Consider the following 54,799-nt stretch of genomic DNA (forward strand, 5'->3'; position numbering starts at 1 on the left):
TTGCGCTACCAGGCTGCGCTACACCCCGAAGACATCTATTGTAGACCGGCGCCGACGTTCATGGCTCAGCCCAGGAGCTGGGTCCATGCCTTTTCCAAGCGTTTGACCGACACCGGCTGGGGGGTGCGCAGCTCTTGAGCGAACAGGCTGACGCGCAGCTCCTCGAGCAGCCAGCGAAACTCGTCGAGCCGAGCATCGCTGCGGCCCTTGAGTTCGGCCAATCGGCGCAAGTAGCGCTGTTCCAGCGGTTTGAGCTCGGCCAGCCGCGCGGCATCTCGTGCCGGGTCGGCGCGCAGCTTGTCCAGCCGCAAGACCATGGCTTTGAGATACCGGGGAACGTGTGCCAACTGGGCGTAAGGCGTTGCGGCCAGGAAACGCTTGCCCATGAGTCGCTGCAGCTGTGCGGTCAAGTCTTCGACCACCTCCTTAGGGGGGCGGCTGTCTTTGAGCTTGCGCTGAACGGCCTGATACTCCGTCAGCACCACACCCGCCAGGCGCGCGACTTCCTGTGCGATCAGGTTCAGACGTGGTCGTCCTTGCTCGATACGGGCGCGAAACGCGGCTTCATCCAGCGGCAGGGGCTCGTGGATGAAGGCGCGGTCCAGCGCGACCTCGATGATTTGCTCGCGCAACTCCTCGGCCGTGCCCAGGCTCATGTAGGCCACGGCCATGCGTTGCAGGTCGGGGATGTTCTTTTCCAGGTATTTCAGTGGGTCCCGGATCTGCAACGCCACCAAACGTCGCAAGCCTGCGCGATGGCGCTGTGCAGCGACTTCGGGCTCGTCGAAAACCTCGATCTCGACATGGCTGCCTTTGTCGATGAGTGCTGGAAAGCCCACCAAGGTCTGCGTGCCGCGCTGCAGTTCCATCAGCTCGGGCCACGGGCCGAAAGTCCAATCGGTGTAGCGTTGCACGGCCGCAGCCGCCGGGGCCGCATCCGCCGGGGCTGCAGCCTGCTGTGCCGACGCCGCCTTCGGTTCGGTGTCGCCCTTGGCCACAGCAGCCCCGAGGGCTGATCCCAGCTTCAATGCCGCCAGAGCCTGAAACGCCCCTCGCGCCTGCGCCCCCAGCTCGGCCTTGAGCGCTGCCAGATGTCGGCCCATGCCCAATTGGCGTCCATGTTCATCGACCACCCGAAAGTTCATGAAAAGATGCGGCGAGAGCATCTCCAACTTGAAGTCGGCGCGCTTGACATCGAGCTGCGTGCGCTCGCGCACGGCTTGCAACAACGCCTCCAGCAAGGAACCCTGAGCGAAAGGGTGGCTGTCGATGAAAGCCTGCGCGAACTCCGGCAGCGGCACCAAGCGGGCACGAGGTTTCTGAGGCAGGCTTTTGAGCAACGCGAGCACCTTGTCTTTGAGCATGCCCGGCACCAGCCACTCGCAGCGCTCTTCGGCCACTTGGTTCAGCGCGTAGATCGGCACGGTCACCGTCATGCCGTCCTTCGCATCCCCGGGCTCATGCAGATAACTCACCGTGCAATCGATGCCACCCAGGCGCACCGTTGGAGGAAAGGCCTCGGTCGTGATGCCCGCGGCCTCATGGCGCATCAGCTCCTCCTTGGTCAGCATCAACAACTTGGGGTTGCGCGCGCTCTCACTGCGGTACCAGCGCTCGAAGCTGGCCCCGCTGCACACCTGCGGCGGGATCTGCTGGTCATAGAAGGCGTAGATCAGCTCTTCATCGACCAGCACATCCTGGCGACGCGATTTGTGCTCGAGCTCTTCGACCTGACGGATCAGTTTGCGGTTGTGGGCCAAGAACGGCAGTTTCGTGTCCCACTGCCCGGCCACCAAGGCCTCACGGATGAAGATCTCGCGTGCCGCCACCGGATCGACCCGCCCGAAGTTCACCCGCCGCTGGTTGTAAATCACCAGCCCGTACAGTGTGGCTCGCTCCAGCGCCACCACCTCAGCGACCTTCTTCTCCCAATGCGGATCCAGCAGCTGGGTCTTCAGCAGATGCCCGGCGACCCAGGGAATCCATTGCGGCTCGATCGCAGCCAGCCCCCGCCCGTACAGCCGGGTGGTCTCGACCAACTCGGCTGCCACCAGCCAGCGTCCGGGCTTTTTGCTCAGACGCACCGCAGGGTGACGCCAGAACTTGATGCCCCGAGCCCCCAGGTACCAATCGTCCTCGTCGCTCTTGCAGCCCACATTGCCCAGCAGTCCGGCCAACATGGCCACATGGATCTGCTCATAGGTGGCCGGGCTGGTATTGAGCTTCCAACCATGCTCGGCCAGCACCGTGTGCAGCTGGGCGTGGATGTCGCGCCATTCGCGCACGCGGCGCGGCGAAATGAAATGCTCGCGCAACAGCTGCTCGTATTGGCGGTGCGACAGACGGTGGGTCCCATGCCCGCCGCGGCTGTCTTCCAGCCACTTCCACAGCTTGAGATAGCCCATGAACTCCGACTTCTCGTCGTCGAATTGGCGATGCTTCTGGTCTGCGGCCTGCTGCTGATCCAGCGGACGATCACGCACATCCTGCACGCTCAAGGCCGCGGCAATCACCAACACCTCGGTCAGAGACTGGCGCTGCCGCGCCTCCAGGATCATGCGCCCGACGCGGGGGTCTAGCGGCAGCCTCGCCAGTTCTTTGCCGATGGGGGTGAGTTCGTTGGACTCATCCACCGCGTTGAGCTCGGCCAACAAGGCATAGCCGTCTGCAATGGCCTTGCGTGGCGGAGGCTCCAGGAAGGGAAACTCCTCCACCGGCCCCAAGCCCAGCGCCTTCATGCGCAAAATCACGCCGGCCAACGAGGAGCGCAGAATCTCTGGATCGGTGAACCGCGGTCGACTGGCGAAATCCTTCTCGTCGTACAGACGGATGCACACACCATTGGCCACTCGCCCGCAGCGGCCGGCGCGCTGCTGGGCCGCCGCCTGACTGATAGGCTCGATCTGCAGTTGCTCCACCTTGTTGCGGTAGCTGTAGCGCTTGACCCGCGCCAAGCCGGAGTCGATCACATAGCGAATGCCCGGAACCGTCAGCGAGGTTTCGGCCACGTTGGTGGCCAGCACGATGCGCCGTCCGTCGCTGGGCTCGAACACCCGGTCTTGTTCGGCCTGAGACAAGCGTGCGAACAGTGGGAGGATCTGTGCATGCCGGTGCGCCGGCTGGTGCGACAAATGCCGGCGCAAATGATCGGCTGCTTCCCGAATTTCTCGCTCGCCAGGCAGAAACACCAAAATGTCGCCCGGCCCTTCGCGCCACAGCTCGTCCACCGCATCGGCAATCGCATCCTGAAGGTCGTAGTCGCGGCGCTCCTCGAAAGGCCGCCAGCGCAGCTCTACCGGATACAGCCGCCCGGACACATGGATGACCGGCGCAGGCCCCTGGCGGCCGGCAAAGTGCTGTGCAAAGCGCTCGGCATCGATCGTGGCCGAGGTCACGATCACCTTCAGATCGGGCCGTCGCGGCAAGATCTGTCGCACATAGCCCAACAGGAAATCGATGTTCAGGCTGCGTTCGTGGGCCTCGTCGATGATGAGCGTGTCATATGCACACAGCAGCGGGTCGGTCTGCGTCTCGGCCAACAAAATGCCATCGGTCATCAGCTTCACGGAAGCCCCAGGCGACAACCGATCCTGAAACCGCACCTTGTAGCCCACGATCTCGCCCAGCGGAGAATTCAACTCCTGCGCGATGCGCTTGGCCACGCTGGAGGCGGCGATGCGGCGGGGCTGGGTATGACCGATCAGGCCCGTTCCCCCGGCGCCACGGCCCCGCCCCAGGGCCAGCGCGATCTTGGGCAACTGGGTGGTTTTGCCCGAGCCCGTCTCGCCACAGACGATCACCACCTGATGGTCCTGGAGCGCCCGCGCGATCTCCTCGCGCTTGCCAGACACCGGCAGCGACTCGGCAAAGGTGATCGGTGCAATGGGGTGAGCAGCCCGCTCCATGCGGGGCCGTAGGCTGGAACTCATCGGCTCGTGCAAAATTCGCCATTATTTCAAAGCAAGCGCATCCATGCGCTCCCCCGCCCGACCACCGCCATGAGCCTCGTCTTTCCCCACACTTTCGTCCCGTGGTTCCGCTCGGTGGCCCCGTACATCCACGCCTACAAGGGCAAGACCTTCGTGGTGGCCCTGGCCGGCGAAGCGATTGCAGCGGGCAAGCTCAACGCCTTCGTTCAAGACTTGGCCATCCTGCACGCCATGGGCATCAAGCTCGTGCTGGTACACGGCTTTCGCCCCCAACTGACCGAGCAGCTTCGGGCCAAAGGACACGAATCGCGCTTTTCCCACGGCATCCGCATCACCGACCCCATCGCCCTGGACTGCGCCCAAGAAGCCGCCGGCCAACTGCGTTTCGAAATCGAAGCGGCATTCTCCCAGGGCTTGCCCAACACCCCCATGGCGAACTCGACCGTGCGCGTGATCTCGGGCAACTTTCTGACCGCCCGGCCAGTGGGCATCGTCGACGGCGTGGACTTCATGCACAGCGGTGTCGTGCGCCGGGTCGATGCTGGCGCGATTCAACGCACCATCGACACTGGCGCGATCGTGCTGCTGTCGCCCTTTGGCTTTTCGCCCACCGGCGAGGCGTTCAACCTCACGATGGAAGATGTGGCCACCAGCACCGCGGTGGCCCTGCAGGCCGACAAACTCATCTTCATGACCGAGGTGCCCGGCATCCGCGAAAATCCCAACGATCCCGAAAGCCCCATCGACACCGAGCTGGCACTGGCCGACGCCCAGCGTCTGCTGGCCCAGCTGCCCAGTCCGAGCCAACCCACCGACACCGCCTTTTATCTGCAACATTGCGTCAAGGCCTGCCTGGGCGGGGTGGAGCGCTCGCACATCCTGCCGTTTTCGGTCGATGGTGCCGTGCTGCTCGAGGTCTACACCCACGACGGTATTGGCACCATGGTGGTCGACGAAAAGCTGGAAAGCCTGCGCGAAGCCACGGTGGACGACATCGGCGGCATCCTCCAGCTCATCGAGCCTTTCGAACAGGACGGCACCCTGGTCAAGCGCAGCCGCACCGAGATCGAGCGCGACATCGGCCACTACACCGTGATCGAGCACGACGGAGTGATCTTCGGTTGCGCAGCCCTCTACCCTTACCCCGAGGCCCGCACCGGCGAAATGGCCGCGCTGACCATCTCGCCGCAGGTGCAAGGCCAGGGAGACGGCGAACGCATCCTCAAGCGCATCGAGCAGCGCGCCCGCGCCATGGGGCTGGAAAGTCTTTTCGTGCTGACCACGCGCACGATGCACTGGTTCATCAAGCGCGGCTTCAGCGAGGTCGACCCCGATTGGCTGCCCGAGGCCCGCAAGCGCAAATACAACTGGGACCGCCGCTCCAAGGTGTTGGTCAAACGCCTGCGCTGAGGCCTCGACAAATGCGCAAGGCGCGTCGGGTCATCGGCCTGCCAAGCGCATGACCCGCGCGACAATTCCGAATCCCTTCGATGACACAAGGCAACTCCATGGCTCGCACCGTTCACTGCGTGTATCTCAAGAAAGAAGCCGAAGGCCTCGACTTTCCGCCCTATCCCGGTGAGCTGGGCAAGCGCATTTATGACAACGTCAGCAAAGAGGCCTGGGCCAGCTGGCTGCGGCATCAGACCATGCTCGTCAACGAAAACCGGCTGAATCTGGCCGATGCCCGGGCTCGCCAATACCTGGCCCGGCAAATGGAACGCTACTTCTTCGGCGAAGGCGCCGACCAGCCCGCCGGCTACGTGCCACCGTCGAACTGAAAGGCCCGCCCTGGCGGGCTGCCACGGTCCGCCCCTGCGCCGAACAAAGAGACCGGGACCGGCCCCGTCCGCTCCCGGCCCAAACAGCGCACGATCCAAGCGTCCAGCAATCGCGGATCCAGCGGCTTGTCCAAGCAAGTCACACCGGCCATCGAGGCTTGCCAACGGCGCCAGCGCGGCGTCTGACCCAGCACGGCCAGCTTCGGTGCGCGCCGGCACGCATGCGGAACCCTGAGCTGCCGCACGAGCCGCCAGCCCTGCGGCTGCCCCAGGTGATCGAAGTCCATCACCACCAGGTCCACGGGCCGCTCGGCACAGAACTCCACGGCCGCTTCGGCCTGGGCCACGTCCTCACAAACCACCTGTCGCAGACTCAAGCGACCGCGCAGGTACAGCCGATGCACCCCTTCGCAGGCCACCAGCAAGGCCTGCGCAGACCGGGGCCGTGATTCAGGCGCAATGGCAAAGGGCTGGAGCATGGACTGATGATGCCTCTCTGGCCCCTACCCCCACAAGGACGAATCCCACACGACACCCGATTTACCCGGCAAGGCCCTGATGCCAGATCAAACTTATGAAGATCATTTTTGAGAATCATTCGTGTTTTTGTCTAGAATCCGGCCGTCTCAATCCAGGAGTGCCCATGTTCATCCGACGTCTAACCGCTGCCTTGAGCGCCCTGATGGCCACCCTGAGCCTGCCGGCCGCAGCACAGGACAACCAGGTGCTCAACCTGTACTCGGCCCGTCACTACCAGACGGACGAAGCGCTTTACACCAACTTCACCAAAGCCACCGGGATCCGCATCAACCGGGTGGAAGCCGATGACGCTGGCATCCTGGCCCGCTTGAAGAGCGAAGGCGCAGCCAGCCCGGCCGACGTGATCCTGCTGGTGGACGCTGCGCGCCTGTGGCGTGCCGAAGCGGATGGCCTGTTCTCTCCGTTGCGATCGAAGGTCTTGGAAGAGCGCATTCCGGCCCATCTGCGCGGGGCTGACCACGGCCAAGGCTCGCAGTGGTTCGGTTTTTCCACGCGCGCGCGCGTGATCGTCTACAACAAGGCCATGATCCAGCCCTCCGCCGTAGACACCTATGAAAAACTGGCCGATCCTGCGCTCAAAGGCAAGGTCTGCACTCGCTCGGGCTCGCACCCCTACAACCTCTCGCTGTTCGGCGCCCTGATGGAGCACCTGGGTCCGGAAAAGACCGAAGCCTGGGCCAAAGGGGTGGTGGCCAACATGGCCCGCGAACCCAAGGGCGGCGACACGGACCAAATCCGTGCCGTGGCCAGCGGTGAGTGCGGCGTGGCCATCAGCAACAGCTACTATTTCGCCCGCCTGATGCGTTCGAACAAGCCGGAAGACCAAGACGTCGTGCGCAAGGTCGGCGTCGTCTTTCCGAATCAGCAAAGCTGGGGCACGCACGTGAACATTGCCGGCGGCGCCATGGCCCGCCATGCCAAGAACCGTGAAGCTGCTCGCCTGTTCCTGGAATACCTGGCCAGCGACCAGGCCCAGATTTACTTCGCCAATGGCAACAACGAATACCCCGTCGTCCCCGGGGTGAAGGCGGGCAACCCTGCCCTGGAGGCCTTGGGTGAATTCAAAGCCGAGCTCGTGCCGCTGGCCACCGTGGGGGCCAACACGGCCAAGGTTCAACAAATGCTCGATCGCGTCGGTTACAAGTAAGCCGCCCTCGACGGCCGAGTCTCAAAACATGCCCGTCGCACGGCCCGTGCGACGGGCATTTGTTTTTGACAAGCCCCAGCAGACGGTTCCAAGCCCTGGACATTCGGGATATATTCAGCGCTGTCTTCATATCCTGAGGCCGAAAACATGTCTACCCTTCAAGAACTTCTCGCCCAGAAAGCCGAACTCGAAAAGAAAATCGAGGCGGCCCGCAAGCAGGAGCTGGCCGAAGCAATGGCCCAGATCAAAAGCCTGATGGCTCAATATGGCATCACAGTGGCCGATCTGGCAGGCAAGGGCTCCACGGGGAAATCCTCGACGGGCAAAGGCGTCAAAGTGGCACCGAAATATCGCAATCCTGCAACAGGCGAAACCTGGACCGGGCGTGGACGGCAGCCCAAATGGGTGGAAGCCGCTCTGGCCAGTGGTAAACAGCTGAGCGACTTTGCCATCTGAGCCCCGCGCCGGCTGAGCCGCAACGCTGGAGCCGCGGACTCACCCGCCGGCTTTCACCGGGTCGATCCTCCCGGCACCGATGGCGGGACTTTGCTGATTCACGGCCTGGGCGCATCCAAGCCGTGTCGGCTGATGCGGCATGGATCGCAGGCCCTCACGATCTTTTGCAAGTCCCCCATCCCCAGACGGGACCAAACACGGTAAGTTTGTCAGGCCGCCCCAATCCGGTCGCACTGTCGGGTTGGTCGATGTCACCCTCCCTTCCTTGCCGCCATGCCTACCGCCCAGCTCAGCTTCACCGTCCGGATCGCCCGCACCCTCCAAGATCTCCAGGCCGCCTGCTGGGTACGTGCCCAGTCCTACGGCCACCATCTCCCGGAGTTGCGCACGGCCTTTGCCCACCCCGATGCCTTGGACCATTCCCCCGCCACGGCCGTGTTGGTCTGTACCGACAAAGCCAGCGGCACGCCGGTGGGCACGGCACGGGTCCAAATCAACAGCCACGGTCCCTTGCTGATCGAAGGCAGTGTGGAAGTGCCCCAAGCCATGCGAGACGACGCGCGGGCGGAAATCACCCGCTTGGCCGTGCTGCCAGGCCACACCGACCCGCTCGTCAAACTCGCGCTGATGAAGGCCAGCTACCTCTACTGCCTGGCCAACCAGGTTCGCTGGATGGTCATCGGCGCCCGCAGCCCGGCCTTGGTGCGGCAGTACCGTCGCCTGGGTTTCACCAGCCTGTATGACGACGACCGCACCGTGCCACTGGCCCATGCAGGCCACCTGGAGCACTGGGTCTTGGCCTTCGACGTGCGCGCCGCCGAACGCGAATGGCATGCGCGACACCACCCGCTGTACACCTTCATGGTGGGCACCACACACCCAGACATCCGGCTGTTCGAGCCCGCCCTGTCCTCAGGTCGGCTGGAAGCCCTTGCCGCCTAACGAGGGCGGGTGGCCCGTCTGGCCCTGCGCCGGGGGGGCCGCCGGTGCCCCCGGTGATTTGCCCCAAGGCGGCAGCCACACGCTCATCAAGGCCATCAAATCGGCATCGGTGAAAGGCTTGGCCAAAAAGTCATCCATGCCTGCGGCCAAGCATCGGCGGCGGTCTTCCTCACTGGCGGTGGCGGTCAAGGCGATCACCGGCACCCGCGCCAAGCCCAGCGCCTGTTCCTGATGGCGGATCTCGCGCGTGGCCTCGAAGCCATCGAGCGTAGGCATCAGGCAATCCATCAAGATCAGGTCAGGACGCCCCACTTCCCGCAATGCATGACGCACCGCTTCACGCCCGTCGTGCACATGCTCGACCTCCAGCCCGCAACGCTCCAGAAACGCCGACGCCACCAAGGCATTGAGGTCATTGTCCTCGACCAACAACACATGCGGCTGGCGCTGCCCGGACGCCGCAGCGGCCGGCGTCACCGCCGCGGACGTCACGGCGGTCGAGCCCGCGGGCACGACGGGCGCCGCCGACTCGAGCGCGGGCGCAGCCACCGAGGGCAAGCGCGCCGTGAAACGGAACAACGACCCCACCCCGACCGTGCTCTGGCAGGTGATGTCGCCACCCATGGCATGCGCGATTTCACGGGCAATGGTCAACCCCAGGCCCGTGCCTTCCAGGGGGCGAGATGGCCCGGCTGCGACCTGACGGAAGGCATCGAAAATGTGCGCCTGATCGGCGGGCGCAATGCCCACGCCAGTGTCGCGGACCTCAAAGACCACCGTCTCGTCATCAGGCTCCCGGTGGACCGCCAAGCCAACCCACCCCTTCTGAGTGAACTTCACTGCATTGCCCAGGAGGTTGTGCAACACCTGGCGCATGCGCGCCGGATCCCCTTGCACCCAACACGGGCGCGGCAAACGCAAGTCGCTGGTGAACACCAAGCCTTTGTCCTCGGCGCGCACCGCGTACACGCCGGCCACCCGCTCCAGTTCGGCCGCCAAGTCGAAGGTCGTGCATTGAATCTTCAGCTGCCCCGACTCGATGCGCGCAATGTCCAGCAGGTCATTGATCAGTGACAGAAGATGCGTTCCCGAACTCTCGATCAGCTCGATCCGACGCAACATCGCCGGATCCTTCGTGTCCACATGAAGCAGTCGGGCCAACCCGAGGATGCCATGCAGCGGCGTGCGCAGCTCGTGGCTCATCGTCGCGAGGAACTGGCTCTTGACCGCGCTTTCCCGCTGCGCCATCTCCAGGGCCTGCGCCCGCTCCTGCGCAATTCGGTTCGCATGCAAGCGCAGCAAAAAAACCTCGGCCAGTCGCTTCTCGGACCGCAGGGCCGTCGTCAACAACAGCCCCAGCATCAGCACCAGACCGATGCCCCCCAGCAGGCCAAATTCGTCGCCTCTCCACAACAGAGACAGCGCCGTTGGAGCGAGCATCGGGGCCACATAAGCCGCCGTGGCCAGGACCCGCACCTGCAAGCCGAAGGTCGCCACCGAGGCCACGCAGGCCAAGCAAGCCGCCACCAAGGAGGCCGTGTGAGTGTCTTGCTGCATCAGCCAAGCGCCAGCCAGGCCCCAGACCGCACCATCCAGTGCCAGCATCCAATAGGTGCTGCTGCGCCAAGCCTGCCCCCCCGGATAGCCCTGACGCCGGTACACCTGAGCCTGCACGATCCGTGGAATCGCCACCAGCAGCTTCATGACCACCCAGGTCTGCACCAGCAGCACGGGCACGGTGTCCGACAAGTGCACCGCCATGAACACCGCAAACGCCGTGGCGATGAGCGTCCCGATGGACGCATGCATCCAGACCATGCGCAGTTGCTCGTCGGCCAACCGCTCGGCGAGATCACGGTCGATTTGGACGCCTGTCGCCTCGGCCATCTTGGTCACCACGGGGATGCGCGCAACATTTCACTTCGTGGCATCGACGCGCCACGCCCTGGAGTTGTACCGCATGGGTGCCGTTGTCTCATGGATGCGCGACTCGGTGCATCGGGTGGATCACCACAGGCTCCCTAGCGATCCTCAGGCAGCCCCCAGGAGCACCGGCAACTCCGCCGGGCACTCCAATCCCAATCGCTCACACCTTTCGCGCAGCCGTTGCCAACGCACACTGATCGGCGCCTGCGGCAGACGGTCGGAAATTTCGGCAAACATCCGGATCAAGGCGCGACGCCGGGTGGCCTCGAGTGCCCGTTGCCAATCCTGCAAGATGGCCGCTTGGGCCTCGGGCGGCATCGACAAAAACTCGTCATCCAGACTGACCGACCCCTGCGCCCGTTCGAGATCGGCGAACAGGCCCTGCACCGGAAGATGAAACGCCCCACAGGCGTCTTCCTGGTCATCCAACATCGAAAATACGCTTGTCATTCCGAACGCTCCTGCTCCTCGGCCCCGGGGCACCCATGGCAGGCCCCAGGCCGACACCACTTCGTTGCGGACCGACCGCCCGTTCCATCCAGGCCCGTTCGGCTGTATCGCATCGGAAGCCAGATTGCTGGATCCCGCAACCCCCAAACCTGGGGCTCACGCCGCCTTGAAATGTGCATTCCTTCACACTATAGACGGCATGTCCAATCGTTCGACCACTTCAGTCCCCTGCCGCCGACGCCATCTCGCCGCCCCGACGGCTCTCAGCGGCGATTCTTCCACGCCCACGCGCGAGCACCGAGACCCAAGCATCAGCGCTCCCGTACACGGCACCACTTTGTTCACGCTCTCTGACGGGTCCTGACCTGGCTCGATGGCTCTGGCGCAGTGCACCATGACTCGAGCGGCCCGGCCGACCGCGCCGCAAGCTCCGGGCTTGAAGAACACGCCCATGAGGAGGCAAAAAACAAAAAGCCACCCTTTGGGGTGGCTTGTCGGTTGGCGGGACGGAGGCAGTCGAATCTTTCGCTGAAATGCAGCACCAACGCCAACTGTTGAGTGGAGAGGCGGATGCATTCCCCCAGAAAGTCCCCCATGCACAGGTGGCTGGTTGATCCACCGGGCGCAACGAAGACGATGCACACCCGCGGGTTTGGCCCCCCCCCGAAGCCAAAAGAGAAGCCGCCCGCAGGCGGCTCTTTGTTGGATCTGAGGGCTATTATCGGCGGACGTGACCGTTGCTCATGTCCCGCTGGTGATCTCGGGGGCCTTCTCCGGAAACAAAGGCCGAGATGGCAGCAAGTACGGCTAGCACAATCGAGGCAGCCAATTTGAACGCGCCAATGAAGCCCTCCGAGAAGGTCTTGACAGTGCGCCTCATGGGCGACTCCCGGAAATCTCTTTGACGAAGCGGAAAGCTCCGACGAGGAGAACAATACCACTCAGCGCGATGTCGAGGTAGAGGATCGCCACCTCTACCCCATGTAGCGCGCGGAGAACAGATTCGCTGAAAGGGTGGATACGATGCAGCATTGCAACACCATAGCCCAATCCCCACGACAGGCAGGCAAGCGCCGCGAAGAGGAACGCGCGCCCCCTACGGCATGGCCGACAAGCCTCACAACCGATTGCCGGAAACTGGGGCGACGCCCCCAGCCGATGCTGTCAAGGTCACCAAGGCTCATTTGGGGCCAGCCAACGGCGCAGCCAAAACACGTATCACTGCCGCTCGCCGATCAGAGCGACGCCCGTCCCGCCGCCCACCAGGCCCACCACCATCAACTGCCCGTCCGTGACCACCACCCCGGTGGCCGTCAGGCCCTGGGCCGGCCCGCAGCCCGCGCCGTAGTTGACTGTGGCGCGGAAGAAGTTCTTGCCGCTGCTGTCGGCCGTCACCTGACCCGAGGAGTTGCAGCCGTCCTGTACGGCCGTGAAGGCCCCCTGGGCATCGAAGACGACAGAGCCCGCCTCGATGGCCCAGGTGCCGGTGAGGTTGCCCAGCAGCGCGGGCTGGTCGTAGGCCGTGTTGTAGGTGGCCGAGAAGGTGTTGGAGGGGAAGCCCTGAGGCGTGACTGTGCCCGACATCGTGGAGCCTGGGGCCACCGTGGCACTGAGGGACGAGTTTAGCGTGCCGTCGGCGAAGTAGGACTGCATGGACCCGCTGATGCTGTTGCCTGAGCTGGACGAGAGGGTACCGCGCGACAGCAGCAGGCCGTCCACGCCGTAGTCCACGACCACCCAGACCTCACCGGAAGGCGTGATGAGGGCTGAGAAGTCCTCGCCGTCCCAGAAGCCCTGGGCATCCACGCCGGAGCCGCCGGCATCGCTGCCACCACCGCCGCCACCGCAGGCTGCCATCACCACCGCCGCCGCAGCGGCCACGATTCTTTCCTTCACCCGATCACCTCCACAAGCCTCACCAACATGGCGGATCCGCGCGACACCCTACCAGCATTAAGTCCCTGTTACATCCCCCTCATGGGGGTGTCAAGGGCTTTCCCTGACCAAGAGGATCGTCGGGCGAGTTTCCGGTCTGGAAGTCACCGGTACGCTCGCTAAGCTGTCGAGAGGCATCCTGGGCGGAGTCGGCGGCGATCAGCCGCTGCAGTTCGGTGAGAGCCAAGCGGCTCTCGCTTCACAGCGACTCCACCTCTTGCGGCGACAGGCGATCGTGGGCCCGTGTACCGGAGGACGTGTCGCGGTCAGGTCCATTCATGGCGTCCACCATTCGTATAGGCCGCTGACAGCATGCCACCGCACCGATGCCTTGGGGCTGGCATTCATGCCCTTCGGCCTCAGGCTAGAGGCTTCTCCTCAGCGACTTCAGTCGGACCAGGGTCCCACCCCCAGCGGGTGGCCATGCGCCGGGCCTCCGGGCCTGGGTCTTCTCCCGCGGCCAACATGGCAGCCCGAGCCTCGCCCAGCCAGTCCGGCCCAGGAGCGACGATCTCATTGCGCACGCTCGCCCAGTCCGCTGGACCGTCGAGGATCTCCTTCAGGTACGTTCTGGCGTAGACGAACGGCCTGCGCATCAGGACCGTGCCGGAGGCGGTCCGCATGGCCGCAATCCGCACCTGGTCGTCGCCTCTTCGCGGCTCCTCGAGTTCCGCCAGCAGCCTTTCCATCACGATCTGCACCGCCAGGTGGATCACGGGCGAGTCGGGCAGGCCAAGCTGGCGCGTGAAGGCTTCGTTGTGGTGGGGAAACTCTGGCTCGCCCGGCGGAAAGGACTGTGGCGGCTGCTCGGACATGATGCGCGATCCTGCTGAACGAGTAGGGCCCTATTGTCCACAGCGGACATGCCAGCAGCGCGCTCTTGAGCAACTGATGTCGCCGCCCACTGGCGCGGCTTTCTTGCGCCTGCTCAGCGACCTGATCAGAGCTGCGCCCCGAAGGACCAAGCAATTTGGTCGTCGTTGACTCCGGCCAGTTCTGTGTGATGCTTCTAGTAGGCCTTGAGAGGCCGCAACCGAAAGCGAAAGGCGACGACGATGAGCAAAGCTGCACAGACTCACGAATGCCGCAGCCTTGATGACTTGGCCCTGGTCGACATCAAGGTGGTCCGGCGGCTGGCGGGCTTCACAAGCAGCACACCTGTATACGACCGGGTCCGGTCCGGAACCATGCCGGCACCTATCCGCTTGAGCAAGCGCTGCACTCGCTGGCGCCTGGGCGAGATCCGGGCATGGCTCGAAGCCCAGGGCAAGGAGGCTTCGAAGTGAGCGGCCCTGCAATGGCAGCGGATGCTGAGAAGGCCTTCGCAACGCTTCGTGCCGAGGCTGCGCTTGCGGGGGTGACCTTGCACCGGTGCGAAGGCGACGACGGAAAGCCCGAGTACGTTGCCACCCGTTGGGCCCTGACCCGCTCGTTCCGCTCACTCGATGAAGTGGCCGAGTGGCTCGAGCGAGTGACGGGAGGCGCTCATGGGGTTTGAACGCGACCGTCTTCCCGATCCGGCGGCCTTCTACGAAGGCGAAGGCCTGCGCCTTGTCGGCCGAGGCAAGTGGCGCACCGCCTGCTGCCCGCTGCATGGAGGCGAGAGCTAGCGCATCAACCTCGACACCGGCGCCTTCTGCTGCATGGGTGGCTGTGACCTGAGCGGGGGCGACGTACTGGCCTACCGCATGAAGGTGCACGGCGAGGAGTTCATCGAGGCTGCCCGCGCGTTGGGCGCCTGGGTGGATGACGGCCAACCCGCCCGACCCGAGAAGCCCCGAGCCTTCAGCGCCCGCGATGGGCTCGCGGTGCTGGACCGTGAAGCCCTGATCGCCTGGACCGCTGCGCACAACCTGGCCGCTGGTGTGGACCTGACCGCCGCGGACCGCGAGCGCCTGACCTTGGCCGCGCGCCGCATTGCCACCGTGAAGGAGGCCTGCAATGCGTGACAGCTATGCCGCGGCCGCCGCAGTGGTGGATGCTGCCGCCGACAAGAAGGTGCAGGCCCAGGGCGGGCCGGCCAAGCTGGTGGAGAGCATCCTGCCGCTTCGCGCACTGGACGTGCACGCCATCGCCCTGATGAAGTTCAAGCCCCGTGCGGTCATCCTCGACCCGTGGCTGCACGCACAAGACCTCGTGATGGTGTTCGCGGCCCGTGGCGTGGGCAAGACGCACTTCGCGTTGTCGGTGGCGTTCGCCGTGGCCACGGGCACCCGGTTCGCCAAGTGGCAGGCCACCCGGCCGGCCAAGGTGCTCTACCTCGACGGAGAACTGCCGGGCGCGCTCATGCAACAGCGCTTGCTGATGCATTGCCCGGAGGTGGAGCCGGCGCCGGGCTTCCTGCGAGTGTTCACTCCCGACCTGCTGCCCGATGGACGACCCATGCCCGACCTGTCCACCTTCTCCGGGCAGGAGGAAGTCGAGGCCATGATCGAGGACGACACCGAAGTGATCGTGATCGACAACCTGAGCGCCTGGGCGCGCTCGGGCCGCGAGAACGAGGCCGAGTCCTGGCAACCTGTCGCGGACTGGCTGCTGTCGCTGCGCCGCCGCGGCATCGCCGTGATCTGCATCCACCATGCCGGCAAGGGCGGCCAGCAGCGTGGCACCAGCAAGCGCGAGGATCTGCTCGACGTGGTGATCGGCCTGAGCCGGCCCCAGGACTACCAAGCCTCCCAGGGCGCGGTGTTCGTCGCCGAGTTCACCAAGGCCCGCGCGCTCAAGGGCGACCACGCAGAGAGCATCGAATTGCAACTCGGTGGCACAGAGGAGAAGGCCGAATGGACCTGGCGCACCGTCGAGGCCTCTACCTATGACCGCGTGGTGGCACTCGCTCGGGAGGGCCTGCGCCCGAACGAGATCGCCACCGAACTGGAGATCAACAAGTCCACCGTGAGCCGACACCTGCGGCGCGCGCGGGAGCTGGGTGACGTGCAACAGGACGGGGGTGCAGCATGAGCCTGCGAGACGCCCCGAAAGCTGCGGTCGAGTCGGGCGTTGCACGTTGCGCACCCCAGGAGATGCAACACGCAACTCCACCCGCTCCGCGTGCAACCTGCGATGCAACTGGCGCGCAACGACACACCGCAGACCCGCATGGATGCTTGCCGGGCGATGCAACAGACGACGCAACTGGCATGCAACAGGCGAGTTGGACACCCCTGTGCAACGGTGGGCCCGATGCAACCCAGAAGTTGCATGGCCAGACCAGGCCTGCAGGCGAGTTGCAGGTTGCATCCCCTAGGGCGTGCAACACGCAACCGGGGCCGCTGACACGGCACCGGGTGACTGCCGCCCTGGTGGCCGCCATCCATCGAACCTGTGACGCTCGCGGAGACGATGACCGCAACCGTCGGGCCCTGGTGGACGAGTGCAGCCGGATGACGCCGGAAGCGCAGGCCGACCTCCTGGCCCATTTCACCGTGGAGGCCGCCCGCTGGGAGGCTGCATGCAGAGGGATCGCCCCATGAGCGCCACCAGCCGCACCAAGGGCCAGACCGGCGAGCGAGAGATCGCAGCCATCGTGCGCGACCTCACGGGCTGGGACGTGCGCCGCAGGGTGCGACAGCACGAAGGCGACAGTGACTTGGAGGGCATCCCCGGCTGGTCCGTCGAGGTGAAGCGCCACAGGCAGGCCCAGCGCTCCGACATCGCCCACTGGTGGGCCCAGACCGTGGCCCAGGCCCAGCGAGCCGGCGCACTGCCGGTGCTGTTCTTCCGCGTGGACCGGGACCAGTGGAGGGCCGTCTGGCCGGTCGCTGTGACGCTGGCCATCCAGCAGGCCGAAATGTGGGCCGCCTATGAGTGGACCGCCGAGGGCTCGCCGGCTGCGTGGGCGGCAGTAGCGAGAGACGCTCTGACAGTGCGCGGATTCGAACCCCATGAGCTGTTAGCAGAGGTTGAGGATCAGACCCTATGAATACCCTGAAAAATCCTGACATTCCCAACGATCTGCAAGCGGAACTTCGTGCGGAGTACCGGGAGACGATGAAGGCGTGGCGCCAAGCCCAACACAACATGATGGAGAGTGGACTCTCGCTCGCGGACGGCGCACGCCTGCTGCCATCGGTCGATTGGTCGTGCTTCATGGTCCTTCGGTGCGGCGCAAAGACCAAGGCCACCAAGGCCGCCAACGAGGCCAACACGCCCCAGGCCCGTCGCTCGCGCATGGTCGATGTGCTGGCCGCCACCGACCCGATGAAGGCCGAGCAGTTCCGCGCGCAGGGTCTGCAAACGGATGCGGCCGAGGTGCAGCTCACCCGGGCCCAGGAGGCGGCCAAGCGCGACCAGGCGCTGCGCGAGATGGGTGGGCTGATCCTCAAGGGCGGCTGGGCCTCGGTGCCCGAGGTCTACAACCGCTACCAGGACGGCAACACCGCGACCGTGAAGCCCGACGGCAAGGGTGGCGCCGTGGTGACGCAGATCGGTCCTGACGGCAAGCCGGTGGGCGAGCACAGGTTCGGCAGCTTGCTGGAGTTCTTCGAGCAGGCGGCTGGCCGGCGCGAGGAGGTAGCGCGACAGCAGTCCAATGCGGACCGGGACTACCAACTTCGTCTGAACGCCGACCGGCGAGCGGCTTCCGCCGAGGCTCGCGCGGTTGCCCGTCAGGCCGCGGAGGACAAGCTGCCTCCGGCCGTGCGCGCCCAGTACGAGAGCGTGCGCGAGCAGATCAAGGCCATCAACGCCGCGATGACGAAATCGCAGGCCGATGGCATGTGGGACCCCAAGTCGCCCGGTGCCAAGGCCATCCTGAAGAACCTTGATGCACTACATACAAGCGCAAATCGATTGCTGACACCCTACCTTCCGGCTGCTGTGCGGGAGGCCAGTGGGGACGACCAAAACGGAAGCGAGAACGGAGGCGGCTCTACAGGGACACAGCGACCCGCCGCGGCTTCTACCACTGAGACTCCGAAGTGCCCCGTGCTTCGCGCGCGCATGCAGGAGGTCGCCCGCGACCCGCTGGAGATGGCCAGCGACCGCGATCTCCAGCGCATCGCCAACATCCAGGGGCAGGCCAATCAGGAACGAGCCGCCGCGATCCTCGCGGCCCGGCATGCCCAGCGCGCCAAGCAGCGCGCAGAGGACGAGGCCGCAGTTCGCAGCGGCTATGGCATGTCCCCTGAGCACGCAAGCCCATGAACATCCGGCCGAACGCCCCTTCAAGAAGTTCATCCCACCCCAATTGGGCCGTAGGCCTGCACGCGATCAATCGAGGCGAGATTCCACGAGGAAATCCGGTTTGGATCTTCGGTGCCTGCGAACGCGGCCTCCAGGACATCATTGCTCTCGACGTGCAGGTGCTGGACAATGCCTTACCCACCTCACGGATCGTCAGCTATGACCCAGCAACTGCCGCTTTCATTCGACGCGACACCGGTGCCAGACTCGGGCTGGGACAACTTGCTCCCCTTCTTCGAAAGTCCATGCAGGCCGCCCGTGGAGTAGACCAGGGCCGTGGACGAGCATCTGCGGCAGGGTGGCGAACGGTTGCGCGAGGCGCTGTCTGGCGTGCCCTTCTGGGCGAAGCGAGCCGCGCAGGCGAGAGCGGCGGGCGGGGAGGCCGGGGAGAAGGAGTTCTGGGAAGCCTTGTCCGCCACCATGCCCAACTTATACAGCCCGATGCCAAAGATCGCATCTTCGACTCCCGCGCCCAAGGAGGTGTGAGCGAGTCGGCCTGGCAACGCCTCGCTGTGCAACAAGTGGGGTAGGGGCACGAATGAGTCCCTGCGAATGGCTGCGCGCTGCGTTGGCAAATGGCCCGCTTGACTCTCGGGAGATCAAACAGCTCGCTGAAGACCAAGGGATCACTCCCAAGAGCCTGCGCATCGCCAGAGAGTATCTGGGCGTTCGTGTGAGCCGGTCAGGGTGTCGTGCCGCGATGCGGTCGACATGGGCTCTGGAGGCCGCGGATGCCCCTCTGGGGCCAAGGCGCTGTCCGGCCGTTCCGCGCGCGCGCGAGGAGGCTTCTCAAGCGACCTCGCAGGCGATCAGATCGGCGACGGCCGAGGTGCTGACATTCGAGCCCGGCCGCCCGCCCAAGAGCGTGGACATCGACTCGCTCAACGAGCCCTCGCTGCGCAACTATGCGGCGGCCATTGGTGTGCCGAGGCGCGACGTGGAAAACCTGACTGAGGATCGGCTGCGCCAGAACTGCAAGCTGCACCTGGCGAACTGGTTCGAGATGCTAGAAGCAACTGATCATCAGTGACAAATGTGGTGCGCGATGCGCTCATCCATCGAGTCGCTCAACGCTTTTCTCGCCTTCTCCTTGCCGTGAACGCCCTCTGCCTTGAGTGAGCCATCTGCAAAAAAAGCTTTCCACGCGACCGGGTGGAGGATCCTATTCGGGCAGTCAACCAGGAAGTAGATCGCCATTCGGTGCGCGCCGAGGCTACGAGGGGAGGGCCTTGCCATTGGAACGAAAACGACCCAGCCGCTCGCCGCTTTCGTCCCCTTCCCTCGAATCGTCGAGGTGTCGAGCTGGTAGGTACCCTCTTGCGTTTCGCCGAGGCCAAACAGCGACGACGTTCTCTCCCTCGCGATCTTGCACGCTGCGTCCAGCATGGCCGCACCAGCACTACCAGGAACGACACGCTCCATTGTCACTTCGCCCGAGGAGCTTCCCACATGCTGCGCGAAGGATGGGCCCGCGTACATGACGACTTTGACCATCCCACTGCGCAGGGCTTCGCATTCGATTCGGTAGAGGGTAGCCACCGATTGATATGTCCGCCCGTCCTTGAGGGTCATAGGCTTGGGCAGAGACGACCGGAACCAGGCCTCAACTGCGTGATCTTCCGTCTTGATGACGGACGTGCGATCAATCTCGAGGGTTGCGCCCTTCGCGCCACCGATGCGCTCCCAGCGAAGCTGCCCAAGCACAGACGTTACACAGAGCGCTGCGAGGATCAGGATCCAGCTTCTTCTCATGACATCCCCTCGACCAAGCTCGAAGCCTGCCACTCGCCAACCAGAGCTGCATCCCCCAAGAAGGGGGGCTATGGGGCACCGCTTCGCGCGGTGCACCCAGCGAGCATGCAATCCGATCCACTGCCCGCGTTCAGTGCACCCCTGATGCCGGTGTTTCTCCATCAACCGCATCCTCCACCTCGCGCAGCAGATCGTCGGCGGCCCATAGGGCGTTGACGATCACGTCTTCCATGACGGCCTGTCGCCCGCCATCGGGCGCCTCGTCGCCGGGGGGCCACCAGGCAGTCTTCGCCAGGACGGTGAGGATCGCACGAGCTTCGACCGCGCAGCTCACTGCCTGGTGGCCGATCCGCCGAACTGCCTCGGGGTGCTCGAAGTCCCCCAGCAGCCTGATACACGCCTGGATAGTTGCAATCACATCCTCCTCGGACGCCATGTCGCGCGGCTTGTACTCGCCGCTGAAGTTGCGAAGGAGGAAGAAGAGCAGGCCCCGGCACTGGTATACCCTGGTGGTGGCCAACTCGTCCTCGTGGGTGCGTCCTCCAGTCAGGGTCCCGCGACGAGTTGGCGCAGCTTCTTGGCCGGCGGTTGCACTGGTGCTCGACTGGTCAGCCATGGTGCACGATCCTTTCAGTGTTTGTGCATGGTGGTCAGGGGCTGGACGGCACTGCAATTGCCTTCCAGCCCCGCTTGCTATGCCGCCTTGAAGGGCAGCACCTTCGCGCCCTGCCTCAGGGCGTCGAGATGGTCGGCGTACCACTGCATCATCTTGCGACGCTGCGGCAGGTACGTGGCGAAGTTGTAGGCGGCGCTCACCTCGTCGCGCTCCATGTGCGCGAGCTGCAACTCGATGTGCGCGTGGTCGAAGCCGGCCTCATGGAGGATGGTCGATGCCACCCCCCGGAAGCCGTGGCCGGTCATGCGGCCGGCGTAGCCCATGCGCTTGAGCGCGGCCAGGATGGTGTTGTTGCTCATGGGCTTCTCGTGGTCGCGCTCGCCCGGAAAGAGCAGCGGGCTGCGGTTGCGCAGCTCGTGCAGGCTGCGCACCACGTCCAGGGCCTGGGCCGACAGCGGCACCACATGGGGGGTGCGCATCTTCATGCGCTCGGCCGGGATGCGCCACTCGGCCGCCTCCACGTCGAACTCATCCCAGCGGGCGCCGATGAGTTCGCCCGTTCGCACGAAGGTCAGCGCCATGAGCTTGAGCGCCAGGCGCGTCCAGGGCGAGCCCTGGTAGGCCTCGATCTTGCGCAGCAGCTCGGGCAGTTCCTTCGTTTCCAGGCGGGCGTAGTGGTCCTTCTTCCGAGGTTTCAGGGCATCACCGGGCTTCACGTCAGCCGCCGGGTTGCGCTCGATCACACCGTGGGCCACCGCATAGCGGAAGACCTGGCCGCAGGTCTGCAGGCTGCGCTTGGCGATGTCCAGGGCGCCGCGGGCCTCGATGCGCTTGGCCATGGCCAGAAGCTGGGGGGGCTGTGATCTCGCCGATGGGTTTGGCACCCAGCACCGGGAAGACATCCGCCTCGAGCCGGCGCAGTACGTAGTCGGCGTGGCGGGGCGACTTCGGCCCTTTCCAGTGTTCGAACCACTGCCGGGACACGGCCTCGAAGGTCGTGCCCAGGGCCAGCCGGCGCGCGAGCTTGGCGTCCTTCTTCTCCTGTACCGGGTCTGTGCCGGCCTTCAGCAGGTCGCGCGCCTCATCCCTCGCCCGGCGGGCCTGGGCCAGCGTCACGGCGGGATAGGTGCCCAGTGCCAGGCGCTTCTCCTTGCCGGCGAACCTGTACTTCCAGCGCCAGTGCTTGGCGCCACTGGGTTGGACTTCGAGATAAAGGCCGCCGCTGTCGGTGTAGCGCTCGCGCGCCTTGCCGTCGGGGCACTTGGCGTTCTTGCAGGCGGTGTCAGTCAGAGCCATGGTGGGGGACTTTCTGCGGCCCCCCCGGGGGAATCGGGGGCTCCGTTCCCCCACAATGTCCCCCTTTTGCTGCTGGCTGTCAAACTTCAACGGCGGTCAAACACGCACAAAAAAGCCCCGGCTGGCGGGGCTCTGTAGAGGGTCTGGCGGTCTGTCGCGGTCCTTGCCGCTTTTATGGTTGGCGGAGACGGAGGGATTCGAACCCTCGATGCAGGTTTTGCCCGCATACTCCCTTAGCAGGGGAGCACCTTCGGCCTCTCGGTCACGTCTCCAACCGGAATTTGGCGAAGGGCTGCATTCTAACCGCGAATACGGGCCCCGCGCACAGTTTCTTGATGATTCAAGCCGAATCCTGATCGAGATCGAAGGCCTTGTGCAGAGCGCGCACGGCCAACTCCATGTACTTTTCGTCGATCACCACGCTGGTTTTGATCTCGCTGGTGGTGATCATCTGGATGTTGATGCCCTCTTCGGCCAGCACCCGGAACATGCGGCTGGCCACCCCGGCATGCGAACGCATCCCAATGCCCACGATGGACACCTTGCAGATCTTCGTGTCACCAACGACCTCGCTGGCACCCAAGTGCGGCACGACCTTCTCCTTGAGAAGGTCGATGGTCTTGGCGTAGTCATTCCGGTGCACCGTGAACGAGAAGTCCGTCTTGCCGTCATGCGAGACGTTTTGGAGGATCACATCGACATCGATGTTGGCGTCGGCCACGGCACCGAGGATCTGGTAGGCAATGCCCGGCTTGTCGGGCACGCCCATCACGGTGATCTTGGCTTCGTCGCGGTTGAAGGCAATGCCCGACACAACGGCTTTTTCCATGTTCTCGTCTTCCTCAAAGGTGATCAGCGTGCCCGACTTGGCCTCTTCGTCCAGCGGAATGTCCCATGGTGTGAAGCTCGACAAGACCCGCAGCGGAACGCGGTATTTGCCGGCGAATTCCACCGAGCGGATCTGCAACACCTTGGACCCCAAGCTGGCCATCTCCAGCATTTCTTCGAAGCTGATGGTGTGCAGCCGGCGCGCCTCCGGCACGATGCGTGGGTCGGTGGTGTACACCCCATCCACATCGGTATAGATCAGGCATTCAGCCGCCTTCATGGCCGCGGCAATGGCCACTGCCGACGTGTCCGACCCGCCACGCCCCAGCGTGGTGATATGGCCTTGGGCATCGACGCCTTGAAAGCCGGTGATGATCACCACCTTGCCGGCTTGGAGGTCGGCGCGGACCCGTGTGTCATCGATGCTCTCGATGCGAGCTTTCGTGTATGCCGAATCCGTGCGCACTGGCACTTGCCAGCCGGTGTAGCTGATCGCATCGATACCCTCGGCCTGCAAGGCAATGGCCAGCAAGCCCACCGAGACCTGCTCGCCGGTGGAGGCGATCATGTCCAGTTCGCGGGCATAGGCTGTGGTGTGAGCCGCCGGGGCCAACTCCTTGGCCAAGGCCAGCAAACGGTTGGTTTCGCCGCTCATGGCCGAAGGCACGACCACCATCTGGTGTCCTGCCCGGTGCCATTTGGCGACGCGCTTGGCAACGTTACGAATGCGCTCGATCGAGCCCATCGACGTGCCGCCGTACTTGTGAACGATGAGTGCCATGGGAAGTGCTGCGCGGAAGGAGTGATTGGCTGGCTTTTGCGCCGCGGTCGCAAACCTGCGATTGTAGCCGCACGATCTGCGGGTTTTCCTTCACTGACACCGCTGATCGCCGCATGACGAGCCAACGGCGACATACCGTCAGCGACCCGGCTCCCAACGCAAGCGCCATTGGCGGCGCCCCGCATCCGCCCATGCACGTGCATCCATGCCCAGGCCCGGCACGAAGAGGAGCTGCCCGAGCGTGTCATACACCAGCGGTCCTTCGCGGGCCCACGCGGGCACCCCGGCCGACTGAAACTGTTTTTTGAGAGCACGCGGCGGCCGTCCTGGCCCAGCTTGGAACTGCTCGCCGCCCCCACGAGCACGCAGCTCGATGCGGCGCAGGCGACTCCATGGAACGCCGCCTTGTTGCACCGCCTCCACATGCAGCACGCCGCCCCACCCTGGCAGCGCCACCGATCCGGCGCCGCGCAGGCTCAGGCAAGCTTCGCGGGCGGGCAACGGCCCAGACGTCTGCGCCTGCGCAGCAGGCACCGGCACCCAGCGCAGCATCCCGCGGTACAAGCGCAACTCCCCCCCGGCCCAGGGCCAGCGGGCCATCGGTTGGACGGCCCCCTCGGTCCACACACGCTCGAGCAGATGCGTCGAGGGCCGCAAGCCGCTGACCTGCCGAATCCAGACCCGCAAGGCATTGCGTGCCCTTGCGGGCGCAAGCCGCAGGCAGGCGCGAAAGTCCAGCCCTTGCTCGCCTTGCAGCTCGGACAGGTCCAGCGCGGCCAACTCGTCGAGGCAAGCGGAGGCTTCCTGGGCCCATGCTGCCGCATCGGCCAGGGCCGCCTCGGCTTGAGGAAACGCTGCCAGCAAAGCCGGCCAAACGCGAGCCCGCAACCGGTTTCTCGCATAACGCTCATCGGCATTGCTGTCATCGTCGACATAGCGCAGCCGCAAGCGGCGCACATAGGCTTCGATGTCGCGACGCGGGCGCCCCAACCAGGGGCGCACCCACAGCACGCCGTCTCGACACACCGCCGCAGGCATGCCTGCCAAGCCTGCCACCCCCGCACCACGCAGGGCTTGCAGCATGAAGGTTTCGGCCTGGTCGGTACGATGGTGACCGAGCAATACCACCGAGGCGCCATGCGCCAACGCCATGCGGCGCAAGGCCTCGTAACGGGCGCGGCGCGCCACCGCCTCCACACTCTGGCCTGGCGCGGGCCGCAGCCCCAGGTGTTCCCAGGCCAAACTCACCGGCCAGCCGCGACGCTGCCAGGCTTCGCATTGCCGGCGACAGTGCGCCAGCCACTCGTCGGCCCGCGGATGCAAGCCATGGTGCACATGCAGGGCGACCACTTGCCACCCCTCGGACTTGGCCACCTGCAGCGTGGCAAACAAAAGGGCCGTGGAATCACGGCCCCCGCTGTAGGCGACCGCCACCACCTCTGGCGCGGCAGCCCCGGTCTTCATCCATGCGCTTTGGTATCGGCGAAGCGGCCGTAGCTCTGCAGCCGCTCATAGCGGCGGTTGAGCAGCTCTTTGGGCTTAAGGTCACTGACCTGCCGCAACGCATCGTTGAGGGCGCGCTTGAGGTAGGCGGCCATTTGCTTCGGGTCGCGATGGGCGCCGCCCACCGGTTCATTGACGATCTTGTCCACCAGGCCCAAGGCCTTCAGACGGTGCGCCGTGATGCCCAAAGCCTCGGCCGCCTCGGCGGCGCGGTCGGCCGTCTTCCAGAGGATCGAGGCACAGCCTTCGGGGGAGATGACCGAATACACCGAGTACTGCAGCATCAGCACCTGGTCGCCCACCGCGATCGCCAAGGCCCCGCCCGAGCCGCCTTCGCCAATGATGGTGGCGATGATCGGCACTTCGAGCTGGGCCATCTCGAAAATATTGCGGCCGATGGCCTCGGACTGGCCCCGCTCCTCGGCGCCGATGCCCGGATAGGCTCCCGGGGTATCGACGAAGGTAAAGACCGGCAGGCCGAACTTTTCGGCCAGTTTCATCAAGCGCAGGGCCTTCCGATACCCCTCCGGACGCGACATTCCGAAGTTGCGCAGCGCCCGCTCCTTCGTATCACGGCCTTTTTGGTGACCAATGACCATGCAAGGCTGGCCATTGAAACGTGCCAACCCGCCCACGATGGACTGATCGTCGGCGAAGTGCCGGTCGCCATGCAACTCTTGAAACTCGGTGAAGATCTCCCCCACGTAATCCAGCGTATACGGACGCTGGGGGTGGCGGGCGATTTGCGTGACCTGCCAAGGCGTCAGGTGTGAATAGATGTCTTTCGTGAGCTGCAGGCTCTTCTTGCTCAGGCGGTCGATCTCTTCGGAGATGTCCACCGCCGACTCGCTTTGCACATAGCGCAGCTCATCGATCTTGGATTCGAGCTCGGCAATGGGCTGCTCGAACTCGAGGAAATATCGTTTGCTCATCCCGGTGTTCCCGACGTTGGATGCAGCGCCCCGCGATGGTCTTCGATGTGCGCGGGGCGAACGAAGCCTAGTACTCCACGGGTAAGGGGTCCAGGCTGCGCCAAATGTACCATGTCGCCACCGAGCGGAACGGAGCCCACGCGTCCCCGATTTCCCGAGCTTCGGCACGCGAGACCGGTTCGCCGCTGAAGTAGTTCAGACTGATGCCCTTGAGCAAGCCCACATCGTCATAAGGCATGACGTTGGGCCGCATCAAATGGAAGATCAGGAACATTTCGGCGGTCCAGCGCCCTATGCCGCGAATGGCCACCAGTTCTTCGATGATGGCCTCGTCGTCCATGTCGGCCCACTGGCGCACATGCACCGTGCCACGCTCGAAATGGGTGGCCAGATCGCGCAAGTATTCCACCTTACGGGCCGACAAGCCCGCCGCGCGCAATTGCTCGACCGGCAGCGCCAGCACGGCCGAAGGTGCGATCCGGGTGGAAGGGCCCGGAACGAGCGCAGCAAAACGCTCCCAAACGGCCTGCGCGGCCTTGACCGAGATTTGCTGGCCCACGATCGACCGCGCCAGCGTGGTAAACGCATCTCCGCGACTTTGCAGCCGCGCCTCGCCGAATCGAGGGATGAGCTTGCGCATCACCCGGTCGCGCCGGCTCAGGTACTTGCAGGCATCGTCCCAGTAATCCGGGGTCACCACACGAACCATGGCGTTCAGGCCTTCACCCAGGTGGTGCCTTGGGGAGTGTCTTGCAGCACGATGCCGCGGGCGGCCAAGGCATCACGGATGCGGTCGGCTTCGGCGAAATTGCGAGCCTTCTTGGCCGCAGCACGAGCTGCGATCTGGGCCTGGATGTCAGCCTCGTCCAGCTCGGCTCCGTGTTGCAGGTAGGCTCTGGGCACCCCCTGCAACAGCCCGAGCGTGCCGCCCAGGGCTTTGAGCAGCCCGGCCACCTGAGCCGATGCGGTGCGATTGGTTTCTGCGGCCAGGTCGAACAGCACCGCCACGGCTTCGGGCGTGTTGAAGTCATCGTTCATGGCCGCGCGAAACCGTGCGGCATGCGGCTCATGCCAATCGATGTGCACGTCGGCCGGGGCCACTTTGTCCAACGCCGTGTACAGGCGGCGTAACGCGTGACGGGCGTCTTCGAGGTGGGCGTCGCTGAAGTTGAACGGGCTGCGGTAATGGGTGCGCAGCATGAAAAACCGCACGGTTTCGCCGTCGAAGCGCTTGAGCACGTCGCGAATGGTGAAGAAATTGCCCAACGATTTGGACATCTTCTCGTTGTCAACGTTGAGAAAGCCGTTGTGCATCCAAACGTTGACGAAAGGCTTGCCCGAGGCCCCTTCGCTTTGGGCGATTTCGTTTTCATGGTGGGGAAACTGCAGATCCATCCCCCCGCCGTGAATGTCGAAGTGTTCGCCCAGCAAGGCACAGCTCATCGCCGAGCATTCGATGTGCCAGCCCGGACGCCCGCGACCGAACGGGGCGTCCCATTTCGCCTCTTCGGGTTCGCTGTCCTTGGCCGCCTTCCACAGCACGAAATCCAGCGGATCTTCCTTGCCGTCGGACACGGCCACGCGCTCGCCAGCGCGCAATTGATCGAGCGACTTGCCCGAAAGCTTGCCGTACCCGGGAAACCGCCGCACCGCGTAGTTCACATCGCCATTCGCGGACCGATAGGCCAGACCTTTGGCCTCCAGGCGGCCGATCAAATCGATCATCTCGCGCACGTACTCGGTGGCGCGGGGCTCGTGCGTGGGCGGCTCGATGCCCAACTGAGCGATGTCCTCATGCATGGCGGCGGTCATCTCGCGGGTCAATTCCCCGATCGTGATGCCGCGCTCCACCGCCCGCTTGATGATCTTGTCGTCGATGTCGGTGATGTTGCGCACATAGGTGACGCGATAGCCCAGCACTTTGAGCCAGCGCTGCACCACGTCGAAAGCCATCATCATGCGCGCATGGCCCACGTGGCAGTAGTCGTAGATGGTCATGCCGCACACATACATGCGCACATGACCCGGTTCGATGGGGACAAAGGGCTCCTGCCGGCGCGTCAGCGTGTTGTAAATGGAAAGCGTCATGGGTGCCGTCAATTCAGGTCGTGCCCGCCCGTAAGACTACTGGAGAGCTGGCGCGGTCACGATAGAATCGAACGAGTATATCCCCGCCACTGCTGTTGGTTGCCCATCGCATGCCCCTGCCCGTCTGCGCAGCTTCTTTTCGCCGCTTGCGGCTTGCGGCCATCATCGTGTCGGGCCTTTGGGTCGCCGTGAGCTGGGGGCAAGCGACCGACCCCGATGCGATCCGCCGCCTCCTGCGTGAAGGCCGCACGGCTGACGCCTTGGTCGGCGTCGAGCAGGCGCTGCAAGCCCGTCCGCAGGACCTGCAGCTGCGCTTCCTCCGCGCGGTGGTGCTGACCGAACAAAACAAGCTCGACGAGGCCGCCGCGCAATACCTGCGGCTGATCGAGGACCGCCCAGATGTGCCCGAGCTCTACAACAATCTCGCCGTGATCTACTCGCGGCAAGAACAATACGAAAAGGCCCGACAGGCGTTGGAGATGGCCGTGCGTCTGCAGCCACGCTTTGCGCAGGCTCATGAAAATCTGGGCGACGTCTATGCCAAGCTGGCAGGACAGGCATATGCCCGGGCGCTCGAACAGCAACCGGGGCACCCCGGCTTGTCGGTCAAACTGACCCTGGTGCGAGAGCTCTTCACCCCGGGGCGGTTGCCCCCCCGTTGAGTACGGGGTTGCGCCGGCCGGCCTGCCCCCCATGCCGGGCAGAACGACAATCCAACCCAGAGACGCACACATGGAGGTCTTCAAGATGATGCAACGCTGCTTCGCCTGGGGCGCGGCTTGGGTTCTCAGCGGCATTCTCGCCTTGCCCGGCTGGGCTCAAACGGTACGCCTGTCGACCACCCTCGGCGACATCGTGATCCAACTCGATGCAGCCCAAGCCCCCAAAACCGTCGAAAACTTCCTGGGGTATGTGCGGGCCGGCCACTATGACGGCACGATCTTCCATCGTGTCATCGACGGCTTCATGATCCAAGGCGGTGGCTTCACACCCGACATGGTCCAAAAGCCGACACGGGCGCCGATTCCGCTGGAGTCGCGCAATGGCTTGAGCAACCTGCGCGGCACCATTGCGATGGCCCGAACGATGGACCCGAATTCCGCCACCGCGCAGTTTTTCATCAACGTCAAGGACAATCCCTTCCTCGACGCGGCCAACGCGCCGGACCGCCAAGGCTATGCGGTGTTCGGCCGCGTGGTCGCGGGCATGGACGTGGTCGACAAGATCAAGGCCGTGCGTACCACCAACAAAGGTCCTCACCAAAATGTCCCGGTCGAACCGGTGATCATCCGTCACGCCACTGTGGAGAAATGAATCATGGCCGTTGAACTGCACACCAATTTCGGGGTGATCCGCATCGAGCTCGATGCGGAGAAAGCTCCTTTGTCGACCGCGAATTTCTTGAGCTACGTGCGCAAAGGCCACTACGACGGCACCGTGTTCCATCGCGTCATCGATGGCTTCATGATCCAAGGCGGCGGCTATGCCCCCGGCATGAAGCAAAAGGCCACCGATGCGCCCATTCGCAACGAAGCAAACAATGGCCTGAAAAATGACAGGTACACCCTGGCCATGGCGCGCACCTCGGACCCCCACTCGGCCACGGCTCAGTTCTTCATCAACGTGGCCGACAATGACTTCCTCAACTTCAAGTCCGAAACGCCTCAGGGCTGGGGTTATGCCGTGTTCGGCAAGGTCGTCGCCGGCACCGACGTGGTCGACAAGATCAAGGGCGTGCGCACCGGTCGACGGGGCTTTCACGACGACGTGCCCATCGATGACGTGGTGATCGAGAAAGCCGTCGAAGTCTGACCCCCTTGACCGCCCCCACCCTACGCTCAGCACCGTTGCCGCAGCCCGTGCCGGAGCTGCACGCCCCGTCGCACTGGACCGCGATCGACCTCCTGTCCGACTTGCACCTGCAAGCCGGGCTGCCGGCCACGATGGCGGCCTGGGCACACCATCTCCACACGGCGCCGGTCCAAGCGGTGATCCTATTGGGCGACGTGTTTGAGCTGTGGGTCGGTGACGATGCCGCCGAAGCCGGCAGTTTCGAAGCGCACTGCGCCGCCTTGTTGCAAGAGGTGTCGCGCACCAAAGCGCTGTACTTCATGCCCGGCAATCGTGACTTCCTGGTCGGCCCGGACTTCCTGGCTCGCAGCGGCGTGCAAGCCCTGTCCGACCCCACCGTGTTGGTGGCTTTCGGCCGGCGCTGGCTGCTCAGTCATGGCGATGCCCTGTGTCTGGACGACGGCGACTATCAGGCTTTCCGCCGCCAAGTGCGCGATCCGGCATGGCAGCAAGCGTTTCTGGCGCAACCCTTGGCTCAGCGCCGCGCCGTGGCCACCCGTATGCGTGCCACCAGTGAACGTCGCAAACGCGAACAAGGCTTCGACGGCTATGGCGACCTAGACCCCGCGGCCACGCTGCAGTGGTTGCGTGCATGCCAGGCCCACGCCCTCATTCACGGTCACACTCACCGCCCGGGCGATCACCCCCTTCCGGACGGGCGACTGCGTCACGTGTTGTCCGATTGGGATTTCGATGACCCCCACCATGCCCCACGAGGCGAAGTGCTGCGCCTGCAAGCCGAGGGCCTGCGGCGCGTGACCGTCTCGGTCCCACGCTGACGGTCATGGCTGCATGGTGGTGGCAACGGTGGCGATCACGTGTGGAAGCGCGTGCGCTGGCGCGCCGCGCCATTCCCGAGCCCTTGTGGGCCCATACCCTGGCACGCTATCCCTTTCTGGCCGAACGTTCCGCCGAAGACCTCGCCGCCCTGCGCCGGATGGCCACGCTGTTTCTCGATCGTAAAGAGTTCTCGGGTGCCAACGGGCTGGTCGTCACCGACGAGATGGCCGTTGCGATCGCCGCGCAGGCCTGCCTGCCGGTGCTGCACCTGGGCTTGCAGGTCTATGACGATTTCGTCGGTATCGTGGTGCACCCAGCCGAGGTGGTGGCTCACCGCGTGGTGACCGATGAGGACGGGGTGGTCCATCATTACGACGAAGTGCTGGCCGGCGAGGCCATGGAAGGCGGACCGGTGATGCTGTCCTGGGCCGATGTGTCCGAGGCTGGCGAGCTGGCTCAGTGGGGCTACAACGTCGTGATCCACGAATTCGTCCACAAGCTCGACATGGCCGATGGTCAAGCCGATGGCATGCCGCCCCTGCCCGATCGGGCAGCCCGTCGGCAGTGGCGCTCGGTGATCGAGCCAGCGTATGAAGCGTTCTGCCGCGACGTCGATCAGGGACTGGACACCTTTCTCGACCCCTACGGCAGCGAATCCCTCGAGGAATTTTTCCCAGTGGCTGCCGAAGCATTTTTCGTGGCAGCCAGGGACTTCCGGCGCCACCATCCCGAGCTCTACGGTTTGTTCAGCGGCTACTTCCGCCAGGATCCGGCAGCACAAGCGGTGGGCTAAAGACAGAACGGGCCCCGCTGGGACCCGTCTTTGGAAGCCCCCCAGCGGGTGGGGCATCAAGCCGTGGCCGGTTCGGCCTTGGGCTTGTCGCTCCTGCGATGGGGCTGAATGTCCAACACCACCTCGCCTTTGTCGTCCAGATCGACCACCAGGCGCCCGCCATCGACCAAACGGCCAAAGAGCAACTCGTCCGCCAGAGCCCGCCGGATGGTGTCCTGAATCAGGCGCTGCATCGGCCGCGCGCCCATCAAGGGGTCGAAGCCCTTCTTCGCCAGGTGCTTGCGCAGCGCATCGGTGAACGTGGCCTCGACCTTCTTCTCGGCCAGCTGGCTTTCCAGTTGCAGCAGGAACTTGTCGACCACCCGCAAGATGATCTCTTCGGTCAACGGCCGGAAGCTGACGATGGCGTCCAGGCGATTGCGAAACTCGGGCGTGAACAGCCGCTTGATTTCGGCCATCTCATCGCCGGCTTCACGGGTCGTGGTGAAACCGATGGTCGCCTTGCTCATGGTCTCGGCGCCCGCATTGGTCGTCATGATGATGATGACATTACGGAAGTCGGCCTTGCGACCATTGTTGTCGGTCAAGGTGCCATGGTCCATGACCTGCAGCAGCACGTTGAAGACATCCGGGTGCGCTTTCTCGATTTCGTCGAGCAGCAGCACCGCGTGTGGCTTTTTCGTGATCGCTTCGGTGAGCAAACCACCTTGGTCGAAGCCGACATAGCCCGGAGGTGCGCCGATCAAGCGGCTGACCGCATGACGCTCCATGTACTCGGACATGTCGAAGCGGATCAGCTCGATGCCCAGAATGTAGGCCAACTGCTTGGCCACTTCGGTCTTGCCCACGCCGGTGGGCCCCGAGAACAGGAACGAGCCGATGGGTTTGTCGGGTTTGCCCAAGCCCGATCGCGCCATCTTGATCGCCGCGGCCAAGGCGTCGATGGCGGCATCCTGCCCGAAGACCACGCTCTTGAGGTCGCGATCGAGATTTTTCAGCTTGGAGCGGTCGTCGCTGCTGACACTGGCCGGGGGAATTCGTGCGATCTTGGCCACGATTTCCTCGACCTCGGCTCGGGTGATGGTTTTCTTCTGCTTGCTCTTGGGCAGGATGCGCTGCGCCGCACCGGCCTCGTCGATCACATCGATGGCCTTGTCCGGCAGGTGGCGGTCATTGATGTACTTGGCCGAAAGCTCGGCCGCGGCTTGCAAGGCGCCAAGCGCATACTTGACGCTGTGATGCTCCTCGAAGCGGGATTTCAAGCCCTTGAGGATCTCCACGGTCTGCTCCACCGAGGGTTCGACCACATCGATCTTCTGGAAGCGCCGCGACAAGGCCGCATCCTTCTCGAAAATGCCACGGTATTCGTTGAAGGTCGTGGCCCCGATGCACTTGATTGCACCGGAACTGAGCGCCGGCTTGAGCAGGTTGCTGGCATCCAGCGTGCCGCCGGAGGCCGCGCCAGCACCGATCAAGGTGTGGATTTCATCGATGAAAAGGATCGCATTGGGCTGGTCTTTGAGCGCCTTGAGCACCCCCTTGAGGCGCTGTTCGAAGTCGCCGCGGTACTTCGTGCCCGCCAGCAACGCCCCCATGTCCAAGGCGTAGACGGTGGAATCGGCCAGGACCTCGGGCACCTCGCCTTCGGTGATGCGCCAGGCCAACCCTTCGGCAATGGCCGTCTTGCCCACCCCGGCTTCGCCCACCAGCAAGGGGTTGTTCTTGCGGCGGCGGCACAGCACTTGAATGACCCGCTCGACCTCGTGCTCACGGCCAATGAGCGGGTCGATCTTGCCATCTCGGGCGAGCTGGTTGAGATTCTGAGTGAACTGCTCCAGCGGCGAACCCTTGCCTTCGGCCTCGTCCCGTTCGGCCTCGCCGTTGGCCGCCGGCCCCTCGCTGGGCTTGGCCGGCTCGGGCGGATCGGACTTTTTGATCCCGTGGGCAATGTAGTTCACCACGTCCAGGCGCGTGACCCCCTGCTGATGCAGGTAATAGACGGCATGGGAGTCTTTTTCCCCAAAGATCGCTACCAACACATTGGCACCGGTGACTTCCTTCTTGCCGCTACCGGTGGACTGCACATGCATGATCGCGCGCTGGATCACGCGCTGAAACCCCAAGGTGGGCTGGGTGTCGACTTCGTCGGTGCCGCCCACCGTCGGGGTGTTTTCCTTGATGAAGTTCGTCAGGTTCTTGCGCAAATCCTCGATGTTGGCCGCGCAGGCCCGCAGCACCTCGGCCGCCGACGGATTGTCCAGCAGGGCCAGCAACAGATGCTCCACCGTGATGAACTCGTGGCGCTGCTGGCGCGCCTCGACGAACGCCATGTGCAGGCTGACTTCAAGTTCCTGGGCAATCATGCGGCCTCCATAATGCACTGCAAAGGATGCCCCGCGCGGCGCGCGGCGGCAAGCACCATTTCCACTTTCGTCGCGGCCACATCCTTGGTGTAGACCCCACACACGCCCCGACCTTCGTGGTGAATCTTCAGCATGATATGCGTGGCCGTTTCCAGGTCGCGGTGAAAAAATTCCTGTAAAACCATCACGACGAACTCCATCGGTGTGAAGTCGTCGTTGAGCATGACCACTTGGTACATGCGAGGCGGCTCGACCCGGGAGGCCTGGCGCTCGGCAACGACTGAGCCCTGGCCGTCGTCCGGCCGCGGCCGACCGGGCGGCTGAGATGAAGGCGGATTCGTCGCGTTTCGGGACATGATTTCATTCTATCGAGTCCCGGCCTCCGTGGTGTCGCCTCGCCCATCCCCCCGCGCTCATCGAGGCATCCTGCTCACACATCCTGCTCACATTTGGAGACAAACCCGAGCGCGTCCAGCCTTGACAAGGCTCGAACGCCAAACTGAAAATTTTCTGACAAAAGTAGCAATCCGAGGGGGAGCCTCATGGGCGTCGGCACGGTCAAATGGTTCAATGATGCCAAGGGTTTCGGGTTCATCGAGCCCGAAGGTGGCGGTGGCGACGTGTTCGCCCATTTCACCGCCATCCAGATGGAAGGGTTCCGCACCCTCAAGCAAGGCGCCCGGGTGGCTTTCGATCTCGTCCAGGGCCCCAAGGGCCTGTTGGCGCAGAACATCCAGCCGCTGGATCCGCCGCCCAAGCGCGGCGCGCTCCAGGCGCTGCAAGCCAACTTCCCAGCCTCGGAATCCCGTCCGCACACGTCCCGGCATCAGGGCAGCGCCTCCCGGGCCGGGGACTGAGCCGCCCTCCCCCCCGGCGCCCGCCTACCAGCTCGCAGGGCGCGTGGTGCGCGATTGCCTCTCTTCGCCTCGCCCCATTAGAGACAAGGCCCCCACCCCCTGGATCGGGTGGAGGCCCTGGGGCGCCCAGCCGGGTCTCACGTGCGCACGGGGCGCACGGCTCACATATTTACTTACATGTGGTCGATCATGACCTGGCCGAAGCCGGAGCAGCTCACCTGGGTGGCCCCGTCGAGCAAGCGGGCAAAGTCGTAGGTGACTTTCTTGCTCAGGATGGCTTTTTCCATCGAGCTGATGATCAGATCAGCGGCCTCGGTCCAGCCCATGTGGCGCAACATCATCTCGGCCGAGAGGATCTCCGAACCCGGGTTGACATAGTCCTTGCCCGCGTACTTGGGCGCCGTGCCGTGGGTGGCTTCGAACATGGCCACCGAATCGGACAGGTTGGCGCCGGGCGCGATGCCGATGCCGCCCACCTGGGCTGCCAAAGCGTCGGAGATATAGTCGCCGTTCAAATTGAGCGTGGCAATCACGGAATATTCGGCCGGGCGCAGCAAAATCTGCTGCAAGAAGGCGTCGGCTATCGCATCTTTGATCACGATGTCCTTGCCCGTCTTGGGATTTTTGAACTTGCACCACGGGCCACCGTCGATGGGTTCGGCGCCGAATTCCTTCTGAGCCAGGGCATATCCCCAGTCACGGAAAGCCCCTTCGGTGAACTTCATGATGTTGCCCTTGTGAACCAGGGTCACCGAGGGTTTGTCGTTGTCGATGGCGTACTGGATGGCTTTACGCACCAGGCGCTCGGTGCCTTCGCGCGAGACGGGTTTGATGCCGATGCCCGAGGTCTCGGGGAAGCGGATCTTCTTGACCCCCATCTCCTTCTGCAGGAAGGCGATGACCTTCTTGGCCTGCTCGGACTCGGCAGCCCATTCGATGCCGGCGTAGATGTCCTCCGAGTTCTCGCGGAAGATCACCATGTCGGTCTTCTCGGGCTCTTTCAGCGGCGAGGGCACCCCTTTGAAGTAGCGCACCGGACGCAGGCAGACGTACAGGTCGAGCTCCTGCCGCAGGGCCACGTTCAGCGAGCGGATGCCACCGCCGACCGGAGTGGTCAAGGGGCCTTTGATGGAGACGACGTACTCTTTGAGCACTTGCAGCGTTTCGTCGGGGAGCCAGACATCGGGCCCGTACACTTTCGTCGACTTCTCACCGGCATAGATTTCCATCCAGTGGATCTTGCGCTGGCCCGCATAGGCTTTGGCCACCGCCGCATCGACCACTTTGATCATCACGGGCGTGATGTCGAAGCCGGTGCCATCGCCCTCGATGTAAGGGATGATCGGGTTGTCGGGCACGTTGAGCGAGAAGTCTTTGTTGACGGTGATCTTCTGCCCGCCCTCGGGCACCTTGATGTGCTGGTACATGTCGCAAGCTCCGCGCAAAACCGAGTGAAAACTCAGGGTGAGAGATTGTTTTAGACGAACGATTCTAAGGCAGTGCAGGCCGTGCCCACGGCCGCTTGCGGGGGGCCGGCGCATCGTCCAGGCGCCAATCGCACAGCCTCATCGACACACCGGTGCGCCAAAGTTCATCCACAGGCCGTGCCCCAGGGCCCAGGCGGAGCTGGCGGCCAGGATCGCCCCGGCGGCACGGACCACCCAGGTGCCCCGCCACCCGGCGTCCGCCCCGCGCAGGCGCTGCCATGTCAACGCCAGGGCCTGCAAGCCCACGGCCGACGCCAGCGCGAAGACCAGCATCACCGCAGCCCCTTCGGCCATCGAGTTGCCCAGGGCCGCCACCATCAAGGCCGAATACAACAGCCCACAGGGCAGCAGCACCCACATCAGCCCGGCCACCAGGGCGCTGGCTGCGCCCTGCAGCGGCCAGCGCCGCAGGGGGCCTTGGCGCAGACGCTGCCAGATGTGGTGGGCCAGCGCGTCGAGCCAGTGCGGCTGGCGCCCCCGCCACAGCAGGCTCAGCCCCAGGGCGATGACGGCCACATGGAACATGGCCCAGAAGGGTTTGAGCACGCTCAGCTGCGCCGCCGCCCATTGCAGGGACTGCAGGGCGCCGGCAGCCACTGCACCGGCCATTCCATAGCCGAGCAAGCGCCCGGCCTGGAACGCCCACCCACGGGTTCCCGAGCGACCGAGGGCCAGTGTGGCAGCGCCGCACATGGCGGTGCAATGCAGGCTCCCGGCCAGGCCCATCAATCCCGCACTGAGCAGCAAGGCCGCGTTCATCGTCCGTTCATCGTCAAATGATGCGGGAGAATCGCTCGCGGCTGCGCTCGGCCTGCAGGTATTTGTCAAAGACCATCGCGATGCCCCGCACGACGTACCAGCCCGACGGCGTCACATACAGGCCATCGGGCTCGATGCGCAGCAGCCCGTGCGCGGCCAGGGGTTCGAGCTGCGCCATTTCGGCCGCGAAGTAGTGGCGGAAGTCGATCAGGTACGACAGTTCGATGGACTCGAACGCGACCTGCCCTTGACACATGAGGGCCATGATGACGGCGCGGCGGACCAGGTCATCGCGCGTGAGTGCCAAGCCTCGGGCCACAGGGAATTGCCCTTGGCGCAAGGCGTCGTAATACTCGGGCAGGGTTTTGACGTTCTGGCTGTAGTGACTGCCCACCCGGCCGATCGCTGACACACCCAAGGCAATGAGGTCGGCATCGGGTTGGGTGCTGTAGCCCTGGAAGTTGCGGTGCAGTCGGCCTTGGCGCTTGGCCACGGCCAGCGCATCGTTGGGCAAGGCAAAGTGGTCCATGCCGATGTAGTCGTAGCCGGCCCGAGCGAAGCTGGCAATGGCCGCCGACAACATGGCCAGCTTGTCGGCAGGTCCGGGCAGCTCGCTGGCATCGATGCGCCGCTGAGGCTTGAATCGCGCTGGCAGGTGCGCATAGCCGTACAAGGCGATGCGGTCCGGCCGCAACTGGCCCATGAGCTCCAGCGTGCGGGCAAATGAGGTCGCCGTCTGTCGTGGCAACCCATAGATCAAATCGGCATTGACCGATTCGATGCCCAGCTCGCGCGCCTGCTCGATCAAACGAGCCACGCTGTCGAAGGACTGCACGCGATGCACCGCCTTTTGCACGTCGGGATCGAAATCCTGCACGCCCAAACTGATGCGATTGAAACCCAGCGACACCAGATGGGACAAGCGCTGCGGCGAGACGGTGCGAGGATCGACTTCGATGCTGTATTCCCCGCCGGGCACCAACCGGAAAGAGGTTCGCAAGACCTGCATCAGCCTTGCGAGTTCCTCGTCGGCAAGAAAGGTCGGCGTGCCGCCCCCGAGGTGCAGCTGGCTGACCGGCTGGTCGCGCCCCAGGACATCGACGTACAACGCGATTTCACGTTCCAGGGCCTCGAGGTATTGGCCCGCCCGCTCGTGATGGCGGGTGATGATCTTGTTGCACGCGCAGTAGTAGCACACCGACTCGCAAAACGGGATGTGCACATACAAGGACAAGGCCGCAGCGCGTCCCCCGACGGCCCCCACCCCACCGGCGCGCTGAGCCAGGGCCTGCGCGAGTTGCGCCGGCCCAAAGGCTTCGACGAATCGGTCTGCCGTCGGATAAGAGGTGTAGCGGGGCCCCGGAACGTCGAAGCGCTGTAAGAGTTCGGGGGCGATCGGCAGGGCGGGATCGTGCGTCATGGGGGCACTGTGCCAGAGCGATCGGCCGACGACTTGATCTTGCTCAAGACCCTGTGCAGAACGCTCCTGAACAATCGGCACATTGCCTGAGGAGCCTCCACCATGCCGTTCGACACGCCCTCCGACGCCAGCCTGGCCCCCCTGTGGGCCCCCTTGGCCGCCTCGACCCAGCCTCCGGCACGGCCGGCCCGCGCAAGCCTCACCCCTCCGATCGTCTCCCAGGACGCGCAAAGGTCCATAATGGACCTCAAGGAGAAGCCGACGCGCATGCTCAAACTCGATTCCCTCAAAGTGGCTTGCTCGAGCTGCAATCTGCGCGAACTGTGCCTGCCCGTGGGCCTGTCTCGCTCCAATCTCGAGAAGCTGGATCAGATGGTGGCCTCGCGTCGCAGCGTCAAACGCGGCGAGGCCTTGTTCCATGCGGGCGACCCGTTCCAGTCGTTGTACGCCGTGCGCACGGGGTTTTTCAAGACCCGGGTGTCTTCGGAGGACGGACGCGACCAGGTTACGGGCTTCCAGATGGCTGGGGAGTTGTTGGGGCTGGATGCCATCAGTCAGGACCGCCATACCTGCGATGCGGTGGCGCTGGAAGACTCTCAGGTCTGTGTGATTCCCTACCATCGACTCGAAGAGCTGTCGCGCGAATTCACCGAGTTGCAGAGTTCGTTTCACAAGATCATGAGCCGCGAGATCGTGCGCGACCATGGTGTGATGCTGCTGCTGGGTAGCATGCGTGCCGAGGAACGCCTTGCCGCCTTTTTATTGAACCTCACGCAGCGCCTGCAGGCGCGCGGTTTTTCGCCCTCGGCGCTGATCCTGCGCATGACTCGCGAGGAAATCGGCAGCTACCTCGGCTTGAAACTGGAGACCGTCAGCCGCACGTTCTCGAAATTCCAGGAAGACGGCTTGCTCGAAGTCAAGCAGCGACAGATCCGTATCTTGAACGAGGACGGCTTGCGCCGCCTGGTCAACAACAGCACCTGCTGAACCGCTGGCGCCTAACTCAGGCATCATCTCGCTGCGGCGGGTGCGCCAGCAGGTGCATCGTCACGCCGGCCAGGATGAAAGCACCCCAGAAGAAAAAGAAGGCCAACGAATAGACCGCCGTGACCGACAGCTCGATCGGAGCCCCTCCGATCCAATGCAGCTCCTGGGGGTCGACCATCGCGAAGACGACCGTCTCGACGACGCCGGCCATCAAAAAGGCCGGCCAGAGGATACTCATCCAAGGCAGTTTCATCGCAGGTGAGCCTCGACGGACCAAGACGAAGGTGGCGCCGCGTGCCGTCTCATTCACCCCGGCCGGTCAGGGCCGAGGCTGGCGTGGCACTGTGGTTGCGAGCCTGTTGCGCAGGCAGCCAACTCCGCTCGGAGGCCGCGCCTGCGCCGGAACGGGTCGCCGTGGCGGAAACGGCGCTACGCTGCAGCACGGGATCGGGATGCCGGATCGCCAGCGTGATGGTCACGACACAGGCGGCAATCACCGCCGCGGGGGCGCCCAACACCAGCCACATCATGGGCTCACGCCACCATGGCGCGCCGGCTCGTTGGGCAAGAGACAGATTGGCAGGTCGGCTCATGGCAGGGGTCTCCCAAGGGTTGCCGCTCAACGCGGCACCAAGAAGGTGGATCGTTCGAGCACGCGATGCTCGGTCTGGCCGCCCTGGGGCAAGCGGTCGATACGAAACTCGATAGGATGGGTATGCCCTCGCAAGGGCTCGGCGTGCTGCGGCGGCAACTGGACGCGCACCACCACCCAACGCGAAGCGGCAGGTTCGACCTCGACTTGAGACTCGGAGGCCAGGCGCAAACCCTCCAGCCCCGAGACGCCGATGCGGTATCGCTCAGGCTGCTCCAGCGCATTCATGATTTGCAAACGATAGACGTTTTCGACGTAGCCATCCTCGACGATGCGCGCCAGCGCCCCGCGGTCGCGGATGACGTCCACTTTGAAGGGGCTGCGCAGCACCAGGCTGCCGACAAAAGCCGCACCGATGAACGCAAGGATGGCGGTGTAGACGAGCACCCGTGGGCGCAGCACCCGCTTGAACATCTGTGCTCGCGTCCAGCCATGGCTCATGCCGTTCTGTGTGGAATAGCGGATCAGCCCACGCGGATAGTTCATCTTGTCCATCACGCCGTTGCACACATCGATGCATGCGGCGCAGCCGATGCACTCGTATTGCAAGCCGTTGCGGATGTCGATGCCGGTAGGACAGACCTGCACGCACAAGCTGCAGTCGATGCAGTGGCCCAGTCCGAGTTGCTTCGGATTGGCTTTGCGGGGGCGGGAGCCGCGGGGTTCGCCGCGCGTCGCATCGTAGGTGATGATCATGGTGTCCCGGTCGAACATCGCACTCTGGAAGCGCGCATAGGGACACATGTACTTGCACACCTGCTCGCGCAGGTAGCCGGCATTGCCATAGGTGGCCAAGCCGTAGAACAAAATCCAAAACCACTCCCAGGGCCCCAGGCCCAGTGTCAGCGCTTCCGCGCCGAGTGTCTTGATGGGTGTGAAGTAGCCGACGAAGGTGAATCCGGTCCACAGACCGATGGCCACCCATGCGACTTGCTTGGCCGTCTTGCGCCACAGCTTTTGGAAGGTCCATGGGCCTTGATCGAGTCGCATGCGTGCGCTGCGGTCGCCCTCGATCTTGCGCTCGACCCACATGTAGATCTCGGTGTAGACCGTCTGCGGGCAGGCATAACCACACCACAGTCGCCCCCCCACCGCTGTGAACAGAAACAATGCGTAGGCGCAAATGACGAGCAACGCCGTCAGGTAGATGAAGTCCTGCGGGTAGAGCACCAAGCCGAAGATGTAGAAACGCCGCGCCGCCAGGTCGAAGAGCACGGCCTGGCGCCCGTTCCACTGAAGCCAAGGCAGCCCATAGAAGACGAGTTGGGTGAGCCACACCAGCGCCCAGCGCCACGCCGCAAACCAGCCATGGACGGCGCGGGGGTAGATCTTCTGCTGCTTCTGATACAGAGACACCGTCTGGCCCGCCGCATCACCGTTGTCTGCGGCGGCGGGCCGCAGGGCAATGATCTTGGATTCGGTACGGCTCACCGGATGGCTCCATTGACGCGCACGCTCAGCGTGCCTGCCCCGCATCCGGGTGCGACAGACCCCAAACGTAGGCGGCCAAGACGTGGATTTGCGACTCGGTGAGTTTGCCGGCATGCGGCGGCATGACGTTGGTCTTGCCGTTGTTGATGATATGCATGATGGCCTGCTCTCCCCAACCATGCAGCCAAATGCGGTCGGTCAGGTTGGGAGCGCCCATCGTGGGGTTGCCCTTACCGTCCTGGCCATGGCAAGCCGCGCAGGCACCGAACTTGGAGCGGCCCAGTTGGGCGGCGATCGGATCGTGCGGGCTGCCCGACAGGCTCATCACGTAATGCGCCACGTTGCGCACGTTTTCACCCCCGCCGATGGCCTGGCCCATCGGCGGCATCACTCCAGTGCGTCCTTGTGCAATGGTGGTTTTGATGTCCTCGTGTGTGCCGCCCCACAGCCAGTCTCCATCGGTGAGGTTGGGAAATCCGCGACCGCCTTGCGCGTCGGAGCCATGGCATTGAGCACACCAGTTCAAGAACAGACGCTCGCCGATACCCATGGCCCGCGCATCAGCCACCAACTGCTCGGCCGTCTTGCCTTTGAACTGTTCGTACAAAGGTTCGAGCTGAGCCTGTGCCTTGGCCATTTCCTTCTCGTATTGGCTTGCCTGAGACCATCCCCAGCGGCCTTGATAGCTGCCCAGCCCAGGGTAGAACACCAGGTAGATGGCGGAAAACACAACGGTGATGACGAACAGCCCCATCCACCAGCGCGGCAGCGGGTTGTTCAATTCCTTGAGATCTTGGTCCCAGACATGACCGGTGGTGTTGTCGTTGGCCATGATCTTGCGCTTGGACGCCACGATGAGCAGCAACAAGCATGCGATCAAGCTCAGGATGGTGGTGACGGCGATGAAGATCGACCAGCCGTCATGGAAGAAGTCGCTCATGGTGTGCTCGGGCTATTCAGATTGGAAGGGCAGGCGGGCCGCTTCGTCGAAGCGCTCTCGGTTACGGCGGGCATAGGCCCAGCCGCAGATGCCGATGAAGATCAGCAACGACACCACCGTCACGATGATGCGCAGGTCGTTCACATCGATGTCCATCGTCTGTCCCTCACTTCATGGCAGTGCCAAGCACCTGCAAGTAGGCGATCACGGCATCCATCTCGGTCTTGCCTTTGAGCTCGTCGGGGGACTTGGCAATCTCCTCGTCGCTATACGGCACGCCGAGGCGACGCAGCGCACGCATGCGGGCCACGGCGTCTTGAGGATCGAGCACGGTCTTGGCCAGCCAAGGGTACGCGGGCATGTTGGATTCGGGCACCAGATCGCGCGGGTTGATCAGGTGGATGCGGTGCCATTCGTCGCTATAGCGGCCACCGACGCGGTGCAGATCCGGTCCGGTGCGCTTGCTGCCCCATTGGAAGGGGTGGTCATAGACGAACTCACCGGCGGTGGAATACGGTCCGTAGCGCAGCGTCTCGGCACGGAAGGGCCGCACCATTTGCGAATGACAGCCATAGCAGCCTTCGCGGATGTAGATGTCGCGCCCCACCAATTGCAGCGGGGTGTAGGGTTTCAGCCCCTCGACGGCTTGGGTCGTGGATCGTTGGAAGAACAGCGGCACGATCTCGACCAGGCCACCGATCGACACCACCAAGATGATCAGCAGGATCATCAAGAAGTTGTTGGTCTCGATCTTCTCGTGGGTGAACAAGCCAGGCTTGTTGTAGGAATCAGCCATGATGAGTCCTCGTAATCTGGGATCCCAGCCTCAAGCCGTCGCAGGCTTCATGGCCGGGATGGCCACTTCAGTCGCGCGGCCGCTGCGCACGGTCATGGCCACGTTCCAGGCCATCACGCCCATGCCGGCGAGGTAGAGGATGCCGCCCAGCAGTCGGATGACGTAAAAGGGATAGGTGGCCTTGACGCTTTCGACGAAGCTGTAGGTGAGTGTTCCGTCGGGGTTGATGGCGCGCCACATCAGGCCTTGCATGACGCCGGCGATCCACATCGCGGCGATGTAGAGCACGATGCCGATGGTGGCAATCCAGAAGTGCAGCTCGATGGCGCGCACGCTGTGCATCTGCTTGCGCCCGTACAGGCGCGGCACGAGGTAGTACAGCGAACCCATGGTGATCAGTCCAACCCAGCCCAATGCGCCGGAGTGCACATGCCCGACCGTCCAGTCGGTGTAATGGCTCAGGGCGTTGACGGTCTTGATCGACATCATCGGTCCCTCGAAGGTGCTCATGCCGTAGAACGACAGGGACACGATCAGGAACTTCAGGATGGGATCGTCGCGCAGCTTGTACCAAGCCCCCGAGAGGGTCATGATGCCGTTGATCATGCCGCCCCAGCTGGGCGCCAGCAGGATCAGCGAGAACAGCATGCCCACGCTTTGCGCCCAGTCCGGCAGCGCGGTGTAATGCAGATGGTGGGGGCCTGCCCACATGTAGGTGAAGATCAAGGCCCAAAAGTGCACGATGGACAAGCGATAGCTGTACACCGGGCGCTCGGCCTGCTTGGGAATGAAGTAGTACATCATTCCCAGGAAGCCCGCGGTCAAAAAGAAGCCCACGGCATTGTGGCCATACCACCATTGCACCATGGCGTCTTGCACGCCGGCGTAGGCCGAGTAGCTCTTCATGAAGCTGACCGGCATGGCCGCACTGTTGACCAAGTGCAGCAAAGCCACGGCCAGGATGAAGCCCCCGAAGAACCAATTGGCCACGTAGATGTGGCGCACTTTGCGGATGCCGATGGTGCCAAAGAACACCACCGCGTAGGCCACCCATACCACGGTGATGAGGATGTCGATCGGCCATTCGAGCTCGGCATATTCCTTGCCGCTGGTGTAGCCCATGGGCAATGAGATGGCCGCCGCCACGATGACGGCCTGCCATCCCCAAAAGGTGAAGGCCGCCAATTTGTCGGAGATCAGCCTCACCTGGCAGGTACGCTGCACCACGTAGTAGCTGGTGGCAAACAACGCACTACCGCCGAAGGCGAAGATCACGGCATTGGTGTGCAGCGGACGCAGGCGGCCATAACTGAGCCAGGGGATGCCGAAATTCAACTGTGGCCAGGCCAGCTGGGCGGCGATCCACACGCCCACCAGCATCCCCACCACGCCCCAGACGATGGCGGCGATCGCAAACTGCCGAACCACGGTGTCGTTGTAGTTCACCGCCGAAGCGGCGGAGAACGTCGATGACGAAGACATGTCGCCTCTCTCCTGGAAGTCAGTCAGGTCATTGTTCCGGATGCCTGCGCACCGAACCTTGATCGTCGTCAACGGAGTTCTCGTCGGACAGCGCGTCGTCCCAAAGGATGCGCTCGCCCTCGCGTTCCACGTTGTCGAACTGGCCACTGTGCAAGGCCCAGGCAAACAAGCCCAGGATCAACAGCACCAGCACGACCGACAGCGGCACGAGCAAAAACAGGATGTCCATGGCTGGCCTTCACGCGCCGGGGGAGGCGGTCAGCGGTGCGCTGCCCAAGGCCGCCGCCGGATTGCCGGCCGGCAGGTCGCCACGGCTCAAGCGCCAGGCATTGGCCACCACGAGCACGGAGCTGGCGGCCATGCCCAGGCCGGCCAGCCAGGGCGGCATCCACCCCAGGGCGGCCAAGGGGATGCCCAGGGCGTTGTAGGCGGCTGCCCAGCTCAGGTTTTGACGGATGATGCGAACCGTGCGTCGCGCCATCGTCCAAGCGGCCACGACATCGGACAGGCGGCTGCTCATGAGCGTGATGTCGGCCTGGGCTCGCGCCAACGCGGCCCCCTGCCCCATGGCCAAGGAGGCATCGGCCTGAGCCAGCACCGGGCCGTCGTTGAGGCCATCGCCCACCATGGCCAGCTTGCATCCTTGGGCTTGGACCTGATGCACGTAGGCCAGTTTGTCCTCGGGCGAAGCGCCGCCTCGCCAGTGATCCATGCCCAGACGGCGGGCCAAGGCCTCGACCGCTTCGGGGCGGTCGCCCGACAGCAACACGGTTTGCACGCCTTGTGCACGCAATGCAGCGATCGTGTCATGGGCCTGGGGCCGTAGGCGCTCGCTGAATTCGAAGCGAGCCAGCACGGCGCCATCGACGCTCAACCACGCTTCCGGCCCCAAGGACGCCGGGGGGTGAGCGCCGGCGCGTGCATCGCCAGCGTCCGTCGCATGGCTGAATGAGCCCAAGCGCCAACACCGCCCCTGCGCGTCGCGCCCCTCCAGCCCGCAACCGGCCCATTCGTGCACCTCGTGCACGAGGGCAAGGCCACCCTTGGGCGCCGCGGCTTCGACCACCGCCCGCGAGACCGGATGCAGTGAGGCCTGGGCCAGAGCCGCCGCATGGGCCAGAAGCTGATCCCGCGACCACCGCGCATCGAGAACCTCGCATTGCTTCAGCTCGAGACGGTCTTCCGTGAGCGTGCCGGTCTTGTCGAACACGAACACCCGGGCCTCGGCCAAGGCCTCCAGCGCCTGGAGGCGCTGCAACAGCACTCCGCGGCGAGCCAAGGCACCGGCAGCGCTCAGCAGAGCCGATGGCGTGGCCAGAGACAAAGCACACGGGCAGGTGACGATGAGCACGGCCACAGCCACCCAGAGGCTGCGGCTGGGATCGATGAACGCCCAGACGAGCGCACACAGGGCCGCCGCCAGCAGCACGGCCCACAGAAACGGTGCAGCCATGCGGTCGACGGCCTGCACGAAGGCTGGACGCTCGGTGGCTGCACGCTGCATCAACTCGACGATGCGCGCATAGCGGGTGTCACGCCCCACCCGCTCGACGCGCACCCACACGGGGGCCGAAAGGTTGAAGCTGCCGGCCACCACCGCTTGCCCTGGCCCGCGCCATTGCGGGGTGGACTCCCCGGTGAGCAACGCCTCGTCCACCCAGGCACTGCCGGCCTCGATGCGCCCGTCGGCCGGAAACGCCTGGCCGGCGCGCACCCGCACCCGGTCTGAGGCTTGCAGGCGCGAGACCGGCAGTGTCTCGATGTGGCCCTCGGCCGATTCGCGCTCCACGGTCTCGGGCAGTCGCTGCATCAAGGACTCCAGCGCGGCCGCCGTGGCGCTGTGGGCGCGCAGCACCAGGTAACGCCCCGCCAGCAGGAAGAAGACGAACATGGTGAGCGAGTCGAAGTAGACCTCCTGGCCGAAGGGGCCGCCAGGGTCGAAGGTCGCGCCGGTGCTGGCGATGAAGGTCACGACGATGCCCAGCGCCACCGGCACGTCCATGCCGATGCGACGCGCACGCAGATCGCGCCATGCGCCCTGCAGAAATGGCCCGGCGGCAAACAACAGGACCGGGATGCTCAGCAGCCAGCTCGCCCATTGCAGCAAGCGCCAGATGTCGGCACTCATGTCCTGGCTGCCACTGGGGGCCACCCCGTAGGTGGGCACCGCATACATCATCACCTGCATCATGCAAAAGCCAGCGACGAACAGCCGCCACAGCGCCTGGCGCTGTTGGCGTCGCCGGTCGGCTTCGGCCTGTGCCGACAAGGCCGGATAGGCACGGTAGCCGGCCTTCGCCACGGCATGGGCGATGTCCGAGGCTCGCACTTGCGCCGGATCCCACAGGACACCGGCCCGGCGCGAGATGGGATGGACATCGGCTTGCAGCACGCCGGGCAGACGCAACAGAGCTTCTTCGATGTGCACCGAGCAGGCCGCACAGTACATGCCCTCGACGATGAGCACGGAGCGCCGGCGCGCTGCGCCACCGGTCGGATCGGGCACCTCCTGGGTGAAGCGCGCCTGCTCCAGCGGGTCGTCCCAAGCCACGGCCTCGGCGTCGGACGGGGCGCAGGCGGCAAGCTCGGCTCGGGCGGGGGGGTGGGCGCTGGGCATCGCGGCAAAATCCATACCCGACGGGTCGACATCGGCCGCGGGCGCACGGAGAATCTAGCCTCCAGCCTTCCAGAGCACCATGATCCAGATCAAGTCATCAGCCTTGCCCAGCCGCCTCACCACGTTGCGCCGCGGCATGACCATGGGTCTCGTCGGTCTGACTTGGGCCCTGAGCGCCTGGGCCCAAGAAGCCGCCCAGAAGCTGCCCAGCGTGCCCTTACGCGCGGGATTTCATGCCATCTCCGCCGAAGTGGCCCGCACACCGCAGCAGCGCGCCATCGGCTTGATGCATCGCAAGGAACTGGCTCCTCATGAGGGCATGCTCTTCGTCTTCGAGACGGCCGCGGTGCAGTGTTTCTGGATGAAGAACACGCTGATTCCGCTGTCGATCGCCTTCCTGGCCGATGACGGACGCATCGTCAACATCGCCGACATGCAGCCGCAAACGCTCGATTCGCACTGTTCGGCCGAGCCGGTGCGGCTGGCGCTGGAAATGAACCAAGGTTGGTTCGCCCGGCGCGGCATCACGCCGGGGATGCGCATTCAAGGTGGGCCCATCGGGCCGGCGCGCTGACCCTCACGTCTCGGGGGAGCGGGGGCTGACCGAGGGCAGCCACACCCGAAAGCTCGTGCCGTCGAACTCGGGACGGCTGCGCAGCTCGATGCGTCCGCCCATGGCCAGCACCACGTCTCTGACGATCGTCAAGCCCAATCCGCTGCCTTGCGAGCCCCGCGTGTCGGATCGCTCGGCCCGCCAGAATGGCTCGAAGACGTGCTCGCGCTGATCCGCCGCAATGCCGGGGCCGTCGTCACTCACTTCGATGAGCAGCCCGTCCGGCTCGGCCTGCACGCTCAGACGCACATGAGCGCCGCCGTGGCGCAGCGCGTTGTCCAGCAAGTTGGCCACCACCTCGCCCAGCCACAAGGGATGGACCCGGGCATGACAGGGCTGTGCAGGCAACTGCAGGTCGAACTCGCGCCCTTGACGGCTAGCCTGCAGCGCCAAGGGTTCGGCCGCCTCGCGCACCGCGGCGATGACATCCACCGGCTCGAGGGTCGCCAGTTCATGACGCAAAGCGGATTCCGATCGCGCGAGATTGAGCAGTTGGGAGACCAAGCGCCCCATGCGCTCGCTGCTGGCCACCAGCTCACGCAACAGACCGGGTGCCGAGCCGCCGCCGTGCTGCCATTCGTGCTGCAGTTCCTGAGCGAGCACGCGCACCCCAGCCACCGGGGTGCGTAGCTGGTGGGCGGCGTCGGCCACGAAGCGCCGTTGCTGCTGAACGGCGCGCTCGACATTGGCCAGCAGCACATTGATGCGCTCGATCAGCGGCACGGCCTCGGCTGGCACGCCCTGCAAGGGCAGCGGTCGCAAGTCGCGTGGATCGCGCGCCTCCACGGCCGCCGCCACCCGTCGCAAAGGGGCCACCCCGCGACGAATGCCCCAGTGCAGCAAGCCGAAGGTCAACAAGCCCAGCGCCACCGTCGGCAGCAGCACGGCGACTTGAATCTCTCGCTCCAGCTGCTGTCGCCGCCGGCGCGTCTCGACCACGACGATGGACACCACCCGATCGAGCATGGGCGAACGAATGGAGTACACCGCCCCTCGCACGGGCTCACCCAGATAACTGGCATCGAACAGCTGAGGCTGCGTGAAGCTGGCGTCGATGTTCTCTGGCATGGGCAGGTCGCCCGAACCTGCCAGGATGTGGCCCATTTCATCGATCACCATGTAGGCATTGCGGTCGGCACTGTCGCGCGCCAACAGCTGCTGGGCCTGTACGCTCAGCTCGAGCAAGGGACCGCGGTCGGTCCAGTAGACCTGGGTGGCAATGGCCCCGGCCTCGTCCTGGAGCGTCTGGTCGTAGGCCGTGTCACCGGCGAATTGCGCGAGTTTGTAGGCCCCCCACGCGGCCACCAACGCCACCACCAGCCACATCCACATCAGCGGCCCAAGCAACTGGGCACGCAGACTGCGACCGGCTTGCACCGCAGCCGCCGGTGCGCGATCGCCAAGCTCTTGCGCTGCGCGGCCCACGGTGTCAGGCCGGCGGCGGGGCGTCGGGGGCGGCCGCTTCGGTCTCCATCAGATAGCCAAAGCCGCGCACGGTACGGATCACCACGCCCAAATCGGCGAAGCGCTTGCGCAGTCGGTGGATATAGACCTCGACCGAATTCTCGCTGAAGTCGGTCTCCCAGCTGGACAGGGTGGAGACGATATGCTCTTTGGGCACCACCCGGCCGGCCCGCGCCATCAACAGCTCGGTGAGCGCTTGTTCGCGGGGGCTGAGGTGCACCCGCTGGCCGCGGTAGCGCAGCTCGCGGTGGCGCACGTCCAGCTCGAGATCGCCCAGCACGAGACGGTCGTCGATGCGTCCCTCGGCACGGCGCTGCAACGCGCGCAAACGCGCCACCAGTTCAGGCACGTCGAACGGCTTGACCAAGTAGTCGTCGGCTCCGCCATCGAGCCCCTGTAGACGATCGGACAGCTCGTCACGAGCGCTGAGGATGAGCACGGGCAGATGCGCACCCCGGCTGCGCCAGGTGCGCAGCACGTCCATGCCGTCGCGACGGGGCAGCCCCAGGTCCAGCACCGCCAAATCGTATTGGTCGATCAACCCTTCGGCGCAGGCGGCCGCGCCATCGCCCAAGGTGTCCACATGCCAGCCTTCGCGCTGCAGCGCGCGGGCCACTCCCAGCGACAGCGCCGGGTCGTCTTCGACCAACAGGATTCTCATCGTCGTGCAAAGGGCGAGAAACGGGGGGACCAAGCCCCATATTGTGCTGCGTCAAGCGAAAGAGCCGGCACCAGGGCCGGCTCTTTTCATGCCAGAGGCAACGACTTCAGGCGAAGTTGGCTTCGGCGAAGTCCCAGTTGACCAACGAGTTCAGGAAGGTTTCGACGAACTTCGGGCGCAGATTGCGGTAGTCGATGTAGTAGGCATGCTCCCACACATCGATCGTCAGCAAAGCCTTGTCGGCCGTGGTCAACGGCGTGCCGGCATTGCTGGTGTTGACGATGTCGACGCTGCCGTCGGGCTTCTTGACCAGCCAGGTCCACCCCGAGCCGAAGTTGCCCACGGCCGCCTTGCTGAAGGCTTCCTTGAAGGCGTCATAGCTGCCCCACTTGGCACGAATCGCCTCGGCCAGCTTGCCTTTGGGTTCACCGCCACCACCGGGCTTCATGCTGTGCCAGAAAAAGGTGTGGTTCCAGATCTGAGCCGCGTTGTTGAACACGCCGCCGCTGGATTTTTTGATGATGTCCTCCAGCGACATCGACTCGAACTCGGTGCCTTTGATGAGGTTGTTCAGGTTCACCACGTAGGCGTTGTGATGCTTGCCGTGGTGGAACTCCAGCGTTTCCTTGCTGATGTGGGGCGCCAGGGCATCGATCGCATACGGCAGCGCAGGCAAGGTATGTTCCATCGTGTCGTCCTTTCGGTTCGTGGGAGATGTGATCAACGGGACTGATTCGAGGAATTGTAGGCACTCGAGCCGCGGTTCGCCGAACAAGGGGCTGACACCCGCGCGGCGCGCAAGGTCAGGGCTGGCGCTGGCGCACCTGGGTGACCAATCGACCGTCGGCCAGCACGGCGTGCACCGTCTCACCGACTTGGATCTGCCGCACCGAGACCAATGCCTGGCCCTGCGGGTCGGTGAGATAGGCATAGCCCCGCTGCAACACCCGCTGCGGATCGAGCGCCACCAACCGGGACTGCAGCGCAGCCAATCGTTGCGCTGCACTGTGGCAGTGCACCTGCGCAGCGCGCACCAGACGCTGCGCCAGTGGGCCTGGGCGCTGGCGCGCCAGCCGCAGATGCTGGGCAGGCGCGGCCGCCAGACGCTGCCCCAGCATGTCCAGCTGCGAGCGCCGGCGCGCCAACACCTGAGCGGGACGCACCAGGCGCAAGCTGGCGTGGTCCAGGCGTTGGGCCTGCTGCTCCAGCCGCCGGCCCATGCCCGCACGCAGACGGTGGGCCCAGCCTTCCAGTTCCGCCAGGCATTCATCGCGCGAGGGGGCCACCAGCTCGGCCGCGGCCGTGGGGGTGGGCGCCCGCAGGTCGGCAACGAAGTCGGCAATGCACACATCCGTCTCGTGCCCCACGGCGCTGACCACCGGGAGCGGACAGGCGGCAATCGCGCGGGCCAATCCCTCATCATTGAACGCCCACAAGTCTTCCAGCGACCCGCCGCCGCGACCGATGATGAGCACGTCGACTTCACGACGGCGCGCCGCCAGATCGAGCGCCTGCACCAGCTCTGAGGCCGCGCCATCGCCCTGGACCGACGCCGGGTAGACGATGACCTCGACATGCGGAGCGCGGCGGCGCAAGGCCGTGAGCATGTCGTGCAGGGCCGCAGCCGCCAGCGAGGTCACCAAGCCCACCCGGGAGACGAACCGTGGCAGCGGCCGTTTGCGCGCCGCATCGAACAGGCCTTCGGCCTCCAAACGCGCCTTCAGGCGCAGAAACTGCTCGTACAGCGCGCCCTGCCCGGCCGGACGCATGCTCTCGGCCACGAGCTGCAGGTCGCCTCGGGCGTCATAGACGGCCAGTCGGCCGCGGATCTCGACGCATTGCCCTTCCCGGGGTTCGAAGTCGAGCATGGCCGCCGCCCGGCGAAACATCGCCCCGCGGATCAGCGCCGGCTCGGGCGACTCATCGTCTTTGAGGGCGAAGTAGCAATGCCCGCTGGGCGCGCGCGTGAAGCTGGACAGCTCGCCTTGCACCGTGACGGCGCCGAAGCGAGCCTGCAGCTGATCGGCAATGGCCCGCAGCAAGGCCGCCACCCGCCAGGGGCCACGCGGCCCTTGGCCGTGTGCCGCTTCGAAGAAGGACATGCGCTGCATTCCCAAGCTCGGCGCGGGGTTAAAACTCCACAGCCGCGCCAAACAAGGCTCGACGCGGCGTTGTGGCTGTCATCAGCACGTCACAACGTTCCAAGTCTTTGATTCCATTGAATTTTTTTGTGCTCATGAATGCAGCAATCCGTCAGAGGGCTTGTCGCAACGCCACTTTGCGAGCGCTGCCCCCGGGTTTCCCACAAAGTTATCCACAAGATTCGTGGATGACTGACCGTCGGCGCCACGAGACCGTCGCAGATGTGCAGCACCACACGGCCCCGCACGTGGTCATCGGCGCGCTTGGGGTCATAATCGCCCCCGTCGTGACCCTCGGACCCTCACCCGCGAGGAGGTAGCTCGTTGTTTTCGATCATACAAGCCGCCGGCTGGCCGATCTGGCCGCTCATTGCGTGTTCCATCGTGGCCCTGGCCTTGATCATCGAACGCTTGTCCAGCCTGCGCAGTTCGCGCATCGCTCCGCCCAAGCTGCTCGACGAAGTCCTGTCCGTCACCCGAGCCGGCCTGCCTGCGCCGGAGGTCGTCAACAAGCTGGCCGCCAGTTCGCTGCTGGGGCAAGTGCTGGCCGCCGGGCTGCGCAGTGTGATCAACGAGCCGCGCATCAGCGAATCCAATTTGCGCATTGCCTTTGAAACCGCCGGGCGTGCGGCCGCCCACTCGATGGAGCGCTATCTCAACACCCTGGGCACCATCGCCGCAGCCGCGCCCTTGATGGGGCTGCTGGGCACGGTCATCGGCATGATCGAGATCTTTGCCTCGCAAGGGGGCACCACCGGCGGCAATCCGCAGCAGCTCGCCCACGGCATCTCGATTGCGCTGTACAACACGGCGTTTGCGCTGATCATCGCGATTCCCTCGCTGATGTTTTACCGGTACTTCCGCGGCAAGGTCGACGAGTACGTGCTCGATTTCGAACAGGCCGCCGAACGCATGGTGCCTCACTTGATGCGCTTCACCGCGCAGCGTTGAGTTCGCAAGGGCCCGTTGTGAAGAAGATGAATTTCCATCACCGCCGTACGGAGGAGCCGGAGATCGCGCTCATTCCGTTCATCGACGTGCTGCTGGTGATCCTCATCTTCCTGATGCTCACGACCACCTATTCCAAGTTCGCCGAGCTGCAGGTGAACCTGCCAGTGGCCGACGCGCAGCCGCCGCGCCAACACCCCAAGGAAGTGATCGTCTCGGTCTCGGCCGATGGACAGTATGCCGTCAATGGCCGCCTGGTGGACGGCCGCGCCGTGCACTTGCTGGCCGCCGAGATGCGTGCCGCCGCCGGCAGCACCGAGGCCGTGGTGGTGATCTCGGCCGATGCCCACGCGGCACACCAAAGCGTGGTCAACGTGATGGATGCCGCGCGGCGGGCCGGCTTGAGCCAGCTGACCTTCGCCACCCGGCTGAGCGAGCCCTCGCGGGGGCGCTGAAGGTCGTCGATTCGGTCCTTGCCCATGCCCGTGTCCGTCAGGGTCGCGATGCGCCTGCAGGCCGCTTGGAGCCGACGCGGCCCGCTGGCCTGTGCCCTGTGGCCGCTGTCGTGGCTGTACCGGACGCTGGCCACGTGGCATGGTCGCGCCTACGCCTGGGGGCTGCGGCCCCGTGAACGCCTGCCCTGCCCCGTGGTCGTCGTGGGCAATGTGGTGGCCGGCGGTGCCGGTAAAACGCCGACGGTCATTGCCACCGTGCGCGCGCTACGAGCCGCCGGTGAACGCCCCGGCATCGTATCTCGCGGCTATGGCCGCAGCAGCCGGGGTCTGTGCGAAGTCACCTCCCACAGCCCCGCCACCGAGGTCGGCGATGAGCCCTTGCTCATGCACCTGCGCACTGGCGCCCCGGTGGCCGTGGGGCGCCACCGTGCCGCAGCCGGCCGCTTCTTGTTGGCACGGCATCCCGAACTCACCGTGATCGTCTGCGACGACGGCCTGCAACATCCCCGCCTGGCTCGCGACGTCGAGGTGTTGGTGTTCGACGAACGCGGCATCGGCAACGGCTGGTGGCTGCCGGCCGGGCCACTGCGCGACCATGCAGACCGCCGCGCCGACCTGGTGCTGTACAACGCACCGGCGGCCTCGACGGCGCGGGCGGGCTGGCTGGCTCGGCGGGCCCTGGGGCCAGCGATCCCGCTGGCTCAGTGGTGGCTGGGCGCCCAGACCGGACGCCCCCTGTCCACCCTGGCCGACACCCGCGTGCTGGCCGTGGCCGGCATCGCCCATCCGCAACGCTATTTCGACATGCTGCGTGCAGCCGGCCTACACCCCGACACCCTCGCGCTGGCCGACCATCACGTCTACACGGAGGCGCCCTGGCGCGACCATCCTGCCGACGTCGTGTTGCTGACCGAAAAAGACGCCGTCAAACTGCCCCCGGGCTCGGCGCTGGCCAGTGACCCTCGGCTGCATGTGGTCGCGCTAGACTTCGAGCCCGATCCGCACTATCACTTGGCCTTGCAACGCCTGCTGCAAGGCGTTCGAGCCGCCCAAGCGGCGCAGGAAGAACACCGATGGACACCCGATTGATGGAATTGCTGGTGTGCCCCCTGTGCAAGGGGCCGCTGCAGCACGATCAACAGGCGCGCGAGCTGATTTGCAAAGCCGACCGTCTGGCCTACCCGATCCGCGACGGCATCCCGGTGATGCTCGAGAGCGA

General features: G+C 64.7%; 57 protein-coding genes and 1 tRNA gene (1 of these 58 cut by a window edge). 24 read left to right on the forward strand and 34 right to left on the reverse strand.

Going from position 1 to position 54,799, the window contains the following annotated elements; all coding sequences use genetic code 11:
- Window positions 1–65: 65 nt before the first annotated feature.
- Entirely contained in the window at window positions 66–3,905 is a 3,840-nt protein-coding gene (gene hrpA / locus CTA01S_RS11540) for an ATP-dependent RNA helicase HrpA (protein WP_062195717.1), read from the reverse strand.
- Window positions 3,906–3,998: 93 nt separating this feature from the next.
- On the opposite strand from hrpA, the gene argA reads away from it, so the two are divergent.
- Together argA and CTA01S_RS11550 are read left to right on the forward strand one after the other, a co-directional pair.
- Window positions 3,999–5,339: an amino-acid N-acetyltransferase gene (gene argA, locus CTA01S_RS11545; protein ID WP_019559409.1), complete on the forward strand. Its 1,341-nt coding sequence runs from the start codon at window positions 3,999–4,001 to the stop codon at window positions 5,337–5,339.
- A gap of 98 nt (window positions 5,340–5,437) precedes the next feature.
- Complete coding sequence (locus tag CTA01S_RS11550; protein WP_062195826.1) at window positions 5,438–5,710, forward strand: oxidative damage protection protein; 273 nt, start codon at window positions 5,438–5,440, stop codon at window positions 5,708–5,710.
- Here CTA01S_RS11550 and CTA01S_RS11555 read toward each other — a convergent pair.
- Window positions 5,689–6,189 carry a response regulator gene (locus CTA01S_RS11555; RefSeq protein ID WP_019559407.1) on the reverse strand — a complete coding sequence of 167 codons (501 nt, stop codon included), beginning with the start codon at window positions 6,187–6,189 and terminating at the stop codon, window positions 5,689–5,691. The genes CTA01S_RS11550 and CTA01S_RS11555 overlap by 22 nt on opposite strands.
- A gap of 164 nt (window positions 6,190–6,353) precedes the next feature.
- On the opposite strand from CTA01S_RS11555, the gene CTA01S_RS11560 reads away from it, so the two are divergent.
- From CTA01S_RS11560 to CTA01S_RS11570, 3 genes are all read left to right on the forward strand, one after another.
- Window positions 6,354–7,397 (forward strand): extracellular solute-binding protein, encoded by a 1,044-nt coding sequence (locus CTA01S_RS11560; protein ID WP_062195722.1) that lies wholly within the window; start codon window positions 6,354–6,356, stop codon window positions 7,395–7,397.
- 147 nt (window positions 7,398–7,544) lie between these two features.
- A complete protein-coding gene (locus tag CTA01S_RS11565; RefSeq protein ID WP_019559405.1) occupies window positions 7,545–7,853 on the forward strand; it encodes an H-NS histone family protein in 309 nt (102 codons plus the stop codon).
- A gap of 273 nt (window positions 7,854–8,126) precedes the next feature.
- On the forward strand, window positions 8,127–8,795 hold the full coding sequence (locus CTA01S_RS11570) for an N-acyl amino acid synthase FeeM domain-containing protein (protein WP_062195723.1): 669 nt from the start codon (window positions 8,127–8,129) through the stop codon (window positions 8,793–8,795).
- Here CTA01S_RS11570 and CTA01S_RS11575 read toward each other — a convergent pair.
- The 4 genes from CTA01S_RS11575 to CTA01S_RS11590 form a co-directional block, all read right to left on the reverse strand.
- A complete protein-coding gene (locus CTA01S_RS11575; RefSeq protein WP_157451354.1) occupies window positions 8,766–10,682 on the reverse strand; it encodes an ATP-binding protein in 1,917 nt (638 codons plus the stop codon). The genes CTA01S_RS11570 and CTA01S_RS11575 overlap by 30 nt on opposite strands.
- Window positions 10,683–10,826: 144 nt before the next feature.
- Window positions 10,827–11,171: a hypothetical protein gene (locus CTA01S_RS11580; RefSeq protein WP_156824502.1), complete on the reverse strand. Its 345-nt coding sequence runs from the start codon at window positions 11,169–11,171 to the stop codon at window positions 10,827–10,829.
- Window positions 11,172–12,389: 1,218 nt separating this feature from the next.
- Window positions 12,390–13,067: a hypothetical protein gene (locus tag CTA01S_RS11585; RefSeq protein ID WP_157451355.1), complete on the reverse strand. Its 678-nt coding sequence runs from the start codon at window positions 13,065–13,067 to the stop codon at window positions 12,390–12,392.
- Between the two features lie 398 nt (window positions 13,068–13,465).
- Window positions 13,466–13,921, reverse strand: a complete 456-nt coding sequence (locus CTA01S_RS11590) for a hypothetical protein (RefSeq protein WP_062195732.1) — start codon at window positions 13,919–13,921, stop codon at window positions 13,466–13,468.
- Window positions 13,922–14,161: 240 nt separating this feature from the next.
- Here CTA01S_RS11590 and CTA01S_RS11595 point away from each other — a divergent pair, with 240 nt between their 5' ends.
- The 7 genes from CTA01S_RS11595 to CTA01S_RS16630 all read left to right on the forward strand — a co-directional run bounded on the left by CTA01S_RS11595 (window position 14,162) and on the right by CTA01S_RS16630 (window position 19,317).
- On the forward strand, window positions 14,162–14,392 hold the full coding sequence (locus tag CTA01S_RS11595) for a helix-turn-helix transcriptional regulator (protein ID WP_062195735.1): 231 nt from the start codon (window positions 14,162–14,164) through the stop codon (window positions 14,390–14,392).
- A gap of 357 nt (window positions 14,393–14,749) precedes the next feature.
- Complete coding sequence (locus CTA01S_RS11605; RefSeq protein ID WP_232301056.1) at window positions 14,750–15,055, forward strand: hypothetical protein; 306 nt, start codon at window positions 14,750–14,752, stop codon at window positions 15,053–15,055.
- Complete coding sequence (locus tag CTA01S_RS11610; protein ID WP_062195740.1) at window positions 15,048–16,064, forward strand: AAA family ATPase; 1,017 nt, start codon at window positions 15,048–15,050, stop codon at window positions 16,062–16,064. The genes CTA01S_RS11605 and CTA01S_RS11610 overlap by 8 nt, the downstream gene beginning before the upstream one ends.
- Window positions 16,065–16,572: 508 nt before the next feature.
- Window positions 16,573–17,025 (forward strand): putative PDDEXK endonuclease, encoded by a 453-nt coding sequence (locus CTA01S_RS11615; protein WP_062195743.1) that lies wholly within the window; start codon window positions 16,573–16,575, stop codon window positions 17,023–17,025.
- Entirely contained in the window at window positions 17,022–18,248 is a 1,227-nt protein-coding gene (locus CTA01S_RS11620; protein WP_062195745.1) for a hypothetical protein, read from the forward strand. Before CTA01S_RS11615 ends, CTA01S_RS11620 begins: the two co-directional genes overlap by 4 nt.
- A gap of 315 nt (window positions 18,249–18,563) precedes the next feature.
- Window positions 18,564–18,773: a hypothetical protein gene (locus tag CTA01S_RS11625; protein ID WP_062195748.1), complete on the forward strand. Its 210-nt coding sequence runs from the start codon at window positions 18,564–18,566 to the stop codon at window positions 18,771–18,773.
- A gap of 52 nt (window positions 18,774–18,825) precedes the next feature.
- Window positions 18,826–19,317 carry a hypothetical protein gene (locus CTA01S_RS16630; protein ID WP_157451356.1) on the forward strand — a complete coding sequence of 164 codons (492 nt, stop codon included), beginning with the start codon at window positions 18,826–18,828 and terminating at the stop codon, window positions 19,315–19,317.
- Here the strand turns inward: CTA01S_RS16630 and CTA01S_RS11635 are convergent.
- The 10 genes from CTA01S_RS11635 to cysS all read right to left on the reverse strand — a co-directional run bounded on the left by CTA01S_RS11635 (window position 19,311) and on the right by cysS (window position 28,083).
- Entirely contained in the window at window positions 19,311–20,039 is a 729-nt protein-coding gene (locus CTA01S_RS11635; protein ID WP_062195751.1) for a surface-adhesin E family protein, read from the reverse strand. The two genes, CTA01S_RS16630 and CTA01S_RS11635, sit on opposite strands and share 7 nt — an antisense overlap.
- A gap of 130 nt (window positions 20,040–20,169) precedes the next feature.
- Window positions 20,170–20,655 (reverse strand): hypothetical protein, encoded by a 486-nt coding sequence (locus CTA01S_RS11640; protein ID WP_062195753.1) that lies wholly within the window; start codon window positions 20,653–20,655, stop codon window positions 20,170–20,172.
- Window positions 20,656–20,732: 77 nt separating this feature from the next.
- The gene (locus CTA01S_RS17025; RefSeq protein ID WP_371326098.1) at window positions 20,733–21,482 is read right to left on the reverse strand and encodes a tyrosine-type recombinase/integrase; all 750 of its coding nucleotides are present in this window, start codon (window positions 21,480–21,482) and stop codon (window positions 20,733–20,735) included.
- A complete protein-coding gene (locus tag CTA01S_RS17030; protein ID WP_371326095.1) occupies window positions 21,373–21,951 on the reverse strand; it encodes a tyrosine-type recombinase/integrase in 579 nt (192 codons plus the stop codon). Before CTA01S_RS17030 ends, CTA01S_RS17025 begins: the two co-directional genes overlap by 110 nt.
- A gap of 179 nt (window positions 21,952–22,130) precedes the next feature.
- A tRNA-Ser gene (locus CTA01S_RS11650) sits at window positions 22,131–22,223 on the reverse strand.
- Between the two features lie 68 nt (window positions 22,224–22,291).
- Window positions 22,292–23,560 (reverse strand): aspartate kinase, encoded by a 1,269-nt coding sequence (locus CTA01S_RS11655; RefSeq protein ID WP_019559402.1) that lies wholly within the window; start codon window positions 23,558–23,560, stop codon window positions 22,292–22,294.
- A gap of 138 nt (window positions 23,561–23,698) precedes the next feature.
- Window positions 23,699–25,024 (reverse strand): tRNA lysidine(34) synthetase TilS, encoded by a 1,326-nt coding sequence (tilS, locus tag CTA01S_RS11660; RefSeq protein WP_062195756.1) that lies wholly within the window; start codon window positions 25,022–25,024, stop codon window positions 23,699–23,701.
- Complete coding sequence (locus CTA01S_RS11665) at window positions 25,021–25,995, reverse strand: acetyl-CoA carboxylase carboxyltransferase subunit alpha (RefSeq protein ID WP_019559400.1); 975 nt, start codon at window positions 25,993–25,995, stop codon at window positions 25,021–25,023. The genes tilS and CTA01S_RS11665 overlap by 4 nt, the downstream gene beginning before the upstream one ends.
- 67 nt (window positions 25,996–26,062) lie before the next feature.
- Window positions 26,063–26,704, reverse strand: coding sequence for a DNA-3-methyladenine glycosylase family protein (locus tag CTA01S_RS11670; protein WP_062195758.1), 642 nt, complete (start codon window positions 26,702–26,704; stop codon window positions 26,063–26,065).
- Between the two features lie 5 nt (window positions 26,705–26,709).
- On the reverse strand, window positions 26,710–28,083 hold the full coding sequence (cysS, locus tag CTA01S_RS11675) for a cysteine--tRNA ligase (protein WP_019559398.1): 1,374 nt from the start codon (window positions 28,081–28,083) through the stop codon (window positions 26,710–26,712).
- Between the two features lie 110 nt (window positions 28,084–28,193).
- Here cysS and CTA01S_RS11680 point away from each other — a divergent pair, with 110 nt between their 5' ends.
- From CTA01S_RS11680 to CTA01S_RS11700, 5 genes are all read left to right on the forward strand, one after another.
- Window positions 28,194–28,745, forward strand: coding sequence for a tetratricopeptide repeat protein (locus CTA01S_RS11680; RefSeq protein ID WP_062195829.1), 552 nt, complete (start codon window positions 28,194–28,196; stop codon window positions 28,743–28,745).
- 85 nt (window positions 28,746–28,830) lie between these two features.
- Complete coding sequence (locus CTA01S_RS11685) at window positions 28,831–29,397, forward strand: peptidylprolyl isomerase (RefSeq protein ID WP_062195832.1); 567 nt, start codon at window positions 28,831–28,833, stop codon at window positions 29,395–29,397.
- A 3-nt stretch (window positions 29,398–29,400) separates the two neighbouring features.
- A complete protein-coding gene (locus CTA01S_RS11690) occupies window positions 29,401–29,895 on the forward strand; it encodes a peptidylprolyl isomerase (RefSeq protein WP_062195759.1) in 495 nt (164 codons plus the stop codon).
- A gap of 5 nt (window positions 29,896–29,900) precedes the next feature.
- Window positions 29,901–30,713: a UDP-2,3-diacylglucosamine diphosphatase gene (locus tag CTA01S_RS11695; RefSeq protein ID WP_371326096.1), complete on the forward strand. Its 813-nt coding sequence runs from the start codon at window positions 29,901–29,903 to the stop codon at window positions 30,711–30,713.
- A gap of 5 nt (window positions 30,714–30,718) precedes the next feature.
- The gene (locus CTA01S_RS11700; protein ID WP_062195764.1) at window positions 30,719–31,507 is read left to right on the forward strand and encodes a M90 family metallopeptidase; all 789 of its coding nucleotides are present in this window, start codon (window positions 30,719–30,721) and stop codon (window positions 31,505–31,507) included.
- Window positions 31,508–31,563: 56 nt separating this feature from the next.
- Here the strand turns inward: CTA01S_RS11700 and clpA are convergent, their stop codons facing one another.
- Window positions 31,564–33,870, reverse strand: coding sequence for an ATP-dependent Clp protease ATP-binding subunit ClpA (gene clpA / locus CTA01S_RS11705; RefSeq protein WP_019559392.1), 2,307 nt, complete (start codon window positions 33,868–33,870; stop codon window positions 31,564–31,566).
- Window positions 33,867–34,226, reverse strand: coding sequence for an ATP-dependent Clp protease adapter ClpS (clpS, locus tag CTA01S_RS11710; RefSeq protein ID WP_026329929.1), 360 nt, complete (start codon window positions 34,224–34,226; stop codon window positions 33,867–33,869). Before clpS ends, clpA begins: the two co-directional genes overlap by 4 nt.
- Before the next feature lie 186 nt (window positions 34,227–34,412).
- On the opposite strand from clpS, the gene CTA01S_RS16975 reads away from it, so the two are divergent.
- Window positions 34,413–34,727, forward strand: a complete 315-nt coding sequence (locus tag CTA01S_RS16975) for a cold-shock protein (RefSeq protein ID WP_019559390.1) — start codon at window positions 34,413–34,415, stop codon at window positions 34,725–34,727.
- 173 nt (window positions 34,728–34,900) lie between these two features.
- On the opposite strand, the gene icd is transcribed toward CTA01S_RS16975, so the two are convergent.
- The 3 genes from icd to hemN all read right to left on the reverse strand — a co-directional run bounded on the left by icd (window position 34,901) and on the right by hemN (window position 38,393).
- A complete protein-coding gene (icd, locus tag CTA01S_RS11720) occupies window positions 34,901–36,154 on the reverse strand; it encodes an NADP-dependent isocitrate dehydrogenase (RefSeq protein ID WP_019559389.1) in 1,254 nt (417 codons plus the stop codon).
- A 138-nt stretch (window positions 36,155–36,292) separates the two neighbouring features.
- Window positions 36,293–36,973, reverse strand: a complete 681-nt coding sequence (locus tag CTA01S_RS11725) for a sulfite exporter TauE/SafE family protein (protein ID WP_062195766.1) — start codon at window positions 36,971–36,973, stop codon at window positions 36,293–36,295.
- A gap of 13 nt (window positions 36,974–36,986) precedes the next feature.
- The gene (gene hemN / locus CTA01S_RS11730; protein WP_062195769.1) at window positions 36,987–38,393 is read right to left on the reverse strand and encodes an oxygen-independent coproporphyrinogen III oxidase; all 1,407 of its coding nucleotides are present in this window, start codon (window positions 38,391–38,393) and stop codon (window positions 36,987–36,989) included.
- 267 nt (window positions 38,394–38,660) lie between these two features.
- Here hemN and fnr point away from each other — a divergent pair, with 267 nt between their 5' ends.
- Window positions 38,661–39,380 (forward strand): fumarate/nitrate reduction transcriptional regulator Fnr, encoded by a 720-nt coding sequence (gene fnr, locus CTA01S_RS11740; protein ID WP_019559385.1) that lies wholly within the window; start codon window positions 38,661–38,663, stop codon window positions 39,378–39,380.
- Window positions 39,381–39,396: 16 nt separating this feature from the next.
- On the opposite strand, the gene CTA01S_RS11745 is transcribed toward fnr, so the two are convergent.
- The 9 genes from CTA01S_RS11745 to CTA01S_RS11785 are packed head-to-tail and all read right to left on the reverse strand — an operon-like array spanning window position 39,397 to window position 47,298.
- Entirely contained in the window at window positions 39,397–39,633 is a 237-nt protein-coding gene (locus tag CTA01S_RS11745; RefSeq protein WP_033370843.1) for a hypothetical protein, read from the reverse strand.
- A 49-nt stretch (window positions 39,634–39,682) separates the two neighbouring features.
- Window positions 39,683–39,973, reverse strand: a complete 291-nt coding sequence (locus CTA01S_RS11750) for a hypothetical protein (protein WP_232301057.1) — start codon at window positions 39,971–39,973, stop codon at window positions 39,683–39,685.
- A 26-nt stretch (window positions 39,974–39,999) separates the two neighbouring features.
- Complete coding sequence (gene ccoG / locus CTA01S_RS11755) at window positions 40,000–41,508, reverse strand: cytochrome c oxidase accessory protein CcoG (protein ID WP_083932360.1); 1,509 nt, start codon at window positions 41,506–41,508, stop codon at window positions 40,000–40,002.
- Window positions 41,489–42,403, reverse strand: a complete 915-nt coding sequence (gene ccoP / locus CTA01S_RS11760; RefSeq protein WP_062195776.1) for a cytochrome-c oxidase, cbb3-type subunit III — start codon at window positions 42,401–42,403, stop codon at window positions 41,489–41,491. The genes ccoG and ccoP overlap by 20 nt, the downstream gene beginning before the upstream one ends.
- A 12-nt stretch (window positions 42,404–42,415) precedes the next feature.
- A complete protein-coding gene (locus CTA01S_RS11765; protein ID WP_026329926.1) occupies window positions 42,416–42,553 on the reverse strand; it encodes a CcoQ/FixQ family Cbb3-type cytochrome c oxidase assembly chaperone in 138 nt (45 codons plus the stop codon).
- Window positions 42,554–42,569: 16 nt separating this feature from the next.
- The gene (ccoO, locus tag CTA01S_RS11770; RefSeq protein ID WP_019559379.1) at window positions 42,570–43,199 is read right to left on the reverse strand and encodes a cytochrome-c oxidase, cbb3-type subunit II; all 630 of its coding nucleotides are present in this window, start codon (window positions 43,197–43,199) and stop codon (window positions 42,570–42,572) included.
- A gap of 30 nt (window positions 43,200–43,229) precedes the next feature.
- Window positions 43,230–44,681, reverse strand: coding sequence for a cytochrome-c oxidase, cbb3-type subunit I (gene ccoN, locus CTA01S_RS11775; RefSeq protein WP_019559378.1), 1,452 nt, complete (start codon window positions 44,679–44,681; stop codon window positions 43,230–43,232).
- 28 nt (window positions 44,682–44,709) lie between these two features.
- Window positions 44,710–44,910, reverse strand: coding sequence for a cbb3-type cytochrome oxidase assembly protein CcoS (gene ccoS / locus CTA01S_RS11780; protein ID WP_062195779.1), 201 nt, complete (start codon window positions 44,908–44,910; stop codon window positions 44,710–44,712).
- Between the two features lie 9 nt (window positions 44,911–44,919).
- Complete coding sequence (locus tag CTA01S_RS11785) at window positions 44,920–47,298, reverse strand: heavy metal translocating P-type ATPase (protein WP_084362410.1); 2,379 nt, start codon at window positions 47,296–47,298, stop codon at window positions 44,920–44,922.
- A gap of 79 nt (window positions 47,299–47,377) precedes the next feature.
- Here CTA01S_RS11785 and CTA01S_RS11790 point away from each other — a divergent pair, with 79 nt between their 5' ends.
- The gene (locus tag CTA01S_RS11790) at window positions 47,378–47,872 is read left to right on the forward strand and encodes a DUF192 domain-containing protein (protein WP_062195784.1); all 495 of its coding nucleotides are present in this window, start codon (window positions 47,378–47,380) and stop codon (window positions 47,870–47,872) included.
- A gap of 3 nt (window positions 47,873–47,875) precedes the next feature.
- Here CTA01S_RS11790 and CTA01S_RS11795 read toward each other — a convergent pair whose 3' ends face one another.
- The 4 genes from CTA01S_RS11795 to xseA form a co-directional block, all read right to left on the reverse strand.
- Entirely contained in the window at window positions 47,876–49,336 is a 1,461-nt protein-coding gene (locus tag CTA01S_RS11795; RefSeq protein WP_157451358.1) for a sensor histidine kinase, read from the reverse strand.
- Window positions 49,337–49,340: 4 nt separating this feature from the next.
- Window positions 49,341–50,036 (reverse strand): response regulator, encoded by a 696-nt coding sequence (locus CTA01S_RS11800; protein WP_026329924.1) that lies wholly within the window; start codon window positions 50,034–50,036, stop codon window positions 49,341–49,343.
- Between the two features lie 106 nt (window positions 50,037–50,142).
- Window positions 50,143–50,724, reverse strand: a complete 582-nt coding sequence (locus CTA01S_RS11805) for a superoxide dismutase (protein WP_019559372.1) — start codon at window positions 50,722–50,724, stop codon at window positions 50,143–50,145.
- A gap of 115 nt (window positions 50,725–50,839) precedes the next feature.
- The gene (xseA, locus tag CTA01S_RS11810) at window positions 50,840–52,138 is read right to left on the reverse strand and encodes an exodeoxyribonuclease VII large subunit (RefSeq protein ID WP_232301058.1); all 1,299 of its coding nucleotides are present in this window, start codon (window positions 52,136–52,138) and stop codon (window positions 50,840–50,842) included.
- A gap of 363 nt (window positions 52,139–52,501) precedes the next feature.
- On the opposite strand from xseA, the gene CTA01S_RS11815 reads away from it, so the two are divergent.
- The 4 genes in view from CTA01S_RS11815 to CTA01S_RS11830 are tightly spaced (at most 26 nt apart) and all read left to right on the forward strand, a layout consistent with a single transcriptional unit that may run on beyond the window.
- Window positions 52,502–53,128 (forward strand): MotA/TolQ/ExbB proton channel family protein, encoded by a 627-nt coding sequence (locus CTA01S_RS11815; protein ID WP_019559370.1) that lies wholly within the window; start codon window positions 52,502–52,504, stop codon window positions 53,126–53,128.
- 26 nt (window positions 53,129–53,154) lie between these two features.
- Window positions 53,155–53,580 carry an ExbD/TolR family protein gene (locus CTA01S_RS11820; protein WP_062195792.1) on the forward strand — a complete coding sequence of 142 codons (426 nt, stop codon included), beginning with the start codon at window positions 53,155–53,157 and terminating at the stop codon, window positions 53,578–53,580.
- Window positions 53,581–53,604: 24 nt separating this feature from the next.
- A complete protein-coding gene (gene lpxK / locus CTA01S_RS11825; RefSeq protein ID WP_062195793.1) occupies window positions 53,605–54,669 on the forward strand; it encodes a tetraacyldisaccharide 4'-kinase in 1,065 nt (354 codons plus the stop codon).
- Window positions 54,654–54,799, forward strand: partial view of a Trm112 family protein gene (locus CTA01S_RS11830; RefSeq protein WP_062195796.1) — the 5' portion only. 55 nt of this gene lie beyond the right edge of the window; the window shows 146 of its 201 coding nt (coding positions 1–146); its start codon is at window positions 54,654–54,656; its stop codon lies beyond the right edge, outside the window. The genes lpxK and CTA01S_RS11830 overlap by 16 nt, the downstream gene beginning before the upstream one ends.

Source organism: Caldimonas taiwanensis NBRC 104434 (genome assembly GCF_001592165.1).
Lineage (GTDB): Bacteria > Pseudomonadota > Gammaproteobacteria > Burkholderiales > Burkholderiaceae_C > Caldimonas > Caldimonas manganoxidans.

Excerpts from the sequence above, each read along its gene's own strand:
- CTA01S_RS11615 (WP_062195743.1), top strand. The coding sequence starts at position 16,573 with ATGAGCGCCACCAGCCGCACCAAGGGCCAGACCGGCGAGCGAGAGATC.
- CTA01S_RS11640 (WP_062195753.1), bottom strand. The coding sequence starts at position 20,655 with ATGGCTGACCAGTCGAGCACCAGTGCAACCGCCGGCCAAGAAGCTGCG.
- fnr (WP_019559385.1), top strand. The coding sequence starts at position 38,661 with ATGCTCAAACTCGATTCCCTCAAAGTGGCTTGCTCGAGCTGCAATCTG.
- CTA01S_RS11565 (WP_019559405.1), top strand. The coding sequence starts at position 7,545 with ATGTCTACCCTTCAAGAACTTCTCGCCCAGAAAGCCGAACTCGAAAAG.
- CTA01S_RS11670 (WP_062195758.1), bottom strand. The coding sequence starts at position 26,704 with ATGGTTCGTGTGGTGACCCCGGATTACTGGGACGATGCCTGCAAGTAC.
- CTA01S_RS11570 (WP_062195723.1), top strand. The coding sequence starts at position 8,127 with ATGCCTACCGCCCAGCTCAGCTTCACCGTCCGGATCGCCCGCACCCTC.
- CTA01S_RS11635 (WP_062195751.1), bottom strand. The coding sequence starts at position 20,039 with ATGAGAAGAAGCTGGATCCTGATCCTCGCAGCGCTCTGTGTAACGTCT.
- CTA01S_RS11575 (WP_157451354.1), bottom strand. The coding sequence starts at position 10,682 with ATGGCCGAGGCGACAGGCGTCCAAATCGACCGTGATCTCGCCGAGCGG.
- ccoG (WP_083932360.1), bottom strand. The coding sequence starts at position 41,508 with ATGCGGGGCAGGCACGCTGAGCGTGCGCGTCAATGGAGCCATCCGGTG.
- CTA01S_RS11580 (WP_156824502.1), bottom strand. The coding sequence starts at position 11,171 with ATGACAAGCGTATTTTCGATGTTGGATGACCAGGAAGACGCCTGTGGG.
- hemN (WP_062195769.1), bottom strand. The coding sequence starts at position 38,393 with ATGACGCACGATCCCGCCCTGCCGATCGCCCCCGAACTCTTACAGCGC.
- CTA01S_RS11700 (WP_062195764.1), top strand. The coding sequence starts at position 30,719 with ATGGCTGCATGGTGGTGGCAACGGTGGCGATCACGTGTGGAAGCGCGT.
- hrpA (WP_062195717.1), bottom strand. The coding sequence starts at position 3,905 with ATGGAGCGGGCTGCTCACCCCATTGCACCGATCACCTTTGCCGAGTCG.
- CTA01S_RS11725 (WP_062195766.1), bottom strand. The coding sequence starts at position 36,973 with ATGAACGCGGCCTTGCTGCTCAGTGCGGGATTGATGGGCCTGGCCGGG.
- CTA01S_RS11790 (WP_062195784.1), top strand. The coding sequence starts at position 47,378 with ATGATCCAGATCAAGTCATCAGCCTTGCCCAGCCGCCTCACCACGTTG.
- cysS (WP_019559398.1), bottom strand. The coding sequence starts at position 28,083 with ATGACGCTTTCCATTTACAACACGCTGACGCGCCGGCAGGAGCCCTTT.
- CTA01S_RS16630 (WP_157451356.1), top strand. The coding sequence starts at position 18,826 with ATGAGTCCCTGCGAATGGCTGCGCGCTGCGTTGGCAAATGGCCCGCTT.
- CTA01S_RS11555 (WP_019559407.1), bottom strand. The coding sequence starts at position 6,189 with ATGCTCCAGCCCTTTGCCATTGCGCCTGAATCACGGCCCCGGTCTGCG.
- CTA01S_RS11785 (WP_084362410.1), bottom strand. The coding sequence starts at position 47,298 with ATGCCCAGCGCCCACCCCCCCGCCCGAGCCGAGCTTGCCGCCTGCGCC.
- ccoP (WP_062195776.1), bottom strand. The coding sequence starts at position 42,403 with ATGAGCGACTTCTTCCATGACGGCTGGTCGATCTTCATCGCCGTCACC.
- CTA01S_RS11610 (WP_062195740.1), top strand. The coding sequence starts at position 15,048 with ATGCGTGACAGCTATGCCGCGGCCGCCGCAGTGGTGGATGCTGCCGCC.
- ccoO (WP_019559379.1), bottom strand. The coding sequence starts at position 43,199 with ATGGCTGATTCCTACAACAAGCCTGGCTTGTTCACCCACGAGAAGATC.
- CTA01S_RS16975 (WP_019559390.1), top strand. The coding sequence starts at position 34,413 with ATGGGCGTCGGCACGGTCAAATGGTTCAATGATGCCAAGGGTTTCGGG.
- CTA01S_RS11805 (WP_019559372.1), bottom strand. The coding sequence starts at position 50,724 with ATGGAACATACCTTGCCTGCGCTGCCGTATGCGATCGATGCCCTGGCG.
- ccoS (WP_062195779.1), bottom strand. The coding sequence starts at position 44,910 with ATGGACATCCTGTTTTTGCTCGTGCCGCTGTCGGTCGTGCTGGTGCTG.
- CTA01S_RS11550 (WP_062195826.1), top strand. The coding sequence starts at position 5,438 with ATGGCTCGCACCGTTCACTGCGTGTATCTCAAGAAAGAAGCCGAAGGC.
- CTA01S_RS11605 (WP_232301056.1), top strand. The coding sequence starts at position 14,750 with ATGGGTGGCTGTGACCTGAGCGGGGGCGACGTACTGGCCTACCGCATG.
- CTA01S_RS11685 (WP_062195832.1), top strand. The coding sequence starts at position 28,831 with ATGATGCAACGCTGCTTCGCCTGGGGCGCGGCTTGGGTTCTCAGCGGC.
- clpS (WP_026329929.1), bottom strand. The coding sequence starts at position 34,226 with ATGTCCCGAAACGCGACGAATCCGCCTTCATCTCAGCCGCCCGGTCGG.
- CTA01S_RS11595 (WP_062195735.1), top strand. The coding sequence starts at position 14,162 with ATGAGCAAAGCTGCACAGACTCACGAATGCCGCAGCCTTGATGACTTG.
- CTA01S_RS11680 (WP_062195829.1), top strand. The coding sequence starts at position 28,194 with ATGCCCCTGCCCGTCTGCGCAGCTTCTTTTCGCCGCTTGCGGCTTGCG.
- CTA01S_RS11745 (WP_033370843.1), bottom strand. The coding sequence starts at position 39,633 with ATGAAACTGCCTTGGATGAGTATCCTCTGGCCGGCCTTTTTGATGGCC.
- icd (WP_019559389.1), bottom strand. The coding sequence starts at position 36,154 with ATGTACCAGCACATCAAGGTGCCCGAGGGCGGGCAGAAGATCACCGTC.
- clpA (WP_019559392.1), bottom strand. The coding sequence starts at position 33,870 with ATGATTGCCCAGGAACTTGAAGTCAGCCTGCACATGGCGTTCGTCGAG.
- ccoN (WP_019559378.1), bottom strand. The coding sequence starts at position 44,681 with ATGTCTTCGTCATCGACGTTCTCCGCCGCTTCGGCGGTGAACTACAAC.
- tilS (WP_062195756.1), bottom strand. The coding sequence starts at position 25,024 with ATGAAGACCGGGGCTGCCGCGCCAGAGGTGGTGGCGGTCGCCTACAGC.
- CTA01S_RS11560 (WP_062195722.1), top strand. The coding sequence starts at position 6,354 with ATGTTCATCCGACGTCTAACCGCTGCCTTGAGCGCCCTGATGGCCACC.
- argA (WP_019559409.1), top strand. The coding sequence starts at position 3,999 with ATGAGCCTCGTCTTTCCCCACACTTTCGTCCCGTGGTTCCGCTCGGTG.
- CTA01S_RS11690 (WP_062195759.1), top strand. The coding sequence starts at position 29,401 with ATGGCCGTTGAACTGCACACCAATTTCGGGGTGATCCGCATCGAGCTC.
- xseA (WP_232301058.1), bottom strand. The coding sequence starts at position 52,138 with ATGTCCTTCTTCGAAGCGGCACACGGCCAAGGGCCGCGTGGCCCCTGG.
- CTA01S_RS11620 (WP_062195745.1), top strand. The coding sequence starts at position 17,022 with ATGAATACCCTGAAAAATCCTGACATTCCCAACGATCTGCAAGCGGAA.
- CTA01S_RS11800 (WP_026329924.1), bottom strand. The coding sequence starts at position 50,036 with ATGAGAATCCTGTTGGTCGAAGACGACCCGGCGCTGTCGCTGGGAGTG.
- CTA01S_RS11655 (WP_019559402.1), bottom strand. The coding sequence starts at position 23,560 with ATGGCACTCATCGTTCACAAGTACGGCGGCACGTCGATGGGCTCGATC.
- CTA01S_RS11750 (WP_232301057.1), bottom strand. The coding sequence starts at position 39,973 with ATGAGCCGACCTGCCAATCTGTCTCTTGCCCAACGAGCCGGCGCGCCA.
- CTA01S_RS11665 (WP_019559400.1), bottom strand. The coding sequence starts at position 25,995 with ATGAGCAAACGATATTTCCTCGAGTTCGAGCAGCCCATTGCCGAGCTC.
- CTA01S_RS11590 (WP_062195732.1), bottom strand. The coding sequence starts at position 13,921 with ATGTCCGAGCAGCCGCCACAGTCCTTTCCGCCGGGCGAGCCAGAGTTT.
- lpxK (WP_062195793.1), top strand. The coding sequence starts at position 53,605 with ATGCCCGTGTCCGTCAGGGTCGCGATGCGCCTGCAGGCCGCTTGGAGC.
- CTA01S_RS11820 (WP_062195792.1), top strand. The coding sequence starts at position 53,155 with ATGAATTTCCATCACCGCCGTACGGAGGAGCCGGAGATCGCGCTCATT.
- CTA01S_RS17030 (WP_371326095.1), bottom strand. The coding sequence starts at position 21,951 with ATGGCTCTGACTGACACCGCCTGCAAGAACGCCAAGTGCCCCGACGGC.